Source organism: Pseudomonas sp. Marseille-Q0931, assembly GCF_940789645.1.
Taxonomy (GTDB): Bacteria; Pseudomonadota; Gammaproteobacteria; order Pseudomonadales; family Pseudomonadaceae; genus Aquipseudomonas.
In genome coordinates, this window is record NZ_CALNWT010000004.1 from 1 (window position 1) to 57,671 (window position 57,671).

At 60.0% G+C, this 57,671-nt stretch carries 53 protein-coding genes (1 of these 53 running past the window's edge); 33 read left to right on the forward strand and 20 right to left on the reverse strand.

The features are described from left to right. Positions 1-212: 212 nt before the first annotated feature. The 3 genes from P3C50_RS11135 to P3C50_RS11145 are packed head-to-tail and all read right to left on the reverse strand — an operon-like array spanning position 213 to position 5,947. On the reverse strand, positions 213-3,383 hold the full coding sequence (locus tag P3C50_RS11135; protein WP_275546059.1) for a CusA/CzcA family heavy metal efflux RND transporter: 3,171 nt from the start codon (positions 3,381-3,383) through the stop codon (positions 213-215). Positions 3,384-3,405: 22 nt separating this feature from the next. Then, complete coding sequence (locus P3C50_RS11140) at positions 3,406-4,638, reverse strand: efflux RND transporter periplasmic adaptor subunit (protein ID WP_275546060.1); 1,233 nt, start codon at positions 4,636-4,638, stop codon at positions 3,406-3,408. A 55-nt stretch (positions 4,639-4,693) separates the two neighbouring features. Then, positions 4,694-5,947, reverse strand: a complete 1,254-nt coding sequence (locus P3C50_RS11145; RefSeq protein ID WP_275546061.1) for a TolC family protein — start codon at positions 5,945-5,947, stop codon at positions 4,694-4,696. Positions 5,948-6,333: 386 nt separating this feature from the next. Between P3C50_RS11145 and P3C50_RS11150 the strand changes: the two genes are divergently transcribed. The 5 genes from P3C50_RS11150 to P3C50_RS11170 all read left to right on the forward strand — a co-directional run bounded on the left by P3C50_RS11150 (position 6,334) and on the right by P3C50_RS11170 (position 11,571). After that, positions 6,334-7,008 carry a heavy metal response regulator transcription factor gene (locus P3C50_RS11150; RefSeq protein WP_275546062.1) on the forward strand — a complete coding sequence of 225 codons (675 nt, stop codon included), beginning with the start codon at positions 6,334-6,336 and terminating at the stop codon, positions 7,006-7,008. Then, a complete protein-coding gene (locus P3C50_RS11155) occupies positions 7,005-8,417 on the forward strand; it encodes a heavy metal sensor histidine kinase (RefSeq protein WP_275546063.1) in 1,413 nt (470 codons plus the stop codon). The genes P3C50_RS11150 and P3C50_RS11155 overlap by 4 nt, the downstream gene beginning before the upstream one ends. A 155-nt stretch (positions 8,418-8,572) precedes the next feature. Then, positions 8,573-9,247, forward strand: coding sequence for a heavy metal response regulator transcription factor (locus P3C50_RS11160; RefSeq protein WP_275546064.1), 675 nt, complete (start codon positions 8,573-8,575; stop codon positions 9,245-9,247). Beyond that, the gene (locus P3C50_RS11165; RefSeq protein ID WP_275546065.1) at positions 9,244-10,605 is read left to right on the forward strand and encodes a heavy metal sensor histidine kinase; all 1,362 of its coding nucleotides are present in this window, start codon (positions 9,244-9,246) and stop codon (positions 10,603-10,605) included. Before P3C50_RS11160 ends, P3C50_RS11165 begins: the two co-directional genes overlap by 4 nt. 27 nt (positions 10,606-10,632) lie before the next feature. After that, entirely contained in the window at positions 10,633-11,571 is a 939-nt protein-coding gene (locus P3C50_RS11170) for a cation diffusion facilitator family transporter (RefSeq protein WP_275546066.1), read from the forward strand. Positions 11,572-11,612: 41 nt separating this feature from the next. Here the strand turns inward: P3C50_RS11170 and P3C50_RS11175 are convergent, their stop codons facing one another. From P3C50_RS11175 to P3C50_RS11185, 3 genes are all read right to left on the reverse strand, one after another. Continuing rightward, positions 11,613-13,706, reverse strand: coding sequence for a heavy metal translocating P-type ATPase (locus P3C50_RS11175; RefSeq protein WP_275546067.1), 2,094 nt, complete (start codon positions 13,704-13,706; stop codon positions 11,613-11,615). 583 nt (positions 13,707-14,289) lie between these two features. Then, the gene (locus P3C50_RS11180; RefSeq protein ID WP_275546068.1) at positions 14,290-14,955 is read right to left on the reverse strand and encodes a thioredoxin domain-containing protein; all 666 of its coding nucleotides are present in this window, start codon (positions 14,953-14,955) and stop codon (positions 14,290-14,292) included. Beyond that, positions 14,952-15,380: a disulfide bond formation protein B gene (locus P3C50_RS11185; RefSeq protein WP_275546069.1), complete on the reverse strand. Its 429-nt coding sequence runs from the start codon at positions 15,378-15,380 to the stop codon at positions 14,952-14,954. The genes P3C50_RS11180 and P3C50_RS11185 overlap by 4 nt, the downstream gene beginning before the upstream one ends. A 107-nt stretch (positions 15,381-15,487) precedes the next feature. Here P3C50_RS11185 and P3C50_RS11190 point away from each other — a divergent pair, with 107 nt between their 5' ends. Then, a complete protein-coding gene (locus tag P3C50_RS11190; protein WP_275546070.1) occupies positions 15,488-15,889 on the forward strand; it encodes a MerR family transcriptional regulator in 402 nt (133 codons plus the stop codon). Between the two features lie 517 nt (positions 15,890-16,406). Here P3C50_RS11190 and P3C50_RS11195 read toward each other — a convergent pair. The 3 genes from P3C50_RS11195 to P3C50_RS11205 all read right to left on the reverse strand — a co-directional run bounded on the left by P3C50_RS11195 (position 16,407) and on the right by P3C50_RS11205 (position 20,570). Then, on the reverse strand, positions 16,407-17,750 hold the full coding sequence (locus tag P3C50_RS11195) for an OprD family porin (protein WP_275546098.1): 1,344 nt from the start codon (positions 17,748-17,750) through the stop codon (positions 16,407-16,409). Between the two features lie 360 nt (positions 17,751-18,110). After that, positions 18,111-19,445 (reverse strand): OprD family porin, encoded by a 1,335-nt coding sequence (locus P3C50_RS11200; protein ID WP_275546071.1) that lies wholly within the window; start codon positions 19,443-19,445, stop codon positions 18,111-18,113. 129 nt (positions 19,446-19,574) lie between these two features. Beyond that, entirely contained in the window at positions 19,575-20,570 is a 996-nt protein-coding gene (locus P3C50_RS11205) for a LysR family transcriptional regulator (RefSeq protein WP_275546072.1), read from the reverse strand. 366 nt (positions 20,571-20,936) lie between these two features. On the opposite strand from P3C50_RS11205, the gene P3C50_RS11210 reads away from it, so the two are divergent. Next, positions 20,937-22,208, forward strand: coding sequence for an OprO/OprP family phosphate-selective porin (locus P3C50_RS11210; protein WP_275546099.1), 1,272 nt, complete (start codon positions 20,937-20,939; stop codon positions 22,206-22,208). 161 nt (positions 22,209-22,369) lie between these two features. Beyond that, a complete protein-coding gene (locus P3C50_RS11215; protein WP_275546073.1) occupies positions 22,370-22,699 on the forward strand; it encodes a DUF2790 domain-containing protein in 330 nt (109 codons plus the stop codon). A gap of 418 nt (positions 22,700-23,117) precedes the next feature. Here the strand turns inward: P3C50_RS11215 and P3C50_RS11220 are convergent, their stop codons facing one another. Then, entirely contained in the window at positions 23,118-24,311 is a 1,194-nt protein-coding gene (locus P3C50_RS11220) for an MFS transporter (protein WP_275546074.1), read from the reverse strand. A gap of 115 nt (positions 24,312-24,426) precedes the next feature. On the opposite strand from P3C50_RS11220, the gene P3C50_RS11225 reads away from it, so the two are divergent. The 19 genes from P3C50_RS11225 to P3C50_RS11315 all read left to right on the forward strand — a co-directional run bounded on the left by P3C50_RS11225 (position 24,427) and on the right by P3C50_RS11315 (position 42,233). After that, the gene (locus P3C50_RS11225; protein WP_275546075.1) at positions 24,427-25,350 is read left to right on the forward strand and encodes a LysR family transcriptional regulator; all 924 of its coding nucleotides are present in this window, start codon (positions 24,427-24,429) and stop codon (positions 25,348-25,350) included. Positions 25,351-25,446: 96 nt separating this feature from the next. Continuing rightward, entirely contained in the window at positions 25,447-26,067 is a 621-nt protein-coding gene (locus tag P3C50_RS11230) for a class I SAM-dependent methyltransferase (RefSeq protein ID WP_275546076.1), read from the forward strand. A gap of 823 nt (positions 26,068-26,890) precedes the next feature. Further along, a complete protein-coding gene (locus P3C50_RS11235) occupies positions 26,891-27,715 on the forward strand; it encodes a metal-binding protein (RefSeq protein WP_275546077.1) in 825 nt (274 codons plus the stop codon). Positions 27,716-27,972: 257 nt separating this feature from the next. After that, positions 27,973-29,964: a conjugal transfer protein TraG gene (locus tag P3C50_RS11240; protein WP_275546078.1), complete on the forward strand. Its 1,992-nt coding sequence runs from the start codon at positions 27,973-27,975 to the stop codon at positions 29,962-29,964. Continuing rightward, positions 29,961-30,395 carry a CopG family transcriptional regulator gene (locus P3C50_RS11245; RefSeq protein WP_275546079.1) on the forward strand — a complete coding sequence of 145 codons (435 nt, stop codon included), beginning with the start codon at positions 29,961-29,963 and terminating at the stop codon, positions 30,393-30,395. The genes P3C50_RS11240 and P3C50_RS11245 overlap by 4 nt, the downstream gene beginning before the upstream one ends. A gap of 59 nt (positions 30,396-30,454) precedes the next feature. Further along, a complete protein-coding gene (trbB, locus tag P3C50_RS11250) occupies positions 30,455-31,423 on the forward strand; it encodes a P-type conjugative transfer ATPase TrbB (RefSeq protein WP_275546100.1) in 969 nt (322 codons plus the stop codon). A gap of 25 nt (positions 31,424-31,448) precedes the next feature. Next, complete coding sequence (locus tag P3C50_RS11255; RefSeq protein WP_275546101.1) at positions 31,449-31,736, forward strand: TrbC/VirB2 family protein; 288 nt, start codon at positions 31,449-31,451, stop codon at positions 31,734-31,736. Then, on the forward strand, positions 31,733-32,005 hold the full coding sequence (locus P3C50_RS11260; protein WP_003116617.1) for a VirB3 family type IV secretion system protein: 273 nt from the start codon (positions 31,733-31,735) through the stop codon (positions 32,003-32,005). Before P3C50_RS11255 ends, P3C50_RS11260 begins: the two co-directional genes overlap by 4 nt. A 10-nt stretch (positions 32,006-32,015) precedes the next feature. Continuing rightward, positions 32,016-34,445: a conjugal transfer protein TrbE gene (gene trbE, locus P3C50_RS11265; RefSeq protein WP_275546080.1), complete on the forward strand. Its 2,430-nt coding sequence runs from the start codon at positions 32,016-32,018 to the stop codon at positions 34,443-34,445. Next, positions 34,442-35,176: a P-type conjugative transfer protein TrbJ gene (gene trbJ / locus P3C50_RS11270; protein ID WP_275546081.1), complete on the forward strand. Its 735-nt coding sequence runs from the start codon at positions 34,442-34,444 to the stop codon at positions 35,174-35,176. Before trbE ends, trbJ begins: the two co-directional genes overlap by 4 nt. Before the next feature lie 12 nt (positions 35,177-35,188). Next, a complete protein-coding gene (locus P3C50_RS11275; RefSeq protein ID WP_108232794.1) occupies positions 35,189-35,374 on the forward strand; it encodes a hypothetical protein in 186 nt (61 codons plus the stop codon). Then, a complete protein-coding gene (trbL, locus tag P3C50_RS11280) occupies positions 35,371-36,546 on the forward strand; it encodes a P-type conjugative transfer protein TrbL (RefSeq protein ID WP_275546082.1) in 1,176 nt (391 codons plus the stop codon). The genes P3C50_RS11275 and trbL overlap by 4 nt, the downstream gene beginning before the upstream one ends. 12 nt (positions 36,547-36,558) lie before the next feature. Continuing rightward, entirely contained in the window at positions 36,559-37,266 is a 708-nt protein-coding gene (trbF, locus tag P3C50_RS11285) for a conjugal transfer protein TrbF (protein ID WP_275546083.1), read from the forward strand. After that, positions 37,263-38,249, forward strand: a complete 987-nt coding sequence (gene trbG / locus P3C50_RS11290; RefSeq protein ID WP_108232797.1) for a P-type conjugative transfer protein TrbG — start codon at positions 37,263-37,265, stop codon at positions 38,247-38,249. Before trbF ends, trbG begins: the two co-directional genes overlap by 4 nt. Before the next feature lie 2 nt (positions 38,250-38,251). After that, positions 38,252-39,514 carry a TrbI/VirB10 family protein gene (locus P3C50_RS11295; protein ID WP_108232798.1) on the forward strand — a complete coding sequence of 421 codons (1,263 nt, stop codon included), beginning with the start codon at positions 38,252-38,254 and terminating at the stop codon, positions 39,512-39,514. Then, positions 39,511-39,765: a DUF2274 domain-containing protein gene (locus tag P3C50_RS11300; RefSeq protein WP_108232799.1), complete on the forward strand. Its 255-nt coding sequence runs from the start codon at positions 39,511-39,513 to the stop codon at positions 39,763-39,765. Before P3C50_RS11295 ends, P3C50_RS11300 begins: the two co-directional genes overlap by 4 nt. 294 nt (positions 39,766-40,059) lie before the next feature. After that, complete coding sequence (locus tag P3C50_RS11305) at positions 40,060-40,356, forward strand: helix-turn-helix domain-containing protein (RefSeq protein WP_275546084.1); 297 nt, start codon at positions 40,060-40,062, stop codon at positions 40,354-40,356. After that, positions 40,353-41,591, forward strand: coding sequence for a type II toxin-antitoxin system HipA family toxin (locus P3C50_RS11310; protein ID WP_275546085.1), 1,239 nt, complete (start codon positions 40,353-40,355; stop codon positions 41,589-41,591). The genes P3C50_RS11305 and P3C50_RS11310 overlap by 4 nt, the downstream gene beginning before the upstream one ends. 366 nt (positions 41,592-41,957) lie before the next feature. Then, on the forward strand, positions 41,958-42,233 hold the full coding sequence (locus tag P3C50_RS11315) for a pyocin activator PrtN family protein (protein WP_017679279.1): 276 nt from the start codon (positions 41,958-41,960) through the stop codon (positions 42,231-42,233). Here the strand turns inward: P3C50_RS11315 and P3C50_RS11320 are convergent. After that, entirely contained in the window at positions 42,203-43,384 is a 1,182-nt protein-coding gene (locus P3C50_RS11320; protein WP_275546086.1) for a tyrosine-type recombinase/integrase, read from the reverse strand. The two genes, P3C50_RS11315 and P3C50_RS11320, sit on opposite strands and share 31 nt — an antisense overlap. Positions 43,385-43,493: 109 nt before the next feature. On the opposite strand from P3C50_RS11320, the gene dusA reads away from it, so the two are divergent. Then, positions 43,494-44,504 (forward strand): tRNA dihydrouridine(20/20a) synthase DusA, encoded by a 1,011-nt coding sequence (gene dusA / locus P3C50_RS11325; RefSeq protein ID WP_275546087.1) that lies wholly within the window; start codon positions 43,494-43,496, stop codon positions 44,502-44,504. Here the strand turns inward: dusA and P3C50_RS11330 are convergent. Next, positions 44,501-44,800 carry a transcriptional repressor gene (locus P3C50_RS11330; protein ID WP_275546088.1) on the reverse strand — a complete coding sequence of 100 codons (300 nt, stop codon included), beginning with the start codon at positions 44,798-44,800 and terminating at the stop codon, positions 44,501-44,503. The genes dusA and P3C50_RS11330 overlap by 4 nt on opposite strands. 196 nt (positions 44,801-44,996) lie before the next feature. On the opposite strand from P3C50_RS11330, the gene tal reads away from it, so the two are divergent. Continuing rightward, positions 44,997-45,923 carry a transaldolase gene (gene tal / locus P3C50_RS11335; protein ID WP_275546089.1) on the forward strand — a complete coding sequence of 309 codons (927 nt, stop codon included), beginning with the start codon at positions 44,997-44,999 and terminating at the stop codon, positions 45,921-45,923. A gap of 62 nt (positions 45,924-45,985) precedes the next feature. Here the strand turns inward: tal and rssC are convergent, their stop codons facing one another. Further along, on the reverse strand, positions 45,986-46,468 hold the full coding sequence (rssC, locus tag P3C50_RS11340; RefSeq protein WP_024308595.1) for an anti-sigma factor antagonist RssC: 483 nt from the start codon (positions 46,466-46,468) through the stop codon (positions 45,986-45,988). 8 nt (positions 46,469-46,476) lie between these two features. Further along, on the reverse strand, positions 46,477-47,661 hold the full coding sequence (gene rssB / locus P3C50_RS11345) for a two-component system response regulator RssB (RefSeq protein ID WP_275546090.1): 1,185 nt from the start codon (positions 47,659-47,661) through the stop codon (positions 46,477-46,479). A 213-nt stretch (positions 47,662-47,874) separates the two neighbouring features. Here rssB and P3C50_RS11350 point away from each other — a divergent pair, with 213 nt between their 5' ends. Then, positions 47,875-48,174: a PilZ domain-containing protein gene (locus P3C50_RS11350; protein WP_197856555.1), complete on the forward strand. Its 300-nt coding sequence runs from the start codon at positions 47,875-47,877 to the stop codon at positions 48,172-48,174. An 89-nt stretch (positions 48,175-48,263) separates the two neighbouring features. Here P3C50_RS11350 and P3C50_RS11355 read toward each other — a convergent pair whose 3' ends face one another. Further along, complete coding sequence (locus P3C50_RS11355) at positions 48,264-48,968, reverse strand: VacJ family lipoprotein (protein WP_275546091.1); 705 nt, start codon at positions 48,966-48,968, stop codon at positions 48,264-48,266. A 104-nt stretch (positions 48,969-49,072) separates the two neighbouring features. Between P3C50_RS11355 and P3C50_RS11360 the strand changes: the two genes are divergently transcribed. The 3 genes from P3C50_RS11360 to P3C50_RS11370 all read left to right on the forward strand — a co-directional run bounded on the left by P3C50_RS11360 (position 49,073) and on the right by P3C50_RS11370 (position 50,646). Then, the gene (locus tag P3C50_RS11360) at positions 49,073-49,483 is read left to right on the forward strand and encodes an acyl-CoA thioesterase (RefSeq protein ID WP_197856557.1); all 411 of its coding nucleotides are present in this window, start codon (positions 49,073-49,075) and stop codon (positions 49,481-49,483) included. Positions 49,484-49,545: 62 nt separating this feature from the next. Then, a complete protein-coding gene (locus P3C50_RS11365; protein ID WP_275546092.1) occupies positions 49,546-50,262 on the forward strand; it encodes an HAD family phosphatase in 717 nt (238 codons plus the stop codon). A gap of 117 nt (positions 50,263-50,379) precedes the next feature. After that, positions 50,380-50,646: a DUF4404 family protein gene (locus P3C50_RS11370; protein WP_161867802.1), complete on the forward strand. Its 267-nt coding sequence runs from the start codon at positions 50,380-50,382 to the stop codon at positions 50,644-50,646. A gap of 66 nt (positions 50,647-50,712) precedes the next feature. On the opposite strand, the gene queF is transcribed toward P3C50_RS11370, so the two are convergent. From queF to P3C50_RS11395, 5 genes are all read right to left on the reverse strand, one after another. Next, positions 50,713-51,543, reverse strand: a complete 831-nt coding sequence (gene queF, locus P3C50_RS11375; protein WP_275546093.1) for an NADPH-dependent 7-cyano-7-deazaguanine reductase QueF — start codon at positions 51,541-51,543, stop codon at positions 50,713-50,715. Between the two features lie 239 nt (positions 51,544-51,782). Further along, complete coding sequence (locus P3C50_RS11380; RefSeq protein ID WP_275546094.1) at positions 51,783-54,851, reverse strand: efflux RND transporter permease subunit; 3,069 nt, start codon at positions 54,849-54,851, stop codon at positions 51,783-51,785. Next, a complete protein-coding gene (locus P3C50_RS11385) occupies positions 54,848-55,870 on the reverse strand; it encodes an efflux RND transporter periplasmic adaptor subunit (RefSeq protein WP_197856561.1) in 1,023 nt (340 codons plus the stop codon). Before P3C50_RS11385 ends, P3C50_RS11380 begins: the two co-directional genes overlap by 4 nt. A 301-nt stretch (positions 55,871-56,171) precedes the next feature. Beyond that, complete coding sequence (locus P3C50_RS11390) at positions 56,172-56,966, reverse strand: ABC transporter permease (RefSeq protein WP_197856562.1); 795 nt, start codon at positions 56,964-56,966, stop codon at positions 56,172-56,174. Beyond that, on the reverse strand, positions 56,963-57,671 hold the 3' portion of the coding sequence (locus P3C50_RS11395) for an ABC transporter ATP-binding protein (RefSeq protein WP_197856563.1). Its footprint extends 224 nt past the window's final position; only the last 709 of its 933 coding nucleotides appear in the window; its start codon lies beyond the right edge, outside the window; the stop codon is at positions 56,963-56,965. The genes P3C50_RS11390 and P3C50_RS11395 overlap by 4 nt, the downstream gene beginning before the upstream one ends.

A 57,671-nucleotide genomic window follows, 5' to 3' on the forward strand; every position in this document is an offset into this window, starting at 1 on the left:
AGTGCTTCATAAGCGCTCTGACTCGCCACCGGCGCTGATCGTGGCAAATGCTTAGGAAATCACTACGCCCAGGAGCAGTGGGCTGGGGCATACAAGATGCGAAAGTGTTTTTACACACTCTGGGCCGGTAGCGGACGCTGCAAGAGACTGCGAGCACCCATGACGCCCACGAAAAGAGGAAGGCCCACCAAATGGCGGGCCTTTCTTTTCAGTTAGACAAGCTTGGTATCAGGCGATGGCTGGCTGCTCTCTGCCTCCTCCTCTCGGCGATAAGCCCACTGATAGAGCGCAGGCAACACCAGCAACGTCAGTGCGGTGGACGACAGGATGCCACCGATCACCACTGTCGCCAGTGGCCTCTGTACTTCCGCACCAGTTCCGGTGGCCAGCGCCATCGGGACGAAGCCGAGCGACGCAACCAGAGCCGTCATCAATACCGGGCGAAGGCGCTGTAACGCCCCTTCCGTGACAGCTCGGTGCAGATCCATGCCATCTTCGCGCAGATTGCGGATGAACGAGATCATCACCAGGCCATTGAGTACCGCGACTCCGGACAAGGCGATGAAACCTACGCCAGCAGATATCGACAACGGAATGTCACGTAGCCAGAGCGCCATCACCCCACCCGTCAGCGCAAAGGGTATACCGGTGAATACCAGCAAGCCGTCACGGATGTTGTTGAACATCATGAACAACAGGATAAAGACCAGCAGCAAGGCGACCGGCACGACGATCTGCAGGCGCTTGGCCGCAGACTGCAGCTGCTCGAACTGACCGCCCCAGGTCGTCCAGTAACCGGCCGGCAGATTGACGCCACTCTGCAGTTTTTCCGACGACTCGCCGACGAAAGAGCCAATGTCACGCCCACGTACGTTGGCGCTGACAACGACCAGGCGTTTGCCATTCTCGCGGCTGACCTGGTTAGGCCCCGGCGCTAGATCCAGCTTGGCCACTTCGGACAACGCAATGAAACCAATCTGCGATTCGGTTTCTGCTGCAGGTACCGGTATGAGCAGGCGCGAAAGCCCATCGATATCGGTACGCAGATGCTCGGGCAGGCGAATCACCATATCGAAGCGACGGTCGCCTTCGAACAGCGTGCCGGCGCGACGCCCGCCTATGGCCATCGCCAGCGTGTCCTGAATGTCACCAACATTGAGGCCATAACGAGCGGCCTTGTCACGGTCAATGAGGATGGTCAGCACTGGCAAGCCGGATGTCTGTTCGACCTTCACCTCGGAAGCGCCCTCCACTCCCTCCAGTACCTCGGCGATCTCGCCGGCGGTACGGTTCAGCACATCCATGTCATCGCCGAATACCTTGACGGCAACGTCACTGCGCACGCCGGAGATCAGTTCGTTGAAGCGTAACTGAATCGGTTGGGACAGCTCATAGTTGCTACCAGGAACCAGTGCTGCCGCTTCCTGCAGCTCCTCGATCAATTGCTCGCGAGACTTGCTCGGATCAGGCCATTGCTCCTTGGGCTTGAGCATCACATAGCTGTCGGAGATGTTCGGCGGCATGGGGTCAGACGCCACCTCTGCCGTACCAGTACGGGCGAAGACTCGCTCTACTTCCGGCATTTTCTCGAGCACAGTCTTCTCCAGACGCATTTGCATGTCGACCGATTGCGTCAGGCTGGTGCCAGGAACTCGCAGCGCCTGCAGGGCAAAGTCGCCCTCGCTAAGGCTGGGCACAAATTCGCTACCCATGCGCGAAGCCACCACGCCGGATAGCAATACGATCAGGAACGCGCCACCAAACGCCAGGCGACGATGGCGCATGACCTGCGCCAGGACAGGCTCGTAGCCGCGGCGGGCATAGCGCATGAGGAAGTTCTCCTCCTCCTTCACCTTGCCGGTGACGAACAGCGCAATCGCGGCAGGCACGAAGGTCACCGAGAGGATCATGGCGCCGAGCAGAGCGGTGACCACAGTGAATGCCATCGGGTGGAACATCTTGCCCTCTACGCCAGTGAGGGCAAAGATCGGCAGGTAAACCACCATGATGATCAATTGGCCGTAGATAAGCGCGCGGCGTGCTTCTTTGGACGCGGCGAATACCTCGTGCAAACGTTCGCTGCGGGTCAGCTCACGACCAAGCCGCTGCTGGGCGTGAGCCAGACGGCGAATGGCGTTCTCGACGATGACGACCGCGCCATCGACGATGATGCCGAAGTCCAGCGCCCCCAGACTCATGAGGTTGGCACTGACCTTGTTGCTGAACATGCCGGTGAAAGTGAACAGCATCGACAGCGGGATGACCATGGCTGTGATCAGCGCCGCGCGAATATTGCCCAGGAACAGGAAGAGAATGACGATGACCAGAATGGCCCCTTCGATCAGGTTCTTCTTCACTGTGGCGATGGCCTTGTCGACCAGGTTGGTGCGGTCATAGACCGTTACTGCCGAAACACCTTCCGGAAGCGAGCGATTGATTTCCTCAAGCCTTGTAGCCACTGCTTGCGAGACGCTGCGGCTGTTTTCACCGACCAGCATGAAAACCGTTCCCAGCACCACCTCTCGGCCGTTCTCAGTGGCGGCGCCGGAGCGCAGTTCGCGACCCAGCTTCACTTCGGCGACATGGCTCACGCGAATCGGCACGCCGTTGACGCTGGAGATGACGATATTGGCGATATCCTCCATCGTACTCAGCTGGCCTGGCGCACGAATCAACAACTGCTCGCCGTTACGCTCGATATAGCCCGCGCCCACGTTGGCGTTGTTACGCTCAAGGGCCAACAGCAGATCAGGGAGTGTCAGTTTGTAAGCCGCCAGACGAGCAGGATCCGGAGCGACCTGGAATTCCTTGGCAAAGCCACCAATCGTGTTGATCTCCGCAACGCCTGGCACGGTGCGCAGCTGTGGTTTGATGATCCAATCCTGAATCACGCGAAGATCGGTCGGCGTGTAAGCCGTACCGTCCTCCTTCAAAGCCCCCTCCTCGGCCTCGACCGTCCATAGGAAGATCTCGCCAAGGCCTGTGGAGATCGGCCCCATGGCCGACTCCACGCCTTCGGGCAACTGTTCCTTGGCGCTCTGCAGACGCTCGTTGACCAGTTGCCTGGCGAAGTACAGGTCGGTGCCGTCCTCGAAGATGACCGTCACCTGCGAGAGCCCGGAACGCGAGAGCGAGCGGGTCTGCTTCAGGTGCGGCAATCCTGCCATGGCCGTTTCGATGGGAAAGGTGATGCGTTGCTCGGTCTCCAGAGGAGAGAAACCGTCCGCAGCCGTGTTGATCTGTACCTGGACGTTGGTGATGTCAGGCACGGCGTCGATTGACAGCTTCTGGTAACTGGCAACACCGACACCGGCCATGGCAAGAACCATCAACAGCACGAGGATGCGCTGTTCGATGGCAAACTGAATGATGCGCTCAAACATGGGAAATACTCACGGAAGACTATCAGTGCGCGTGCTCTGCGCTGCCTTTGCCCAGTTCGGACTTGAGAATGAAGCTGCCGCTGGCCGCAACACGCTCGCCAACCGACAGCCCATCGAGGATCTCGACGAAGCCTTCGCTGCGGGTACCCAGCGTGACCGGACGAACCTCGAAGCCCTCGTCGGTTCGTACGAACACGCTGGTGACTTCTTCGACCTCCTGAATGGCGTCTGCTGGCACGGTTGCCTTGGCTTCGTGGCTTTCAGTCGCCAGAGCAACCGATACGAACAAACCGGGGCGCCAGATACCATCCGGATTTTCCAGGGAGATACGTGCGCTGGCGGTACGAGTCTGCTCACCTAGCAATGGACTCACATAGGCGACAGTGGCGCTTACTTCGCGTCCAAGCTCTGGAGCACTGATGCGAGCAGACTGCCCAGCCCTTACCTGACCCAGGTCGCGTGGCGAAACACTGAAGGTCACCCATACCCTGCTCATGTCGGCTACGGTGAATGCGTTACTCGCTTCGCTGACCACCTCACCTGGTACCAAGTGTTTCTCAACGACCATGCCTGCGAACGGAGCGCGCAAGCTGTAGCGGCTACCATCAGTGCCATCCCCCTGCTGGGTTATGGTCTTGCTCTTCTGGCGTGCATTGGCGAAAGCAATCTCTGCCTCCTGAAGGGCTTGGCGAGCCTGGAGGTAATCCTGCTCAGCGGAAATACCGTCCTGCCACAACTGGCGCTCACGTTCAGCAGTGGTGCGCGCCAGCTCGACACGGCGCCCAGCGGCAGCGAGTTCACTGCGTAAATCGGAGACTTGCTGGCTGGCAACGATCGCCAGTGCTTCATCTTTCTTGACGACCTGCCCGAGTTCGACCAACACCCGCTCTACGATGCCACTGCTGGGCGGCACTACGTGGGCAGTGCGCTCCTCATCGAAGCGCACATCACCTGGTAGGGAAATGAAGGTACTCATGGCCCGAGCCTGAACCTGCGAGAGCTCGATACCTGCTGCAGCGATCTGCTCAGCACTGAGGTGGATAGCACCGGACTCTTCTTCGCCATCACCATGCTCATCACCGCCATGCCCTTTGCCCGTCTCTGCATGACCGTGCCCGGCCTCCTCCTGATGGTCAGAACTGGCGAACATGTGGCCTATCTCAGCGGCGTATCGCCCACCGTTGTAGAACAACGCCCCACCTACAAAACCCAAGGCCATGGCCGCCGCGATGGCGACACCGAGTTTCTTTTGCATGAACAACCCCGAAATTGATCAATGGCCGGACTGTGCCGGCAGTCATGACAGAACGTCAGTACGCCCCACTTACCGCGAGATCCCCGTAGATACGCTCAAGGCGAACCCAGGCATCGAGCGCCTCGGATAACGACTGGAGGTAACGAGTTCGTACGTCGATCAGCGTGCGTTGTGCGTCCAGAACATCGATGAAGGCGAACTTGCCCATCTGGAAACCGCGCGTGGTACTTTCGAGAGCTGCATCAGCGCTATCGAGCAGCTTGCCCTCGAAACCTGCGATCGCATCACTCGCAGCGCCCCATTGCAGAAGGGCCTGCTGCACTTCGCCGCGCAGCCGCAGCTCAGTGGCATTGCGCAGATCGCGAGCCTGATCAGCACGACGATTGGCTGCCAGCAGGTTGCCCTGGTTGCGGTCGAACAAGGGAATGGGCATCGACAGGCCGACCAGATTGATCCGCTCGCGATCTTCGCTGCTGTACTGGCTGCCCAGGCTTACGGTCAGGTCAGGAACACGAAGGCTTTTCTCCACGACGATCCCCGCGTCCTGACGTTCGATCTCGACCTTGGCCAGACGCATCTGGGCAACGCCTTCCAGGCGTCGAAGAAGCTCGCTCTCCAGCGGAATGCCTGGCATCTCGGAAACCTCTCCCGTAAGCGTCAACTCCCCGTTTCCTGGTGAGGTACCCATGACGAGCTGCAACTGAGCCAATGCATTGGAGTACTGGTTGCGCGCGCGCCGCGTTTCCAGACGTACCTCTTCATCCAGCAGACGAGCGCGTGACACCTCCAACTGTGAAGCTTTCCCGGCTTTAACCAGGCTCTCGACCACGGCCACGCCGCGCTCACTCAGCAGTTGCGACTTTTCAGCAAGTTCAAGTTGCATGCGTGCCTGCAAGGCGCCATGAAAAGCCTGAATCACGCCGGCCCTCAGCTCATTGCGCACCTGCTCCTGCTCTATGGCTGTACTGCTCATGCCTCGCTCAGCCAATTCGATACGTGCGGCACGCTTGCCACCCAGCTCGATAGGCTGGCTGATCTGAACCGTCGTAGTGCGCGTCGAGCTACGAGTGTCCTCCATCTCCCAGGAAAGCTCCGGGTTGGGAATCAAGCCGGCTTGGCGCCGTTCCCCTTCGGAAATGCCGATCGCCCGGCTGCTCGCCTGAAGACTCGGGTTGTTCTGCAGCGCCAGGCTCACCGCCTCATCCAAGGTGACGGATGCGGCCGCGAATGACTGACCCGCTCCAAGAGCGAGCACAAAAGCGACAGCCATATAGCAGGCCGTAACTTTCTTTGTATGAAGTTTGAACAAAGACTCTTCCTCCGCACGCAAAGAAACTCCGAAGGTTCATTATCTGAGCCAGGAGAATTTTCAATGGGTGGAGAATTTAGAGAGCATCACCTATCGACGAGGTGACCGGAAAATTACAAATATGTAATACCCGTCATCCCTCTCGAAGCCTGTATTAACATGCCGCGAACAACATAAGTGCGCGCATCAACAAGTTACAAAGATCACCTTAAACATTCGCTCGGACAGGTAGTGCAGGCAGCGCGAACCGTGCGACCAGGCGACGATCTGGCCGCAGCGGCCAAGGCCCACTCACGTTCCGAATACGCGTTGCGTATCACGCCGCAAACAACTCAAACACTCCGGCCTGACGATATAACCATCAACTAACCAAGGTTATTAACTGCATGCGAATCCTGATTGTCGAGGACGAGCTTAAAACTGCCGACTACCTTCACCAGGGACTGAGTGAAAGTGGTTACGTCGTGGACATCGCAACCAATGGTGTCGACGGTTTACATATGGCCGCCCAATCGACTTACGACCTGGTAATACTCGATGTGGATCTGCCGGAAATCGATGGCTGGGGTGTGCTTGCCAGCATCCGGCGAAACAGCAAGACGCCGGTCATGATGCTGACTGCCCGCGGCAGACTCGCGGACAAGCTGAAGGGCTTCGACTCGGGTGCCGACGACTACCTGGTCAAGCCTTTCGAGTTTCCAGAGCTGTTGGCCCGGGTACGCTCCCTTCTGCGCCGTGGCGAGCAGACAAGTACGCCAGACGTGCTGCGAGTATCCGACCTGGAACTCGACCCGGCCCGCCACCGGGCCTACCGCAACGGACAGCGCATCGACCTGACGACCAAGGAGTTCGCACTGTTGCATTTGCTCATGCGGCGCAGTGGTGAGGTGCTATCGCGTACCCAGATCATCTCCCTGGTCTGGGACATGAACTTCGATTGCGACACCAATGTGGTGGAGGTTTCGATTCGGCGCTTGCGGGCAAAGATCGATGATCCTTTCGAGGACAAGCTGATCCATACCCTGCGCGGAGTGGGTTATGTGCTCGAGGCCCGTCAATGAGACCTGCCAGGCTCTCCAGTCGCCTGAGCCTTTCAGTCGCCATGATGGGGATGGTTCTTGCCCTGTTCCTGTCAGCACTGGCCTACCTCTCCCTGGTACAGCAGCTCGATCGTATCGCCGAGCAAACGCTGGAAGAGAAGCTCGGGCAGATTCGTCACGGCATTGCCGATATGGGCATACGTCCAGAGCTTGGCGATCAGGCTCATAATATCCGGGATCTGGTGCGGGGGCATGACAACATGTCCCTGACACTCTACGGCCCAGCGCCGCAGTTCCAGCAACTGCTGACGGTTGGCAATCTTTCGGGCAATCCTCCCCTGGATATCCGTGATGCCAGTGCAAGCATGCGACTCGAAAGGTGGCGCAGCGCTGAGGGCAAGAGCTTTCTGACTGCCTACCAGTTGATTCAACGCAGTGATGGCTCACAGATCCGTGCCCTGCTTTCCCTTGACCGTTCCGCTGACCAAGCCTTGCTGGGCGCCTATATCGAATCGACACTGATCGCCTTGCCATTGGTGCTGATACTGATCGCAACAGGCGCCTGGTGGATCGCCCAGCGTGGCTTGAGCTCCCTGAATCAGTTCCGCCGCGTCGCGTCACTCGTTTCGACCCAGGATCTCAGCCATCGCATTTCACTGAACAATCTGCCACTGGAGCTGAAAGAGCTCGCCAACGGCATCAACTACATGCTCCACCGGCTGGACAGTGGCGTGCAGCAGCTGTCGAAGTTCTCCGACGATCTCGCCCACGAATTGCGCTCCCCAATCACCAATCTGATCGGCAAGGCACAGGTGACGCTGTCGCGCGAGCGGCCGCCCGAGGAATACAAGGCGGTGCTGGAAAACTGTACCGAGGAGCTGGGGCGAGTAACGCGCATCGTCTCGGACATGCTCTTTCTGGCGCATGTCAGCCACCCGGCCGAGCTGACGCCCTTTGAGCGAGTCTCGCTGCACGAAGAAGCTGAAAAGGTGGCAGATCTGTTCAGCCTCAATGCAGAGGAAAAAGACATTCGCTTGCGCATATCAGGCCAGGCCTCGGTCTGTGGCGATCGCCTGATGATTCAGCGTGCCATTTCCAACCTGCTCTCCAACGCCATACGCCATACCCCGGCACACAGTGCCATCGAGATCGAAATAAGCGCTAACAACAATAACGTCACGCTGGCTGTATCGAACCCGGGAGCAGGAATTGCGGCGGAACATCTGCCGAAACTGTTCGAGCGTTTCTACCGGGTCGATCGCGGCCGCTCACGCGCCGACGGTGGTACCGGGCTTGGCCTGGCCATCGTGCGCTCGATCATGGGGCTGCATCAGGGCAAGGTCGAGGTAGACAGCACTATTGGGGGTATCACCATCTTTCGCCTGTGCTTTCAGGACACACAGCCAACACCACCGACGGGCAAGCAATGACCCTCGGAGGTGGCAGGTACAACGTCTGCCACCTCTGCTTCCTCCCTCTCCCCTGCGTTGACGACCGTTTGGCGTACTCCTTCTGGATAGGCATTGACCCTGTAGCTACTACAACGTTTATTGTCCGCACCATCGCTCATATCAACGGATCAAGCATGCGCATTCTGATTATCGAAGACGAGGACAAAGCGGCCGATTACCTGCGCCAGGGGCTGACCGAAAGTGGTTACGCGGTAGAAAGAGCTGATTCAGGCATCGACGGTCTACACATGGCACTGCAGACCGACTACTCGCTCATCTTGCTGGATGTGAACCTGCCAACCATCGACGGCTGGGAAGTCCTGGAGATGATCCGCCGCCGCAAGCAGACCCGTGTGATCATGCTTACCGCCCATGGCCGTCTCGAAGAGAAGGTGCGCGGGCTCGAACTGGGTGCCGACGACTACCTGGTCAAACCCTTTCAGTTTCCTGAGTTGCTGGCGCGGATTCGTACCCAGCTGAAACGCAGCGAGCCCGTGATAGTCGAGGATCGCCTGTGCGTTGCCGATCTGGAGCTGGATCCCTGCGGACACAAGGCATTCCGTGCAGGGCAGCGGATCAATCTAACTAGCAAGGAGTTCGCCCTCCTGCACTTACTCCTGAGTCGCAAGGGCGAAGTCCTCACGCGTACCGAGATCACATCGCTGATTTGGGATATGAATTTCGACAGCGACACCAACGTCGTGGAAGTCGCCATCAGGCGCCTGCGCGTGAAGATCGATGAACCCTTCGAAAACCCGTTGATTCATACCATCAGGGGCGTCGGCTACATGCTCGAGGAGCAACCGTGAAACCGTTCAGCCTGGCATTGCGCGTGGCCGTGAACGTCATTCTTACCGGTACTCTGCTCATCACCCTGCTGATCGCGCTGTGCTACTTGGTGCTCGATCACGAACTCGACCTGCGTGCCAAAAATGAAGTACTGATCAAGTTCGAGCAGATCAGTAATGGACTGAATGATGACATCGATATCCGCCAAGGCCGGGTTTGGCAGCATGTCGCGACTGATACCGTTGCAGGTCATCAAGACCTAGCCTTGAAGGCCATCGATAGCCAGACAGGCGCGATTGTGCTGCGCGCAGGAGCCCTGGAGGAAGCCCCCGTGCAACTGAGGGCACAGGAGTTTCAGGCGTGGCAAGGGCCAAGCGGAACCGAATACCTCACCGGACGCAAGACTGTGCAGGTACCGGGCGGCCCTACGCTGTTGCTGCAACTGACCCTGGATCGAAGCGCCGACCAGCATCTGCTGGCTGCCTTCCTTCACTCCGCGCTCACGGCAATCCCTGTGCTCTTGCTGCTCATCGGATTTGCCGGATGGCTTGTCGCGCATCAGGGGCTACGCCCATTGAGCCGCTTTCGCTCACTCGCCGCCAAGGTATCGGCGCGCGACCTGTCGCCCCGCATACGAACACAGAGCCTGCCGAAAGAACTCAAGGCGCTGGCCCATAGCCTGAATCTCATGCTGCATCGCCTCGACACGGACGTGCAGCGCCTTTCGCAGTTCTCCGACGATGCCGCTCACGAGCTACGGGCGCCCTTGAACAATCTGCTGGGCAAGGCGCAAGTCGTCCTGGCACGCAAGCGCGACAGTGACCAATACCGTGACGCCCTGGCGTCTTCGGTCGAAGAACTGGAGCGTCTCAACAGGATCGTCACCGATATGCTGTTTCTCGCCCAGGTAAGCCATGCGGACATGGCCCTGAATTTTGAGACCCTGTCGCTGGACGAGGAAGTCCGCCGCGTGTGCAGCTTTCTGTCCATACTGGCTGACGAACGCGATATTCAACTGCTCATCGAAGGGACTGCAACCCTCTCAGGTGACCGGCTGATGATCCAGCGAGCCCTCTCCAATCTCCTGTCCAATGCTGTGCGTCATTCAAACCCCGGAAGACCGATACAGGTTTGCGTTTCGTCCAAACAGGAGCATGAAGTGGAAATCACGGTAACCAACGAAGGGGCGGATATCCCTCAGGAAGACCTGCCTCACCTCTTCGAACGCTTCTATCGGGTCGGCAAACGACTCAATGGTGGTACAGGTCTTGGACTGGCGATCGTACGCTCGATCATGAGCCTTCACGGTGGTAGCGCCTCCGTGATCAGTGGTGCCAGCCGAACGACTTTCACGCTGACCTTTGCGACACAGCCCTGATCAGAGCCACTCGAGGAGATACGCTCGATGCAACAGCATGACACCCACCATGATCACGAGCATGCAGATGGCCATGACCACCACGGGCATGACCACCCCCCTGCTGTGACGGCCGGAAATGCGAAGAAGATTCGCCTGGTGTTCATCTTCACCACGTTCTACGCCGTGATCCAGGCGGTAGGTGGATGGCTGGCAGGTTCTTTGGCCTTGATCGCGGATTCGGGGCACATGATCTCCGACTCAGCAGCGCTGCTTCTGGCCCTGATTGCCTACCAGATAGCCGCTCGCGCCCCGGACGGCAGGCGAACCTATGGATATCATCGGGTACGCGTACTCGCCGCACTGGCCAACGGCGCAACGCTATTGCTGCTCGTCGCCTGGATCGTCTGGGAGGCCATTGCGCGTCTACGCGAGCCCGTTGAAGTACTGGCTGGCCCGATGCTGATCGTCGCCATCATCGGACTACTGATCAACATCGCCGGCGCACTGATTCTGAACTCCGGCAACAAGGGCGATAGCAATCTGCGAGGCGCACTGTTGCACGTGATGGGCGATTTGCTGGGTTCGGTCGGTGCCATTGCCGCTGCCATCGGCATCATGTTCACCGGCTGGACTGTGCTTGACCCAATCCTGTCGGTCGTCGTCGCGCTATTGGTCGTACGTTCGGCATGGCGGCTGATCTCGGATTCCATCCAGGTACTGTTGCAGGCAACACCCTCAGGAATCGATGCAGACCAGGCGCAAGCAGAGTTGAAGGCACTGCCCGGAATTGCAGATGCAGGGCATTTCCATGCATGGACATTAACGGACGATGCCAGTGTCGCCACCGTCCACGTGACCCCTGCCCCAGGTGCGGACTCTCTGACACTCCCGGCTGTAGTAGGTGGTTTTCTGCGTGAACGTTACGGCCTGTCCCACGTGACCGTGCAAGTAGACCCACCGGGTAGCCTTGAACGTCACTCATGAAAAAGGGCGCCATTGGCGCCCTTCTCTCTTTCTTGAAGCCCTTACTTCTTGAGCAGGCGCAAGCCGTTCAGCACGACCAGCAGACTCACCCCGACATCCGCAAACACGGCCATCCACATGGTTGCCCAGCCGACCAGAGTGAAGGCCAGGAAAATAGCCTTGATCCCTAGCGCGAACGCAATGTTCTGCTTGAGGATCGCAGCCGTATCACGCGACAGGCTCACGAACGCCGGCAGTTTTCGCAGGTCATCGTCCATGATGGCCACGTCCGCGGTTTCGATGGCGGTGCCGGTTCCGGCGGCGGCCATGGCGAAGCCGATTTGCGCACTTGCCAGCGCTGGAGCATCGTTGATGCCATCGCCCACCATGCCGACCACATGTCCACGCGCTTGCAGGTCGCTGACAGCCGTCAGCTTGTCCGCCGGCAACAGGTTGCCACGCACCTCGTCGATTCCCACTTGGCGGGCAATTGCCTCGCCGGTATGGGCATTGTCGCCCGTCAGCATCATGGTCTTGATGCCCAAACGATGGAGCGCTTCGATTGCCGCCTGGCTGGAGGCCTTGACGGTGTCGGCCACGGCAAACAGCGCAACCACCTCGGTCAACGTAGCCAGGGCCACGACCGTCTTGCCCTGACGCTCCAGCTCAGTCATCGACGCGTCGAGTCGCTCGCTATTGAGTTCCAACTCACCAATCAGGCGATGGTTGCCCAGGTAGTAATGCTCGCTGGCAATGACGCCACGAACCCCCTTACCTGGCAGAGCCTCAAACTCGTCGACCTGCATCAGGGCGATGGCGCTCTGCGCAGCGTGCTTGGCAATAGCCTGTGATACCGGGTGATCGGAACGTGCCGCCAGGCTCGCGGCGATGGCCTGGGCATCGACGCCAGGCAGTTGTGCAATCAGCACGTGATCGGTCTGCTCCGGCTTGCCATGGGTGACCGTGCCGGTTTTGTCGAGCGCGATGAAACTCAGCTTCGCCCCGCTCTCCAGATAAACACCACCCTTGATCAGAATGCCTTTGCGTGCCGCCGCAGCCAGACCACTGACGATCGAGACCGGCGTGGAAATGACCAGCGCACAGGGGCACGCCACCACCAGCAAGACCAGTGCGCGGTAGATCCACTCCGTCCACAGTCCGCCCATGACCAGAGGCGGTATAACCGCAATGGCCAGCGCGAAGAAGAACACGGCCGGGGTATACACCTTGGCGAACTGATCGACGAAGCGCTGAGTGGGGGCGCGCGAGTTCTGCGCTTCCTCGACCGCATGAATAATGCGTGCCAGTGTGGTATTGCCCGCTTCGGCGCTGACCTGGTACTCGAACGAGCCATTTTCGTTGATGGTGCCCGCGAAAACCGGATCACCAGCAACCTTCTCCACCGGCAGGCTTTCACCTGTGATCGGTGCCTGATTGACTGCCGAGCTGCCGCTTAGAATCTCGCCATCGAGACCGATGCGTTCGCCTGGACGCACCCGCACGCGAGCCCCCAGGGCGACATTCTTGACGTCGACCTCCAACCAGTTGCCGTCGGCCTGCAGTACGGTGGCACGCTCCGGCGTGAGATCCATCAGGCTCTTGATTGCATTGCGTGCGCGATCCAGCGAACGTGCCTCGACCATCTCGGCAAGGGTGAACAGGAACATCACCATGGCCGCCTCGGGCCACTGGCCGATCAGCACCGCACCGGTCACGGCAATGCTCATCAGCGCGTTGATGTTCAGGTTGAGGTTCTTCAGTGAAATCCAGCCCTTCTTGTAGGTGCTGGGGCCGCACAAGAGAATGGCCAACAGGGCCACCACAGCGACTACCCACTCCGGAGCAGCCCCCGTGAAGTGCAACACTTCCGAACCCACAGCGGAAATACCCGACAGCGTCAGCAGCCACTTGGTGCGCGTGCTGAAATTACCCTGCGCATGTTCATCTTGAAGCGCCTGCTGGCGGTTCTCTGCAGCACTATCCAGAGGCTCGGCGCGCATGCCCAGCGCTGCCACGGCCTCTTCGATACCATGGGTATCCGGCAGCGTGTGCCAGACGCCCAGCGTACGGTTCATCATGTTGAATTCGAGCTTCGCGATACCACTCAACTTGGCTAGTTTGGCCTCGATCATGGTCTGCTCAGACGGGCAGCACATCTGGCCGATGCGGAAGCTGCTGAAACGCCCACCGGCAGGGGCCGCGTCCGCGTGCTCGCTATCGGCGGATGTCGCCTGCTGCACATTGGGTGAAGGTGCACAGCAGGAAGCGTCGGCGCAATCATCGGACTTCGCTTTTTTACTGGCAGGCTCGGCGAGGCTGTACAGCTCGCCTGGAGCCGATGCCTCCCCCACACAGGAGGAACCGCTAGAACAGCAACCCGCCCCGCTTGTGTTGGCAGAAGAGTCTGCCGTGGCATCAACGAACAGATCAGCAGTCGCTGCAGGTTCTGTCAGGCTGTACAGGGTTGATGAGGGCTGCTTGCCGGCATTGCTGGTGGACGATGAAGAACAGCCGCCACTGCTGTCAGGCGTCACTGAGGAGCAGCCAGTGGCGCTCCCTTCCTCACTCGGGCAACAAGCAGAAGCGGGCTCTGCTACCTGAGGTTTGCCTGGATCGAATGTATCGACACCGGTATTACGCTCAGGTGATTGCCCGCCGCAGCAGTTCTTCATGGTTCACTCCTCACACGATCAATGTCAGCAGTGAACACCCTATAGCGACTATAAGGTCAAGCGGTTATCAGCGACCCTTGTTGATTTCGCTCTTGATCAGGTCGTACAGCGGCTGCGCCCCGAACTGGGTAAGCGGCCGACCGTTGACGAAAAAGGTGGGCGTTCCACGCACCCCGATCCGAGCAGCGTCGGCAGTATCCTTTTCCAAGGCCGCCGTGATGTCGGCTGACATCATCTGTTCACGGGCCTTGGCCACGTCCAGTCCGGCCTGCTCTGCTGCTGCCCACGCAGCAAGAATCTTTGGGTCGTCATGCCACTTGGGCTGAGACTCCAGCAAGGCCTCGATGACAGGCACGAACAGGTTCTGCTTGCGTGCAGCCTCGATGATTCGCGAAGCCTCTTCGGAACCCTGATGGTTGAGGACATAGCGCAGCACAAGACGAATATCGTCAGGGTGCTTCTCCATCATCTGCTTGACGATGGGATAGAACGCCCGACAGGCCTCGCACGAGGGGTCGAAGAACTCCACCACGGTAACCTGCGCATTCGCCGGGCCAAAGCTGGGGGAATGGAAACGCACCAGGCTTGTCGGTGCCGATGTAGCAGATGCTTGAGCGCTTGCAGGGGTAGCTTGGTAAAGCGGCGCCTCTTCACGGGGATACAGGAAAACCGCCACCGCAAAGCCTATAGCTGCAATGGTGAGAATCAGGATGACGAGAATGCGTCTGCTCATGCGGCTACTCTCCGGCGGACAAGCAAAAGGAAGGAAATGATCAGGGTGAAGACCACCAGCGACAACAGCGGTAACGGCAGGCTGCCGAAGACCGTCATGTCCGCGCCCGAGCAGGACGGCCCCATGCCGCAAGGCTTGATGGTCTCGGGGATCAGCTTGAAATACAGCAGGTTGTGATACAGCGCTACCAGCCAGCCAACGGCGGCAACCGGCACGGCATAACGCCAGACGCGGGCATCGGACAGATAGCAGGCAACACCGAGCATGGGAACCAGAGGGAACATGAACGCCCGCTGGAACCAGCACAGGTTACAGGGCGTTTGCCCCATCACCTCCCCGACGAACAACACACCAAGCGTCGCTACGAGTGCCAGGAGCCAGGCACAGAGCAGCAAAGACCAATAGCTATCTTGTCGTTGAACCATAATTTTTCCGTAATCGTGGCCTTATCAGAAAGGCTTTTGCTCAAGGCTGCTGCGTTGGTTGAATCGCGTACAATAAAGGTTCTAGCAACTATAAGGTCAAGCACCCCATGACTACGACCACCTACACGGTAGGAGCCCTGGCCAAGGCAACTGACACCAAGACCGTCACCATTCGCTATTACGAACAACAGGGCCTGCTGCCAAGCGTGACACGTACCCCTTCCGGCTATCGGCAATACACAGTCAGCGATCGCGACCGGTTGTTGTTTATCCGCCGAAGTCGAGCATTGGGGTTCAGCCTGGATGACGTACATGAGTTGCTAGGCTTCGCTGACCACCCGGACGCCTCATGCGCATCCGTGGATGCCAAGGTCGCCGCTCAGCTCGAGCAGGTACAGGCGCGCATTCGTGATCTGCAAAGCCTGGAGCAAGAGCTTTTGCGCCTCAGTGCCTGCTGTGCTGGCGGAGTGATCCAGGAGTGTCGAATCATCGAATCATTGAGTGGATGACTCGCATCTACCCGAACTACTTCAGATCATCTGCGATGATGCTCCATTCAGGAGGCGCTCATATTCATACGAAAAAAAGCGCCCCGAAGGGCGCTAAGAAACCACCTCTTTCCCAAAGGAGCAAGTGCTACCAAGAGGCGGACTGGAGAGAGGGAAAAGTGACTTATGCGCCACCACGCAACTTGTCGACTTTTACCCCCGATGCACGAGGCGACGACTCCAACTGCATGCCATGGACAGGCAGGTTGCCTACATGAGTTCGCTGTTGGTGTTCACGAATGTCTTTTTCTGGCTGCTGGGAACTGACATAGCCGCCACTGGTAGGCACCGCCATGCCAAGCATCCCTAGAAATACAATCAAGCTATTCACTTCAAGCCTCTAGCTGACAGGACATAAGAACATGAATGCTCTTGAATATCTGGCAATCCTAAGCCTCGGCTCATAACAAGAGCATGAGGAAAGAATTACAATCCTGACAGCTGAGGCCAGATGACCAAGTAACCAAGATCCTTAGCGTTACAGAACTTGCAGCGGGTACTCGACGATCACACGCACTTCGTCCAGGTCGCTCTCGTAAGCCGTCGCCCGTGTTGTCATTTGACGAACACGAACTGACAGATCCTTGAGTGAACCATCGAGGAACACATACTTCACTTCGAAGTTACGCTCCCAGCGTTTCTGATCCGTCAACGGATTACCCGCATCATCGGTTCGCATATAGACGCTGTTGGCGTTCGAGTAGTCAGCGTCTTGGCCTGTGGCATATCGGGCCATGAAGCTCAAGCCAGGAACACCGAAGTCAGCCATGTCGAGGTCGTAGCGGAGCATCCAGGAACGCTCTTTAGGTGAGTTAAAGTCGCTGTATTGAATGGAGTTATCGAGGAAGATGGAGTCGGACTGACGAAGGTAATCGAAGTCGTCATCACCGTTGTTGCGCTGATGGGAAAGTGCCAGGCGATGTGGACCATAGCTGACACCGATGCTACCGCTATAGATGTTGTTGCTGAAATCCCCCAGGAGTTTCTTACCTTCGTCGGTAGCATTGTAATAGTTCAGGCCACCAAACAGCGAAAAGCCATCCGATAGCTCGTGAGTCCACCACATACCGGCGTAGTACTGATCCCATGCGTCCTTCAGGCGGCTGCTGTACAGACTGAAACCCAGGTTTTCATTCAGGGCGTAGTCGCCACCGAAGTAACCAACCCATGGAGAGTCGACCTGGCCAGCGTAGAAGGTGGCGAAATCACCGCGGGAAGTACTTTCCTGTGGCTGGCTCATAGCGTGCAGGCGGCCGCCCTGAAGGGTCAGCCCATCGATGCTCTCATTGACTACCGTCACGCCTTTGAAGCTCTCCGGCAATAGACGGGCATCGCCGTAATGCACAACAGGTGTGGTCGGGTACACATCCCCTGCCCTGACCACTGTGTCATAGAACTTCGCCTTCACTGCAGCGCCAATCTTGGAGTAGGAATCCTCAGCTTTGGCGTCGCTATCGACGGGCAACAGGTTGACGCTGCCCCCAGGCCCATAACGCCCGTCACCGGTATCCAGTTTCAGGCCCAGAGAAGCGTAAACATCAAGGCCGAAGCCAACCGTGCCCTGGGTAAAACCAGACTCGAAATTCGCCATGAGGCCGTGGGCCCAGGCTTCGGTGTAACCACTGCGCTCACCGTTAGGAAGAACCACCGCCCCCCCTTTACGGAAGTCGCGATTGAAATAGAAATTCCGGTTGAGGAGCTTCAATGTGCTCCCGTCAATAAAACCGTCCGCTTTCTGTGATTCCGCCGCCTGAGCCAGATTACCTGCACCAAAGACAAGCGCAGAGATAACGGCCAGAGCCAGTGGGCTTTTTTTCATGATTTGCTCCTGAGTTATGCCGGCAGTAGTGAGTTTTTATGAGCCGATTCTTCTTATGGATATGGCGGCAGTTATCCTCGCAAGCGCCAGATAACTTGGAGATGAGCGGAAAATTACAATTTTGAAAGAGAGGAACTGTGACCGGATCTCGTTATCACCTTGCCGCACAACTCTGATAGGCGAGCGGCCAGCAGGCAGTAACAGGTGCAGCAACAGAGAGCCGGAAGTTGGTGTAGCAGAGGTAGAAAATGGTCAGGCGGAAGAAGTGACGCTGTGATCCAGAGCCACAGCGTTGATGAGAACGTGATCAGACGCGCTAAACGGACATGGTCCCACCACTCGACGATGGAACCATGTCTTCGCTTAAAGCAGCGGCAAGCTGTAGGTTACGTAAAGACGATTCTCATCGACATCTGCCGCCACGTTGCCACGCAGACTGGCGTTACGCAGCGAGAAACCGAGGCCTTTCAAGGCCCCGTCCTGCAACACGTAGTCCAGGCGCAGATCTCGCTCCCACTCCTTACGCTCACCTTGAGCGCTATCGACGTTGTCACCCGAGAGATAAAGCACCGACGCCTTGAGACCGGAGATACCCAACTTTCCGAAGTCATAGCCATAGCCGGCCAACCAGGTACGTTCGCCGGCGCTGAGGAACTTGCCACCCCGGCCTATCTGACGATCAGTAATCAGGTATGACGTGGCGCCATCACCGGCGTTCAGATAGGGAAATGCGCTCCCTCCCGAGACCTGCTGGTAACCGGCACTGAATTCATGTCCGCTGTGGCTATAGGTGAACAAGGTGCTCCAGGTGCGGTTGTCCACCTCACCTGTCTTGCTGTCCCCTGCCGACCAGTAGCCGTTACTCCTGTAGCCCTCGGCACGCCCGGCAGCGCTGGCATTCTTGCCATCTGAATCGCTATAGAAATAACGTACGTCGCTCTTGAGGTTGCCGCCCCCCAGCGCATAGTTGTGCGTCAGCCCAACGAAATGCTGCTGGTAGAAGTCCTCGAGATTGCCGTAGTAGTACTGGATCGTCAGATCCTTGCTGACCTTGTAGTCACCACCAGCGAAGTAGAACTTATTGACGAATTGACCGGTGCTGGCGTTGTTCGAACCGGCAATGGAGAAGCCGCGCGAGTCTGTGGAACTACGTCCCTTGGCGTGCTCCAACTGACCGGCAGTCAGGGTCAGACCCTCGATCTCGTTGACTATGACCTGCCCGCCCTCGAACAACTGCGGTAGAAGGCGACCATCATTGAGTGACAGCACCGGGAGCTTTGGCTGTAGGGTGCCAAAACGAAATTCGGTCTTGGACACTCGCGCCTTGGCAGTCGCACCGAGCTTGCTGTAGTCACTCACCGCAGAGCCATCGGTCTCAAGCGGGAACAGCTGTCCTGGGCTGCGATCAATATCGGTCTTGTCCGCGCGGCCACCGCCATCGAGCCTGACGCCCAACAGACCAATCGCGTCGACGCCAACCCCAACCGTCCCCTGGGTGAAGCCGGATTGGTAGTTGAGGATGAATCCCTGACCCCACTCCTTGGAGGATGGGATATCACGATCTCGTACGTCTTCGTTGAAGTACAGGTTACGCAGATCAAGTGAGGCCTTGCTGTCATCCAAGAAATCGGCATACGTCCCCTGACTGAAGCCTATGGCTACGGCCGATATGGCCAGGGACAAAAACGAACGGTTCATCTCTTATTCTCCATTGCTAGTGTTCTTGGTGTTTGCCGTGATGCACGTTCATTGAGTGCAACGCCCCTCCGAGCCGACATTCCCAGGGAGGCCTCAATCTGTTTCTGAGAGAATCCGCTTGATTCAGCGTTAGTCGTCAAACCACTCACGCCGCTCGTCAAAGGCTTGTCGAATCAACTTGACCACCAATGCCACGTCCTGGCGCCTCTCTGCCAAGGGCGAGGTGGATAGCCAGACCACTTGCTCCATCGGCTTACTGAAAAGCCCTTTCAGAAGCTGAAGGTTCGGATCGACTCGGGTGATGTAGCCGGGCATCAGTCCCACGCATGCCGCATGCTTGATGAGATCGACCGACCACTGATGGGCGTGCGTCACTGCCACCGAGTTATGCCGTTGCCTGACAAGGGCATTCCAGGGCTCGAAGGAAACAACCGACAAGTCCCGTTGCTGCTGGACCAGCATGTAATCGCGCAGATCGGCAACGACGCAGGGTAGACGCGGCTCTCTCGCATAACGCTTGGCAATGCACGCGTGATAGGGAAGACGGGCCAGTTGCTTTGGCTGCGTCATGGCGAATCCTGGGTCAGGTCTCGGCTGATCCGGATCGGCGAGCCATACCATGACCTCGCCCTGGGTAAGCCTGCCGTGATCCAGAGGAGTGACCTCCAGCCGCACGGCAGCGTTCTTGCGCAGGAAATCAATGAGATAACGCCCTACGACATCGCTCAGAATGCTTTCAGGAATGGCTAGCCGAACGACCTGAGCGCATGGCGGAGGCTGCTGCTCAGGTTGCGCCTGAAAAAAACGAGACGACAACCGTTGCTGAAGCGATTGCCCTGCTGGAGTAAGCAGGAGTGCGTTGTCCTGATGAATGAAGAGTGCTTCACCTATGCCTGACTCAAGCCAGCGAAGCTGCTTGCGTAACCTCGCCGGATGCACATTGAGAGTACGCGCAGCCTGGGTATAACTCGCACACCGTGCGGTGGCCAGAAACCCCTCGGCGATATGTCCTTCAATAGACTCAATAGAATTGCGCAGGTCAACAGTTCCTTTCCTGCGCTTGAATTCGATGTAACCGTTTGCGCTAGCCATATAGATATCGAATGCTAACTTATCCCATGCCATCGTAGCGCCGGGAATATATCAGCAGGCTTGCTGCAGAATTACCAATCTGTAATCGAAGGTCGAAGAACAACCTGCTCGAACCAAATGGCAAGGATATAAAACCAGGCCGGGCACGGCTTTTATCACATGACACTTCCATGCTGAAACATTTCTGAAATGACCTAAACAGGCACTCAGAAACACTGCAGCCCAATGAAACAAAGGGGTTCAGAAGATCCGGAAGCGGAAATAATCATACCGTCATCAAAATAGATATTCATTGTAATGCGCAATGCAAAACATCCCGGTCGCCAACACACATCAAACGGCAACCAGGAGATATGCATGTTTATCAACCCAGGCAAACTATCCACATTGGCAATTACCATGTTCATCGGCACATCCGCCATGTCGGCGTTTGCAGGAACAGTTACCACCGATGGCGCCGACCTGGTGATCAAGACCAAAGGCGGGCTGGAAGTTGCAACAACCGACAAGGAGTTCAGCTTCAAACTCGGGGGTCGTCTCCAGGCTGACTACTCGACATTCGACGGCTACTACACGCGCAATGGCGACAAGGCCGATGCTGCGTATTTCCGTCGGGCCTATATCGAGTTCGGTGGCACCGCTTACAAGGACTGGAAATACCAAATCAACTACGACATGTCGCGAAATGTCGGCAGTGACAGCACCGGTTACTTCGATGAAGCGAGCATCACTTATACCGGCTTCAGCCCACTCAACATCAAACTTGGCCGTTTCTACACCGACTTCGGTCTGGAAAAGGCGACCAGCTCCAAGTGGACCACAGCGCTGGAGCGCAACATGTCGTATGACCTTGCCGAATGGGTCAGTGACAACAACGGTATGGGTGTTCAGGCCAGCAGCGTGCTGGGTAACTCAGTGTTCCTCTCTGGCAGCCTGTTCAGCGAGAACAACAACGATACCGACGGCGACAGCGTCAAGCGCTACAACGTAAGGGGCGTTTTCGCGCCGTTGAACCAGCCAGGTAATGTGCTGCACCTCGGCCTGCAGTATGCCTATCGGGATCTGCAGGGCAGTGCCGTCGATACCCGGATTCGTTCGCGCATGGGGATGCGCGGCGTTGATACCAACGGCGGCAACAGTGCCGGCACCAACGGCAACCGCGCCGTATTCGGCGGCTTCTCGGCTACGGCAGACCAGTGGGAAGAGGATGCGGTCTGGGGCGTGGAAGGCGCGTGGGCAATGGATGCATTCTCCGTTCAGGCTGAGTACCTGAGCCGCACGCTCAAGGCCGACCAGGCTCAGAGCGACATCGATGCCGATGGCTATTACGTTCAACTGGCATATACCCTCACTGGCGAGCCGCGCCAGTACAGACTCGATGGCGCAAAATTCGACACCATCAAACCGGCGAACAAGCAGACCGGCGCCTGGGAACTGTTCTATCGCTTCGACTCCGTCACGGTCGATGATGGCAATGTCACCGCCAGCACCCCAACCAGGCAGGTTGGCGACACTGGCGGCAAGGCCCACACCATTGGCGTGAACTGGTACGCCAATGACCTGGTGAAAGTCAGCGCCAACTACGTCAAGGCACGCACCGACAAGGTTCAGAACCTTGCAGGCGATGACAGCGGCGACGGTGTGGTCATGCGCATACAGTACGCGTTCTAAGCCTCGCTCACGCAAAGGCCTCGGTGGCCTTTGCGTGTTCACTGAGGCCAGCCACACCTCACAGAATCGCCCGATGTCGCCATTGTAATTTTCACGCAATGCTCAGGTAAGCCGCGGATCAGTAGCCTCGATACTGAAAACACACCTACATAGGCCTACCCATGAAATCCTTCAAAATTCTCGTCACTGTCCTGAGCCTGCTCGCAGCGTCCAGTGCTTTCGCCAAAACCTACCCCAACAAAGAAATACAGAAAGATGAAGCCGCAAGCATGGAAGCCGCACAGGCTTATGCGCAGAGCGTCGGAAAAGAAGTGCCAGAAATTCAGGACTACACGTACAGCACGAAATACAGTGTGGCCAAATTGATCTACACCAGCCCATCCATCGAATACTGCGGCGTCATTCCGAAAATCATGGTTTTCGAAGACAAAAATAGCGACCTGCGTAGCATTCGTTACAGAGCACTTGGCGAATGCCGCAACCAACGCTGATGATGATCTGTCCAATATCGCAAGAGCAGGCAAGGAGCCTGCCATTGCCCTGCAGACGCCTCTTCAGCGGTTCGACGAATCACGATGAAAAAAGCCAGCCTAGGTTCTTTATAGCAGGTACTATGTAATTGAATTAATAAGTGAATAAAAGCCCTGCAACAGCGGGGCTTTTGACTTTCTGGTGGAGGTTACACAGTGTGTAATTACGTGTGTAATCTGACAGTGACGGCAGAGCCGCGCCGCCAAGGCCGCTGGATCGAGAGATTCCCGTCGGGTGCGGTTCCACGGACGCCCCCGGGGCCTGCGCCCGTTTTATATCCATGGACGACATGCGAAAGAAGCAAGGCTAGACAATGCAAGGCTTGAGCCTATCCAGATTCGACAGCTATCGGCCAAAAGCGGACAGCCACACACCGAATCAATTTCTGGCCAACGCTTTTTCGCTTTGCTGCATGCCAAGCCATGCAATCGCCAAGGCTGCAATACCCAGCCAAGGTAGCAGCAACAGGTTGAGCATCTGCCAGCCCAGCCCTTGAAGCAGTGCTCCTGCGCCAAAGGAACAACTCAGCCCCACGGCGAAGATGGTCATGTCGTTGGTGGCTTGCGCGCGACTTTTTTCAGCAGGCGCATAGGTGGAGGTCAGCAGCGTTGTTCCACCGATGAACAGGAAGTTCCAACCCACTCCCAGCAATACGAGCGCGCTGGCGAACGAGTTGAAGCCAGTGCCACTCCATGCCATGGCCACGTGGCCTGCCAACAGTAAAACCCCCGTAAACATGACACGCAGGACGCCATAGCGCGCGATCAGTGAGCCGGTAAAGAACGACGGCAGAAACATGCCCAGCACATGTAGCTGGATAACGGTTGCTGCCGTTGCCAGTTCGTGATGGTGGTGCACCATCGCAATTGGTGTTGCGGTCATGGCCAGGATCATTACGCCATAACCAGTAGATGCACCGAACAACGCAACGAGGTAGGCGGGCTGGAGAACGATATCTTTCCATCGCCGACCTTGACGGCTATCCACCTGATCAGCGCGGCTGTGGGGCATGTGCAACGTCAGCAGCACAGCGGTAGCGAGCAGTGACACTGCGGAGAGGATCAAGAAGGAGCCTGTATACAGCACCGGTAGCATGGTTCCTCCGCTCTGGGCGAGGCTTGGCCCCAGTAGCGCAGCGATGACACCTCCAGCCATAACCAGCGAAATCGCGCGCGGCCTGAAGGCATCATCAGCGACCTCGCTGGCAGCAAAGCGATAGAACTGCGCGAAAGACTGGTACGTGCCTACCAGAAAGGTCCCAAATGCCAGCACCGCTAGCGAGCCTGTCCACACCCCGTAGGCTGCGATCACTCCTCCAAGCGCGCCCAGCAGTGTGCCCAGTAGAAAACCAGGGCGCCTTCCGACCCGTGCCATCCAGGCAGAGGCGGGGAACATTGCCGATGCTGTACCGAGAAACATGGTGGCAATTGGCAGGGTGCCCAGCTCTGGGCGATCAGCGATGTGGCTACCAGCCAAGCCCCCAATGGTCATAACCAATACGGAAACGGTCTGGAACAGCGCTTGAGCGATAGCCAGGATCAGTACCTGGCGATGCATGGAGTTGCCGAGCATCGAGGTGGCCTTTTGTCGAAAAATTGAAAAGAAGTGCTGGAAGCCGTCAGAAGTATCGAAATACGATGAGCATTATTCAAACGAATAAAACGGCAAGTTGATCTCAAGAAAACTAATGGAAAGAATTCCTATCGATGTACGCCACCTGCAGACCCTGATTGCACTGCGTGACAGTGGCAGCGTCTCTCGAGCGGCAACCTGGATGCGCCTGACGCAAGGCGCGCTGTCCCACCACATCAAAGCGCTGGAAGATTTCTACGGCGTGCCGTTGTTCATTCGAAAATCGAGCCCGGTAATTTTCACGCCCGCCGGTCAGCGGCTATTGGAGGCTGCCGACAGGGTCATCCCGGTGCTCAACCAGACCACGCGGGATATTCTCAGCCTGGCCAAAGGCGCTTCAGGCACTCTGCGAATAGCCATTGAGTGCCATACCTGCTTTGACTGGCTGATGCCTGCGGTGGATGCCTTTCGAGCGCGATGGCCTGAAGTAGAGGTCGATCTGGTGTCCGGATACCAGTCAGATCCGGTTGGCTTGCTACACCGTGGCGATGCAGATCTTGCACTGGTGTCCTGCCGCGAACCCGAGCCGGGCGTGGATTTTCATCATCTTTTTCGCTCCAAGCTCGTTGCCCTGGTCGCCAACGATCATCCGCTCACACAGAAAGACTTTCTGGTCGCGGAGGATTTCAGCCAGGAAACCCTGATCACCTATCCCGTTGAAGAGGAGGCGCTGGACATCCTGCGGCTCTTGCTCAAGCCGGCAGGCATTTCGCCTAAACGCCGTACCACGGAGCTGACCGTTGCGATTCTCATGCTTGTCGCCACTCGTAGGGGTATCGCCGTATTACCGCGCTGGGCTGTGTTGAACTACTTGCAACGGCAGTATGTAACGGCCAAACCCATCACTCGTGATGGTTTGATCTCGGAGATCTGGGCAGCGACTACCGTTGAACAAGGCAGCAAGCCCTACATAAGTGAGTTCATCTCCCTTATCAAAGAAACCAGCATGGCAACCCTTTCTGATATTGAGATTGAGTGAGTTACATCGACCCTTCTTGCGGTCCACTGTGGACACTGCCAGCGAGTCGCTGCATCGGCGGTTGAGCAAGATGGCAATTCAACCACCGGGGGCAGCATGAAATCGAAAGATCACTGGCAGCAGGTCTATACCAGCAAGGCAGCAGATAGCGTCAGTTGGTATCAGCCGCACATCTCTGTATCGCTGGAGCTGATCCGGCGGACAGGTGTGTCGACAGAAGCCTCGATTATTGACGTTGGTGGTGGCGCCTCGACGCTAGTCGACGACCTACTGGCCGCAGGTTTCGATAGGGTGGCTGTGCTGGATATTTCCGACGCAGGGCTGGAGGTTGCACGGCAACGCCTAGGTGAGTGTGCGTCCGAAGTGAGTTGGATCGAGGCCGATATCACCACCGTCCAATTGCCCGAACAAGAATATGACGTTTGGCACGACCGCGCGGTATTTCATTTCCTCACAACCGAGCAGGCGCGTCGCCAATATCTACAGGCTGTGCGCCGGTCGGTTAAGCCGGGCGGCTTCGTGATAATCGGAACCTTCGCCGAAGATGGTCCAGAACACTGTAGTGGCCTACCAGTCCAGCGTTACAGTGCGGAGTCCCTGTACGGTGAGTTTGGGGCTAGCTTCGAGCTGCTCGGGCGGGCATCGGAAGACCATCAGACCCCGGCCGGGAGCATCCAAAAGTTTCTCTACTGCTACTGTCGGAAGGTGGGCAATTAGATATCTGCGTCCGTTTCAGGTCGAAAAAGCCCGTATCTGAAAGAGCGTTTCTCGGCGGTTCAAAAGACGCTCGATTTCGGCGTTGCTACGTAAAAATTATGGTAGTTCCCGCCTTTCTACGCGAACGAAAAATTCTATGTCGGCCACGCTTTTGACGGGCAAAAACGCGTCGAGAGTTCGTCAACATAATCGACCCAGATGGTCATCCGCGAGAGGCTGCTTCTGGCCGGTTACCTAGTCGTGTCTGGGTATCCAAATAAACACAACCCGATTGATTACCCTTTTGCGGAGGTCAATTGTGTCGCGACCCTGAATCGCCATATTTTTTGGGGGCGCTACACTCCTGCAGGAGGGTTATCCGCGTTGAAGCTTCAGGTATCACTTAGCCATGAAGAAATGAATGGGATAAGCGGAGGATCTGTTTTCACATTCGCGGCCCCGAATAGCCCTTCGCAATGGGCAGGAATGGTTCAGCGTGCTGATGCTGGGGTTGTCAACTTCTACCCAGCGAGCTTAATCGTTCCAGCTATCACTAATTACTTGGAGTGCAGCAATTTTGAGATCGACCCTGCTGCCTCCCTTTCCGACCCGGTTGTGCTAGCTAGCCCTGATGCAGTAGAGGCGCGTCGAAAGATCCATGGGGGCTTGCGTCGACTAAAGACTAATGGCCAGGCACAGGTCGATTAATGATACGCACCCCACTAGCTGCCTGTTATCGCCGGCTGCAATTGGCCAAAAGCATGCGCTCAATACGGCTACAAAACCAAGGGTGGTTCAGGGGCAACCTGCTAAGATCGAGGCATCGGTCTTACGCAAAGATGCCATGATGGGAAACTACACGAAAGGACTCACAGAGCGCCGCCATCACACACAGCTCAAGGATGGCTATTGCCTGATCTGCGGAACTTTCGGCCCTCTCAGCTGGGATCATGTTCCGCCCCAAGGCAGTATCACCATTACCAAAGTTGAGCAGGCTCATCTGAATGAGGTCATGGGAATCAATCCTGCCCCTGTCATTGGCGTGAAGTCTCCAAACGGAAGTAAGTTCAAAACCATCTGCAAGCATTGTAATAGTTCGCATCTCGGCACTAATGATCAAGAGGTTGCGAGGGTCTACAAAGGCATATCAGACAAGATAAAAGATTATTTTTTGAGGGCAGACAGCCCAGTCAATCACGTGCATATGCCGTTTGATGGCATGAGGTTTTGCCGTGCAATGGTTGGACATGTGCTCTCAGCAACAACTGTAAAGGAATGCCAACGAGAGCCTGTGCCCATTCCCTACTACGTCCCGCTGCAAAAGTTTGTCATGGGGGACGATACCGCCACTGATGAAACTCATGATTTCTATACGTGGTTCTATCCGCACCGTAAGCACATTAGTATTAAAATGTTTGCGTGCAGAAACCACGGACACCTTGCCACCCTAAGCCTCCTGTCATTTTTCCCGCTGGCATTTCTGATCACAGAAAAAGGGCAGGGGATTTATCCCTCTGGCGCAACGCCCATGAAGCCCACTGACAAAACGCTTTACGTGAAACTCGATTCAGGACACCTACCGTACGCGGCCTTTCCCAATGCAGGGCTGGAGGGGGATCAGATGATTCTCCTACATGATAGTCAGGCTATTGTGAGCTACCCCATCTGAATTCCACTAAATTCGAAGGTACTGGATGGCAGCTTTTGGCCGGTATCTGCCAGTCGCCAGATGCGGCTTCGGATCGACATCTACCTCATGTACACACCCTGCTGAGTTTATCTGCTAACCGCCACAGTCTGCTGTGTTGCCCCATCCTTCTTAGTCCTCGCCGAAACGGTCTTTGACCCCGACTCCTCCAGTACCGAACCTTTCGCCCGCGGCACATCTGCGTGCCGTGCGTATTGCCTGGGAGGTTGGGTTCAGGGATGCATGCAACAACGGTGCTTTACGGCCAGGTGCTGGTGGTGTTGGCCATCACCCTGTCCGGGGTGTGGGGTGCCACGCAGTGGACGGCGGCCGTGCTCGGCTACCAGGCCCGCCTGGGGGCGCCTTGGTTCGAGTTACTGGGTACGCCGGTCTACCATCCCTGGCGTCTGTTCGAGTGGTGGTTCGTCTTCGATGCCTATGCACCTGAAGTCTTCAACGTTGGCGGCAGCATCGCCGCTTGCAGCAGCCTGCTGGCGTTGGTGGTGGCCATTGGCATGGCAATCTGGCGGGCGCGCCAGGCGCGGCGAGTCACCACCTACGGCTCGGCACGTTGGGCCGATGCCTATGAAGTACGCAAGGCCGGGCTGACCCAGTCCGTAGGCGTATTCCTCGGCCAGTTCGATGACCAGTACCTACGCCACGAAGGCCCTGAGCATGTGCTGACCTTCGCGCCGACGCGCTCGGGCAAGGGCGTCGGCCTGGTGGTGCCCACCCTGCTCTCCTGGCCGGCCTCGGCAGTCATCCACGACATCAAGGGCGAGAACTGGAGCCTGACCGCGGGATGGCGCTCACGTTTCTCCCACTGCCTGCTGTTCAACCCCACCGACCTGACCTCGGCCGCCTACAACCCGCTGCTGGAAGTGCGTCGCGGCGCCCACGAGGTGCGCGACGTGCAGAACATCGCCGACATCCTGGTCGACCCGGAGGGCGCGCTGGAGCGGCGCAACCACTGGGAGAAGACCAGCCACGCGCTGCTGGTCGGCGCCATCCTGCACGTGCTCTACGCCGGCCAGGACAAGACCCTGCGCGGCGTTGCCAACTTCCTCTCCGACCCGGCCTGTACCTTCGAGCTGACGCTGCACCGGATGATGACTACGCCGCACCTGGGTGATGCACCGCATCCAGTGGTGGCCTCGGCCGCCCGGGAGGTGCTGAACAAGAGCGATAACGAGCGCTCCGGCGTACTGTCCACGGCCATGTCCTTCCTCGGCCTGTATCGCGATCCTACGGTGGCCGAAGTCACCTCGCGCTGCGACTGGCGCATCGCCGATCTGATCTCGTCCGAGCATCCGGTGTCGCTGTACCTGGTGGTACCGCCCTCAGATATCAGCCGCACCAAGCCGCTGATCCGCCTGATCCTCAACCAGGTCGGCCGGCGCCTGACCGAGTCGCTCGACGGCTCCGACGGCATCGAGCGCCGGCACAAGCTGCTGTTGATGCTCGATGAGTTTCCGGCGCTGGGACGGCTGGATTTCTTCGAGACAGCGCTGGCCTTCATGGCCGGCTATGGGCTGCGCGCATTCCTCATCTCGCAATCGCTGAACCAGATCGACAAGGCCTACGGCCAGAACCACTCGATCCTCGACAACTGCCACGTGCGAGTGACCTTCGCCACCAACGACGAACGCACCGCCAAGCGCATCTCCGAGACTCTCGGCACTGCCACCGAACTGCGAGCGCAGCGCAACTATGCCGGCCACCGATTGGCACCCTGGCTGGGCCATCTGATGGTGTCGCGCCAGGAAACCGCACGCCCGCTGCTGACCCCGGGAGAGGTGATGCAACTGCCCAGCGAGGAGGCCGTGGTGATGCTCTCCGGCCTGGCGCCAATCCGCGCGAAGAAGCTGCGCTACTTCACCGATGCCAACTTCCAGAGCCGAGTGCTGCCCGCCCCGCGCTTGCAGCCGGGCCGCTATGCCGACGCACCGTCGCCACGCACAGACGATTGGAGCGACCTGGCCGTGCCTGCGGCCGTCGCTGCGCAACCGGCCGACCCGAGTAAGGACGAGACCGTCGAGAACGGCGGACCACGCCGTCAGCCCGAGCTGACGGAGCTCGCCCAGTTGCCAGATCACGACGAGTTAGCCAGTGACCTGCTGCTGCTCGACGAGGACGACATTTCCACGCCCTTCCCCACCCAGCCGGATCCGCGCCTGCAGCGCGTGGCGCGGCTGGCCACCCTCGACCCTGACGATGGAATAGCCCTATGAGCCGAGCCCGCCTCAACTTGTTTATCCAACCCGAGCACGCCAAGCGCCTGAACGAACTGGCGATCACCAAGGGCGTGTCGAAGTCCTCGATCATCGCCGCGGCACTCGCCTCCTGGCTGTCGCCCGAGTCCGGCGAGCAGCGCGAGGTGGCCATGGCCAAGCGCCTGGACCGGCTGTCGCGACAGTTCGAGCGCCTGGAGCGCGACCAGCACATCCTGATCGAGACCGTGGCGCTCTACGTACGCTACTACCTCACGGTCAGCACGCCTGTACCCGAGGCGCATCAGGACGCAGCACGCGCGCAGGGCAAGCTGCGCTTCAGCCAGTTCGTCGAGCAACTGGGGCGCCACCTGCAGCGCGGACGCAGCCTGGTCAGAGATGTGCACGAAGAGGTTCAGGCAGAGGCTGTGGTCTCGGGAGAGCGTCCATGACTGTCGCCTCCTCCCCAATGCTGAGTGCAGCGGCAGCTTCTCTGGATCGGCGCACGCGCATGTTGCGCACGGCGCTGGGCCCGCTGATCGCTGCCGCCCTGGACGACCCGGACGTGGTCGAGGTGATGCTCAACCCCGACGGCGTGCTCTGGCTGGATCGCCTGTCAGCCGGCCGCGCCCGGTTGGGCACGCTAGCAGCTGCAGAAGGTGAACGGATCATCCGCCTGGTGGCAGCGCATGTCGGCCAGGAGGTACATCGTAACAAGCCGCTGCTGAGTGCCGAATTGCCAGGAACTGGCGAGCGCTTCGAGGGCGTGCTGCCGCCGGTAGTGGCCGGGCCGACCTTCGCTCTGCGCAAACGCGCAGCCGGCGTCATCCCGCTGCAGCAGTACGTGGCCGACGGCATCCTCAGCGCGGCGCAAGCCGAGTACCTGCGCGTGGCCGTGCGCGAGCGGCAGAACATCCTGGTGGCCGGCGGCACCAGCAGTGGCAAGACCACTCTGGCCAACGCGCTGCTGGCCGAGGTGGCCGGCAGCGGCGACCGCGTGCTGGTGCTGGAAGACACGGTCGAACTGCAGTGTCCGGCCCTCGATCACGTCGCTCTGCGTACCAAGCCCGGCGTGGTCTCCATGGCTGATCTGGTGCGCAGCACGCTGCGTCTGCGCCCCGATCGCGTGGTGGTCGGCGAGGTTCGCGGCGGTGAGGCGCTGGATCTGGTCAAGGCCTGGGGTATCGGCCATCCCGGCGGTATCGCCACCCTTCATGCCGGCTCTGCACAGGGCGCACTGCTGCGCCTGGAGCAACTGATTCTGGAAGTCGCCCTGACCGCACCGAGGGCGTTGATCGCCGAGGCGGTCAACCTGGTGGTGTTTCTAGCCGGGCGTGGCCGCACGCGCTATGTCCAGCAGATCGCCCGCGTCACCGGCTATGACGAGCGCGGCTATCAACTCACTTCCATCGCCCCCGCATTCATTCCTTCGCTACCTCAGGAAAACAGCCATGACTGCCTGCCATCCTCGCGTTGCTAATCGTTGCCGCTGCGTCGGCGCCTTGATGCTCGGTGCCCTCTGCCTAAGCGCCTCCCTGCCGGTGCTCGCCGCCGGCTCCGGAATGCCCTGGGAAGGGCCGCTGCAATCGATCCTTGACTCGGTACAGGGTCCGGTGGCGCGCATCATCGCGGTGATCATCATCATTACCACAGGCCTGACGCTGGCCTTCGGCGACACCAGCGGTGGCTTTCGCAAGCTGATCCAGATCGTCTTTGGCCTGTCGATTGCCTTCGCCGCGTCGTCGTTCTTTCTCAGCTTCTTCAGCTTCGCCGGCGGGGCGGTGGTCGCATGAACGGCGAGCGCGAACTCATCCCCGGCTTCGAGGTGCCGCTGCACCGATCGCTGGCCGAGCCAATTCTGCTCGGTGGCGCACCACGCAACGTGGCGATCCTCAACGGTACTCTGGCGGCAGTGGTAGGCCTGGGCCTGCAACTCTGGCTGCCTGGCTTGGCGCTCTGGCTGGTCGGCCACTCGCTGGCGGTGTGGGGTGCCCGTCTGGACCCGCAGTTCCTGCAGGTGTTTGCCCGGCACATCAAGCAGCCGTCGCTGCTGGATGTGTGAGGAGGCCGCCATGCTGAACCTCACCGAATACCGACGTCGCCCCGCCCAACTCGCCGACTGGCTGCCCTGGGCCGGTCTCGTCGCACCCGGCGTCGTATTGAACAAGGACGGTTCGTTCCAGCGCAGCTTGCGCTTTCGTGGGCCGGACCTCGACAGCGCCACCCAAGGCGAGCTGGTGGCCACCTCGGCGCGCCTGAACAATGCCCTGCGCCGCCTTGGCTCGGGCTGGGCGCTGTTTATCGAGGCCGAGCGTCTGGCGGCCGCCGACTACCCTGACAGCGATTTTCCCGAGCCGTTGTCCTGGCTGGTGGACGAGGAGCGTCGCGCCGCCTTCGAGGCGCACGGAAGCCACTTCGAGAGCAGTTATCACCTGACGCTGCTCTACCTGCCGCCAGAGGAGTCGCGCTCGCGCGCCGCCAGCCTGCTCTATGAGCATCGGCCGCAACGTGGTGTCGACTGGCGCGAACGACTGACTGCCTTCGTCGCCGAGACGGATCGTTTCTTCGACCTGCTGGACGGAGTGATGCCGGAACTCGCCTGGCTCGATGACAGCCAGACGCTGACTTACCTGCATGGCACGGTGTCGACCCACCGCCAGCGGGTGGCTGTACCCGAGGTGCCCTTCCACCTCGATGCCCTGCTGGCCGACAGTCCGCTGACCACTGGCCTGGCGCCGCGTCTCGGTGAGCAGCATCTGCGTACGCTGTCGGTACGTGGATTTCCCACCTCGACGTGGCCAGGTGTGCTGGACGACCTTAACCGTCTGGGCTTCGCCTATCGCTGGTCAACCCGTTTTATCTGCCTGGACAAGGACGAGGCCGAGAAGGAACTGGTGCGCCTGCGCCGGCAGTGGTTTGCCAAGCGTAAGGGCGTTCTGGCGCTGCTGCGCGAAGCAATCTTCCAGCAGGAAAGCCCACTGCTCGACAGCGACGCCGCGAACAAGGCCAGCGACGCCGATGCAGCACTGCAGGAACTCGGTGCCGATCAGGTCGCCTTCGGCTATGTGACCGCCACCGTGACGGTGAGCGATGCCGACGCCCAGATCGCCGACGAGAAGCTGCGTCGGGTCGAGCGGGTGATCCAGGGTCGTGGCTTCGTCACCATCGCCGAGAGCCTTAATGCAGTAGAGGCCTGGCTGTCGTCGATCCCCGGCAACGCCTACGCCAATGTCCGCCAGCCGTTGATCTCCACCCTCAACCTGGCGCACTTGATGCCGGTCTCGGCGGTCTGGGCCGGTCCCTCGCGCAACGAACATCTGGATGGCCCGCCATTGGTGATCACCCGCACCGATGGCGCAACACCGTTTCGCCTGGTCACCCACGTCGGCGATGTCGGACACACCCTGGTGGCTGGCCCCACGGGCATGGGCAAGTCGGTTTTGCTGGCGACCCTGGCTCTGCAGTTTCGCCGTTATCCGGGCTCGCGTCTGTTTCTCTTCGACATGGGGCATTCGCTGCGCGCGACGGTGCTGGGGCTGGGTGGCGAGCACTACGACCTGGGCGGCGACGGCGACCTGGCCTTCCAGCCTCTGGCGCGCATCGATCAGCCGGGATACCGAGCCTGGGCCGCCGAGTGGCTGGAGGCTCGCTTGCTGCAGGAAGGCGTGGCCGTCGGCCCCGAGCAGAAGGCCGCACTGTGGACGGCGCTCGACAGCCTGGCCGGCGCACCGGAGACGCAGCGCACACTGACCGGTTTGTCCGTGCTGCTGCAGGACAACGCCCTGCGCCAGGCGCTGCAACCCTATGTACTGGGGGGTGCCCATGGCCCGTTGCTGGACGCCGATCAGGATCGTCTGGGCAGCGCCGACGTGCAGTGTTTCGAGATGGAGGAACTGATGCACAGCAAGGCGGCGGTGGCTGCCGTGCTGAGCTACCTGTTCGCCCGCTTCGAGGAACGCTTCGACGGCGCGCCGACCCTGCTGATCCTCGACGAGGCCTGGCTGTTTCTCGACGATCCGCTGTTCGCTGCACGCATCCGTCAGTGGCTCAAGACCCTGCGCAAGAAGAACGTCAGCGTCGTCTTCGCCACCCAGTCGCTGGCCGACATCAAGGATTCCAGCATAGCTGCGGCAATCATCGAGAGCTGCGCCAGCCGCATCTTCCTGCCCAACCCGCAGGCGGGCGAACCGCAGATCCGCGACATCTACCAAGGCTTCGGCCTCAACGACCGACAGATCGAGATCGTCGCCCAGGCCACGCCCAAGCGTGATTACTACTACCAGTCGCGCCTGGGCAACCGCCTGTTCGACCTCGACCTGGGGCCGGTGGCGCTGGCCTTCGCCGCCTCGGCCAGCCCAGCCGAGCAGCGCGAGATCGACCGAATCCAACAGTCGTCCGGCGCAGCCGGTTTCGCCCCTGTCTGGTTGCGTCACCGCGGCCTGGACTGGGCCGCCGACCTGCTCACCGCTTATCCCTCGTCACGCAAGGAGTGCCTGCCATGAGATCCCCTGTCCACCATTTCCCCTGCGCCACGCTGCTGGTATTTGGCCTGCTGGCATTGAAGCCGGCCAACGCCTTCACCGTAATCGATCCGACCAACCTGGTGCAGAACACGCTGACTGCGGTGCGCACCCTGGAGATGGCAAACAACCAGGTTCGCCAGTTGCAGAACGAAACCCAGATGCTGCTGAACCAGGCCCGTCACCTGCAGCGCCTGGACTACAACGTGGTCGGACAGTTGCGCGCGAGCTTGGCCAATACCGAGCGGCTGCTCGCCGAGGCGCGAGGGCTGGCCTACGAAGTACAGCGCCTGGATCAGGAGTTCAGCCGACTCTACCCGAACGAGTACACCGCTGACGTCAGCAGCCAACGCCTGGCAGAAGAAGCCCGCGAGCGCTGGCAGCAGGGCCTCGACGGGCTGCATACGGCGCTGCGCGTACAGGCTCAGGTGAAACAGAGCCTGGCTGAGGATGAAAGCGCCTTGGCCGCTCTGGTGCAACAGAGCCAGTCCTCGGGTGGCGCCTTACAGGCGGCCCAGGCCACCAACCAGTTGCTGGCCCTACAGGCCAAGCAGTCGATCCAGGCGCAGCAACTGCAGATCACCCAAAACCGCGCCGTCGCCCTGGAGCTGGCCCGCCAGGCTGCCGCAGCCGAGGAGGCGCGCGAACGGCGGCGGCGCTTTATGGGCAATGGCACGCCGTACACCCCCTACCCCGTTCAGTTCTATCGGTAGGGAGGCGTCCTCATGAGATTCCTGACACTGCTGCCGCTGCTGGTACTGGTCGCCTGCGGACAGGACGACAAAGGGGTCATGGCCCGGCAAGAAGATGCGACTAAGCGCTTCTACTCCGGCTGTGCTCGGCCCAGCGAGTTTCTCCGGCTTACCGACTTGCCCGCGATCCCGCCAAGCTTCGACGAGGACGTGCAATGAACGACGTCAGCGTGATCGACCGATTCCTCGAGGTGTTCGGGCTGTATATCGACACCGGCTTCGGCCTGCTCGGCGGTGAGGTGGCCTTTCTCACCATGACCCTGGTGGTGATAGACATGACCCTGGCCGGGCTGTTCTGGGCCATGGGCGGTGAGGATGTCAGCGCCAAGCTGATCCGCAAGACCCTCTATGTCGGTGCCTTCGCCTTCATCATCGGCAACTTCAATGCCCTGGCCAAGATCGTCTTCAACTCCTTCGCTGGGTTGGGTCTGCTGGCGGCTGGCTCGGCGCTGAGCCCAGCCGAGTTCCTGCAGCCGGGACACCTGGCTTCGATCGGTATCGAGGCCGGGCGGCCGCTGCTCGAGCAGATTCGTCACCTGAGCGGCTTTCCCAAGGTGTTCGGCAATCTGGACAGCATCCTGGTGCTGTTTCTGGCCTGGCTTGTGGTGATCGTTAGCTTCTTCTTCCTGGCCATCCAGCTGTTCGTGACCTTGGTCGAGTTCAAGCTGACCACCCTCGCCGGCTTCGTGCTGGTGCCCTTTGCGCTGTGGAACAAGACCGCCTTTCTCGCCGAGAAAGTGCTGGGCAATGTGGTGGCGTCCGGCATCAAGGTGCTGGTGCTGGCGGTGATCGTCGGCATTGGCAGCGGGCTGTTCGCCGAGTTTCAGGCCGTGCCGGACGAGCCCTCCATCGACCACGCGCTGGTGGTCATGCTCGCCTCATTGGCGTTGCTCGGCCTGGGCATCTTCGGCCCGGGCATTGCCACCGGCCTGGTCTCCGGCGCACCGCAACTGGGTGCTGGTGCAGCAGCTGGTACCGCGCTCGGCGCGGCGGGCATGGCAGCCGGTGCTGCTGCAGTAGCCACAGGTGTCGGCGGCGCAGTGCTGGCCGGCGCACGCATGGCGCCCGACGCGGCGCGCCTGGCTATGGGTGGAGCCCGTTCTCTGGCTGGTGTGCCTTCTGGAGCTGCGGCCGGCGGTACTGCGGCAGGTGGAACGTCCGCCGCTGCTGGCTCATCGGCGGCCCCCGCCAAGCCGCCTGATTGGGCCAAGCGCCTGCAGCGCAGGCAACAACTCTCGCAGGCCACCAACACGGTCGCCCACACCCTGCGTGGTGGCGATGGCGGTGGTTCATCACCTGGGCCGCAGATCCGCGACCCATCGAATTCGTAAAGGAGGACGAGGATGCGATTCAGACGTCCACGGGTGCGCTACAGCGACACCCCTCAACCTGTCACCCCTTACCAGGCCGCGGCACAGGCCTGGGACCTGCGCATGGGCAGCAGCCTGGCGCAGGCACGCAACTGGCGACTGATGGCCTTCGGTTGTCTGGGCCTGGCACTGCTGATGGCTGGCGGACTGGTCTGGCGTTCGGCGCAGTCGACGGTGACGCCCTACGTGGTGGAGGTCGACAACCTCGGCCAGGTGCGCGCCGTCGGCGAAGCCGCCAGTCCCTACCAGCCCCAGGATGCGCAAATCGCCCATCACCTGGCGCGCTTTATCGAGCAGGTGCGCTCGCTATCGATCGACCCGGTGGTGGTGCGGCAGAACTGGCTGGAGGCCTATCACTCCACAACCGACCGCGGCGCCGCCACCCTCAACGACTATGCCCGCGCCAACGATCCCTTCACCCGGGTCGGCAAGGAGTCGGTGTCGGTGGAAGTCACCAGCGTAGTACGTGCCAGCGACAGCTCGTTCCAGGTGCGCTGGATCGAACGCCGTTTTGTGAATGGCGCGGCAGCCGGCCTGGAGCGCTGGACGGGGGTGATCTCGCTGGTGCTGCAGCCTCCACGCACCGAGGAAAAGCTGCGCCGCAACCCACTCGGCATCTACGTCAACGGCCTGTCCTGGAGCCGTGAGCTGGACACTACGGAAGGAGCCAAGAAACCATGAAAACCTCCCTTAACCTCTGTATATGCCCTCTGCTGCTGAGCGTGCTGGTCGGCTGTGCCAGCCAGCAGCCGCCAGTGATCGAGCTGGATGAACCGGTAGAAGCGCAGCGCCTGCCGGAACCGCCCAAGCCCATCGAGGTCGTGGAAGTACCCAAGCCCCTGGCCCTGCCCGCACAGCTCAAGCCACTGCCGGAAACTCAGCGCAGCAAGCCGGCCAAGGAACCGGCCGACGAGCGCGTGCGGGTCTCGCGCGCCAATCGCGACGCTCGAGTCGCGCCGAGTCGGGAAGGCTATATCAACGCCATCCAGGTTTGGCCCTACTCCGATGGCGCGCTGTATCAGGTATACGCCAGCCCAGGACGGGTGACCGCGATCAACCTGCAGCCCGGCGAAGAGTTGATCACTGTGGCCGCCGGCGACACCGTGCGCTGGATCGTCGGCGACACTACCAGTGGTAGCAGCGACGAGTTGCGCACCAGTGTGCTGATCAAGCCGACGCGGGTCGACCTCAAGACCAACCTGGTGATCACCACCACGCGCCGCACCTACCTGATCGAGCTGAGTTCCACCGAGCAGGCCTGGATGGCGTCGGTGTCCTGGGACTATCCGAAGGATCACATGCTCGCCCTGCAACGCCGCGCCAGCATCGCCCAGGCCGCAGCGCCGGTGGATGCCGGCCTAACGCTGGAGCAGCTGCGCTTTCGTTATGCGATCAGCGGCAGCAATCCACCCTGGAAACCGCTGCGCGCTTTCGATGACGGCCGCAAGGTGTATATCCAGTTCCCCGCCGGTATCGCCCAAGGCGAGCTGCCGCCGCTGTTCGTAATTGGCCCCGAAGGTGATGGACAGCTGGTCAACTATCGCTTCCGCTCGCCCTACTACATCGTCGACCGTCTATTCGGCGCAGCCGAGCTGCGCCTGGGCGCCGACAAGGGTGACGTGGTGCGGATTGAGCGCACCGATGGCGTGGCACGGAGGCCCTGAGCATGACGGCCAAGGACGACAAACAAACCGCCGCAACCTCGCTACCGCCCAAGGAAGCGCCGGAGTCGCTGGAGCTGCGCGCCAAGCCGCGCCCGGTCACTCGCCTCAATCCGCGCATGCTGGCGGTAGTGGTCGGCGGCCTATCGGCTGCAGTACTCGGAGCCATGCTGTGGTCGCTGCAGCCGCAGCAGCGCCGCCAGGGCGCCGAGCCGAACGAGCTATACAACGTCGACCGCGTGGCACGCTCCGAGGGGCTGGAGCAGTTGCCGGCAGACTACTCGCAGCTGCCGCCTCCCCCTGCACCCGAGGTGCCGCAACTGGGCCCGCCGCTGCCCGGCGATCTGGGCGGGCCAATCCTCAGGGCGGAGCAGCAGGCGCAAGGTTATGGACATGGGCCAGATGCCGTCGAAGCAGAGCGCCTGGCCCTGCTCAAGGAAGCTGAGGAAGCAGCGCAGTCCTCGGTGTTTTTCCAGACCAGCAGCGCGCGGAAATCGAACGTCGCATCTGTTAGTGGCGCTCAACTCGATTCCCCGGCTCTGGGTATGGCTTCGTCAGGCGCAGTAGCCGCCGCAGGAACACCAACGCAGCAGGAGCGGAACGAGGCGTTTCTCAGTAAATCCGTAAACGCACAAATCCGTAATTCCGGATTGCTGCAGATGCCTGAATCGCCCTACCAAGTGATGGCCGGCACCGTCATCGCGGCAGCACTGGTAACTGGCATCAAGTCGGATCTACCCGGCGACGTGATCGCCACAGTGACCGAGCCGGTCTATGACAGCGCCACCGGTGAACACGTGCTGATCCCCCAAGGTGCCCGCCTGCTCGGTCGCTACAACAGCCAGGTGAACTACGGGCAGAGCCGCGTGCAGGTGGTATGGCAGCGGGTGATCTTGCCGGACACCTCGTCCTTCCAGCTCGACAATCTGGTTGGTACCGACGCCGCCGGCTATGCCGGCCTCGAGGATGGCGTCGACTGGCACTGGAATCGGATCGTCGCCGGCGCGGCCATGACCAGCCTACTGGGCATCGGTGCCGAGTTGGCGGCACCGGCCAACCGCACCGACGGCGACCGCGTCATCATCGCCGGGCGCGACAGCCTGCAGGACACAGTGAACCAGGTCGGCCAGGAGGTCACCCGCCGCAACCTCGATATCCAGCCCACGCTGACCCAGCGCCCTGGGCTGCCCCTGCGCGTGATCGTCAACCGCGACCTGGTACTGCGCCCCTTTCAACCTTTCTCCACTCAACAGAGGAGCCTGCAATGAGCACGACCAAGCTGCGTCTCGGCCCGCTGCCGAAAACCGAGAACCTGAAGCTGACCTTCACCTGCCCGGCCAGCCTGAAGGCTGACCTCGAGCGCTACGCGGCGCTGCACTCGCAAACCTATGGTGAAGAAGTCGACGCTCTGACGCTCATCCCGCACATGCTGGAAGCTTTCATGGCGAGGGATAGGGTATTCAAAAGAACTAACAAGCCTGCACTACCCGCTGCGCCACAAACCACCGATCCACGCTAAAAGCGGAAAGTGGATTTTTTCATGCGCCGGACTGAATTGATAAAAATCCTCAAGATCGTGAGGTTTTCAATGCTATCTATGGTCCACCACCTTTAATCCTCACGATCATGCGGATTGATGACTGGAACAGACTTATGACAGCACAGTCCGCTTGAGCATTGAAGGCCAGGGCGTGCGGTGTCTCCACCCCAGATCAATCTAGGTCAGGCAAAAAACAATAGGCCATATTTGAACCAATAATAGCCATAATGACGTATAATGGATCTATAATGAACCATTATACGAGGCTTATCCTTGGCCCTAACCCATTCTCTGCTCGCTCCAGGCGAACTGACCCAGAAGATCGGCGCCAACGCTCGAGAAGCGCGACTCGCACAGAACCTCTCCCGCAAATCCTTGGCGAAGATGGCGGGTGTTTCAGAATCGACCATCAAGCGATTCGAGTCCACTGGGCAGATCACCCTTGATGCTCTGGTGCTCATCGCTACAGCACTTGGTGCAACACGCCAAATCGCTGAACTGTTCAAGCATGAGCGGCCTGTCTCGCTTGAAGAAATCAAACAAACAGGACGTACCCGGGGGCGCCAATGAAATCCATAAACACCGTAGAGGTATTGCTCGCAGGCACGCCGGTCGGTGAGCTGGTTGCCAGTCGACAGGGTATGTACTTTGCCTATCATCCACAGTGGGTGGCGCAAGGCTTCAATCTGTCACCCCTGAACATGGACTTCACAACCCAACCCCAGAAAGCGGCTGATCCAGTCCTTTTCGCAGGCCTACCAGGCGCGATTGCCGACTCCCTCCCGGACGGATGGGGCATGTTGCTAATGGATCGTTATTTCCTTGCCAATCATGGCATAGACCGTAGACACATTTCCCCGCTCGATCGGCTGGCTTACATGGCAGACAGGGGCATGGGTGCACTGGAATATCGCCCGGTGCTTGAGCACGCCACCGGTGAAGATGATATTGATCTGGCCCAGCTCTACCAGGAGTCCCAGGCGGTCTACGAAGGAGACACCTCGTCCATTCTTGATGCTCTGCGCCTCGCTGGTGGCTCCCCTGCCGGCGCTCTCCCCAAGGTCGTCGTTGCACTGTCCCCAGATAGAAAACAATGCAATACATCTTTCCGGCAGCTCCCAGCCGGCTACCAACACTGGCTAGTGAAATTCCGATCACCAACCGAACATCGTGATACCGGCACCATCGAATATGCCTACGCGCTCTTGGCAGAACGTGCTGGAGTGAAGATGGCTGCGAGCGACTTGCTCACAGTCAGCTCTGCAAACGGCACCGAGCGATTCTTTGCTGCCCAACGTTTCGACCGACACGGCAATAGCAAACTCCACATGATGACTGCCAGCGGTATTCTCTATGCAGATCACCGCGCGCCCTCACTGGACTATTCAGATCTCTTGAAAACAACCCACGCGGTCACCAACCATGCAGCGGAGGTAGAGCGCATGGCAAGACTCATGGTTTTTAATGCGCTGACCCACAACCATGATGATCACGCCAAGAACTTCGCATTCCTACACGACCAAGGACGGTGGACGTTAGCTCCGGCCTATGACCTGACCTACGCCCCTGTCCAGGGTTTCGCGGACGAGCACACGACTTCTTTCAACGGCTCCGGGCTGGCAACACGTAAAAACCTCAAACAAGTCTGCGCTGCTTTCCGATATCTGGATCCGGATCTTTACATCGAGCAAACCCTTGATGTGCTCTCCGGGTGGTCTTCAATATGCGCAGAACTTGAGATCGATCCCAATCAGGAGAAAATAATTCAGCGGGCATTCAACGAAATCCGCAAGCGCCTCGACTGACGCTGGCATCGGTCGACGTCACGGACGTTGAATACACACCAAGGGGCAGGCACATACCTCCGGGTCGACAGGTTTATAAAATCCAGAAAATGCTCACCATCAGTGAGCATTTCCCGCATTTCGTAAACCCAGGCAGCATCAGTCTCAGCCCTCTTGAGGCCCCATTCATTCCAGCAACGCCTGCAGCGGATCCAGCTCGTCAACAAGTTCAGGCGCGTTGCCGGGCCGTTGGCGAGCTGGATCCACGGCACCGACGATACTCAAGGCATTACCGGCCCGCACGCCCATCTACGACTTAGCTTGTTTGCCATCAGACCTAGCACCAATAAGCTGAATCCGATTGAAATAGCGCTATGGCATGGAGCAATGAAGACACTGTTTTTGCTAATGGCTCAGTACGACGGACAAGCCGTAATTCCTATCGAATGGGTATGCCGAGATTTCCTCGGCCTTTCGGTGGACAAGTTCAAACGCAAGCGTCTGATGGGAGAAATAGATCTTCCGGTGATGCGACTGGGCGCTAACTCGCAGAAGGCCAATCTCGGCGTGCATTTGGAAGATCTCGCTGCCTACCTCGATAGACAGCGCGAGGCCGCAATCAGAGAGCAGGATCAGTTGATGGATCGACGACGCCTAGCCTGAAGCACACCCTTTCTGTCTTCTGCGGGTTCAGGCTCTATACGCGCCCCGAGCACCACAGGGGCCCCGATTATCTTCTCTAGCCAAGACCAGTTCTTGTAAGGATCTCCTCGCCCATTCAAATGTGTATAACGACGCATGGAGTTCCAGTCGCGATGCCCTGATACGCTGGCAACTCTCGGTATATCCCACTCCATCTCGAATAGCCGGCTCACGCCGTCATGGCGCAGATCGTGGAAATGCAAATCCTTGATAGCCAAAAACTTACAAGCACGAGTGAACGCCGCAGAAATTGAGTCCGAATAGTAAGGGAATATCTCTCGGCAAGACTTAGGCATACTCTGAACAATCCGCCAGGCCTCATCCGGCAGATGACACCAGACATCATTACCAATCTTCTGTCCGGGATTTTTCATATCTCGAACAAGCACCGCCTGCCGCCGCTCATCCAGATCTTCCCAGCGAATCCGAGTGATCTCTTCCTGCCTGCGTGTAGAGAAAATCGCGAAAGCTATGACCTTAGGCATGTGTATCGCGCTTGGCCTGCGCGCTTGGAGATCAAAAAAATAGGTGAGCAATTTGTCCAACTCATCCATGCTAGGTCGCCGATCACGTTCTCGACTTCGAGACACCATACCCAGCTTACGCAGCACCTTGCGCGAATCAGCCATCGCGCTCGCGTCAACCTCATATCCCCAGGCAGGCTTAGCGACTGACAAAACAGCGCCAAGGTGTGCAAGATCGTTTCCAACCGTCTGAGCCTGAACACCACCTCCCTCCTGGCTCATCCGCCATTGCGCGTACTCGACTAATTTTTGACTCGACAGATCGACATCAGCAATTTGACCTAGCCAGGTCTCGCTGATCGCTTTCAAGGTAGCCCGCTTGGTTTTTCCGAGCGGACGTATCAGCTCGTATTCATCAAGATAGCGCTCAATGATTTTCTTGAGCGGCACATCCTCCCGCGAAGCCTTTTCAAGAGCGCCTGGCAACGCCAGTTCGGCCTCCCTCCTCATCATCCAAGCGCGAGCAACCGGCTTACGGTCGAAGGACTGGCTTTCTTGGTAGACTATGACTCCCTTGCGGCGCAGCCGAATCTGAACCGTGTACTTGGTCTGCCCGCTTTTGTTCACGCGCCGAGTGATCGTTCCCACATCGCTCACCATCAGTGCTAAAAATGCATTTACCAGTGCTAAATTTTAGCACCACATGCGCAAAAACGGGCAGAAATAAGCCATTTTGGCCTTTAACCGATCTAAACAAATGCCTCTAGAATCAGCCTCAAAGCCAGTAACCACGCGACCTGCCCTGTCCCGCCGTTTCTCCGTTGCCCCGATGATGGACTGGACTGACCGTCACTGCCGGTACTTTCTCCGTCAGCTGTCGCGCCACGCCCTGCTCTACACCGAGATGGTCACCACCGGTGCGCTGATCCACGGTGATCGCGAGCGCTTCCTGCGCTACAGCGAATGCGAGCATCCCATCGCGTTGCAACTGGGCGGCAGCAACCCGCAGGATCTGGCCACCTGCGCGAAGATGGCCGAAGCACACGGCTATGACGAGGTGAACCTGAACGTCGGCTGCCCCAGCGACCGCGTGCAGAACAACATGATCGGCGCCTGCCTGATGGGTCACCCGGCGCTGGTGGCTGACTGCGTGAAGGCCATGCAGGACGCCGTAAGCATCCCGGTGACGGTCAAGCACCGCATCGGCATCAACGGCCGTGACAGCTATGCCGAGCTGTGCGACTTCGTCGGTCAGGTGCGCGAGGCCGGCTGCCGCAGCTTCACCGTGCATGCTCGCATCGCCATTCTCGAAGGCCTGTCGCCGAAGGAAAACCGCGAGATCCCGCCGCTACGCTACGACGTGGCCGCGCAGCTCAAGCAGGATTTCCCGGATCTGGAGATCATTCTCAACGGCGGCATCAAGACTCTGGAGGAATGCGAGCAACACCTGCAGACCTTCGATGGCGTGATGCTCGGCCGCGAGGCCTATCACAACCCCTATCTGCTGGCGCAGGTGGACAGCCGCCTGTTCGGCAGCGCGGACGCCGGCATCACCCGCATGGACGCCCTGCTCGCGCTGAAACCCTACGTCGAGCAGCACCTGCGCGAAGGCGGCACGCTGCATCATGTCAGCCGTCATGTGCTGGGGCTGGCTCAGGGTTTCCCAGGTGCGCGGCGCTTCCGTCAGTTGCTGTCGGTAGACATTCACAAGGTGCAGGATCCGCTGGGTCTACTCGACCAGGCAGCCGATCTGCTACGCGGGCATTAAGCCCGAGCGCTCAGGCGATAGCGACTGCGCCCGGTGGTCTGCACCAGGCCGTTTTCTTCCATGCGGCGCAGCACCTGGCGCACGCTGACCAGCGACAGCGGCTCGCCAGCCTCGCTCAGTTGTCGGTGCAACTCGCGCGCCGATACGCCCTGCTCGTCGTTGGCGCTGCACAGCGCCTCCACTACCTTGAGGCGCGGCATGCTGAAACGCAGCCCGACGGCCTGCAACCACTCACGGCACTGGCGTGCATCCGGCCCTGCAGAAACTGAACGAGAAGGCAGGCTTTGGGTCGACATATTCGGGCTCCTTGGCGGCTCGTCTAAAGTCGGACTCCACCGACTCCGGCGCATTTCGATGCGCCGTCATAGATAAAGACGAACGAGCCGACAAAAACCTCAGCTCTGAAAAGGTAAATTTTGTCAGTGACCCGACCGTTGAGCGCCTTCGGCACCTCGGGTAAGGTCATGCCACCTGCAACGACAAGGCCTCGTCATGACCTCCAAGCTGGAACAACTCAAGCAGTTCACCACCGTGGTTGCCGACACCGGCGACCTAGACGCCATCGCCCGCCTGCAACCGGTGGATGCCACTACCAACCCCTCGCTGCTGCTCAAGGCCGCCGCCCTGCCCCGCTACGCCGACCTGCTGCGCCAGGCGATCGATGCTGGCAAGGGAGATCAGGGCCTGGCCTGCGATCATTTCGGGGTAGCCGTCGGCCAGGAGATTCTCAAGGTCATTCCCGGGCGCATCTCCACCGAAGTCGATGCACGCCTTTCGTTCGACACCGATGCCACCTTGCTCCGTGCCGAACGCCTGATCGGCCTTTATGAGCGAGCCGGCATCGGCCGCGACCGCGTACTGATCAAGATCGCCGCTACCTGGGAAGGCATCCGCGCCGCCGAGCAACTGGAAAAAGCCGGCGTACAGACCAACCTAACCCTGCTGTTCGCTTTCGCCCAGGCGCAGGCCTGCGCCGATGCCGGCGTGTTCCTCATCTCGCCTTTCGTTGGCCGCATCTACGACTGGTACAAGAAGGCCGAGGGCCGTGACTTCGCGGGCAGCGAAGATCCGGGCGTGCAGTCGGTCTCGCGCATCTATGACTATTACAAGGCCAACGGCTACGACACCGTGGTGATGGGGGCGAGCTTCCGTAACCTCGGCCAGATCGAGGCACTGGCCGGCTGCGACCGCCTGACCATCAGCCCCGAACTGCTGCAGAAACTAGCCGAGGACGATGGCCAGCTGAATCGGCAGTTGCGGCCCGGCGCCGCCGGTGAGCCTCGCCAGAGCCTCAACGAAGGCACCTTCCGCTGGGCCTTGAACGAAGACGCCATGGCCACCGAGAAACTGGCCGAGGGCATCCGCCTGTTCGCCCGCGATCAGGAAAAGCTCGAAGCACTGCTGGCCGCCAAGGCCTGAACGAAAAGGGGCGCCAGCCAAGCTGACGCCCCCTTTCAATTCTACAAAGCCTGATCGAGAACTCAGTGCCGTTCGAGCGCACTGACCAGGTCGTGAAACGCCTCACGGTTGGAGTCGTTGAGCCCCATCAGAATGCGGTGCGCTTCCAGCACCTTGGCCTTGACCACTTCTTCGGACTGATCCTGCGACGGCAGGTCGTCCAGGCATTCCGGGCATGGAATCGGCCGATCGACGATATTGAACACCTGATCGAAGCCCATGGACTCCAGCAGGCGGGTAATGTCGTCGTGAGTGGTGACAACGGTCGGCAACAGGCCAACCTTCTGCCGCGACAAAATGGACAATTTCGCCAGCAAACCAAGCGTAGTACTGTCGATACTGCGCGTTTCGGTCAGGTCGATGACGATGGCCGAAAAATTCAACGCGGTAAAAATCTTTTCAATCGTGGCATCCAGTGCTGAACACAGGGTCAGACGGACTTCACCGACGAACTTCAGGACGAATGTTCCATCCTGCTCGGCAAATTGGATGCGACCGGGGCTTATCCCAGGGTTCATGCAAGGTTCCTGCTCAACACCAGCAAGGCGATATCATCCGGCATCTCGCCCAGATTGGCCAGACCGAGAACTTGACGCAAACCGCTCAGCGTACCGCCAGCCTGGCTAACCAGTTGTGGCAACGCCAATTCCTTCTCTTTCAAGGTATCACCCGGTAACAGATCGAGAATGCCGTCCGAAAGCAGAGTCAGGCTGAACGACTCAGGCAGCTCCATCACCAGATCGCCGTATTCGGCTTCGGCGAACAGGCCGACCGGCAGGCCGCGGCCCTCCAGGTAACGCGCCTGGCCATTCTCGAACAGCACCGGTAGCGGTAGGTGTCCGCCGATACTGTAGGTGAGCATGCCGCTCTGATCGTCGATCACCCCGCCGAGCATGGTCACATGCTTGCCCAGCTTGCAGTTGATCAGGCCGCGGTTGATGTGACCGAGAACATCGGAAGGCTTGAATTCAGGCAACGTGCCGTTGCGCCGCCACTCGTAGAGCAGCCGGGTGGTCATGAACTTGAGCAGCACGGTGACGAATGCCGAGGAGGCGCCGTGACCGGAAACATCGGCCAGGTAGAAGGCGATGCGCCGCTCATCGATACGGAAGTAATCGACGAAGTCGCCGGACAGGTACAGCGACGGAATGATCTGGTGCGCGAAATTCAAGCCTTCAGCCTGCCAGGGCGTCACCGGCAGCATGTTCATCTGCACCTGGCGGCCAGCGTTCTGGTCTTCCTGCAGCAGATGCAGGCTGGCCTGAAGCTCACGATTGGCCGCCTCGAGCTTTTCGCGGTAACGCTGGTTCTCGACGCGCAGCCGTGCGCGATCCAGCGCGCGGCGCACCGAATGCTCCAGCACGGCGAGATCTTCAAGGGGTTTGATCAGGTAGTCGGCAGCACCGAGACGCAAGGCTTCGACGGCGTCGTTCATCACGCCGGCGCCGGAAACCACGATCACCGGGACTTCAACGCCGAGCGCATTGATACGCCGGATCAGTTCAAGACCGTCGACCTGCGGCATGCGCAGGTCGCAGATCATCAGGTCGGGGCCTTCCTGCTGGAACATCTCCAGCCCCTGCAAACCGTTGTTGGCCTGCAGCACCTTGAAGCCGCTGTCCTCGAGGTAGGCCGCGAGGCTTGCACGCACGACATCGTCGTCGTCGATGATCAGCAAAGTGGCACTGGTTTTGTGCATGGGGTATCCAGGCAAACTGCGCCAGGGCAATTTTGGTCACTGCCCGTGGCGCGGCGCCGCATCAATGGCGTCAGGGGCGATTTCAAGGGGCAGACGGTACTCCCATCTGCCGGCCGATTCAAGCCGGGACCGGTCGTCGTTCGGCGGCTTTACAGGTCAAATCGACGAGAGTTATAAGGGCCGCGGGAGAGTTCATAAGAAGAGGCAGGATCCATGAGTCAGAATGATCGAGCGTACAGCGAGAAGCGCGACTACATCCGCATGCGACTGGAAGCAGCAGTCGTCCTCCATCACGCTGGCCGGGAATTTCCTGCACTGTGCCTGGATCTCTCCAGTACCGGTATGCAAATCGAGGCCGAAGTGGCCTTGAGCATGGGTGACAAGGTCAAGGTTCACATTCCCTCCGAGCACAGCGAGCTGGCCGGTCTCGATGCCCAGGCCGAGGTGGTCCGGGTAAGCGATTTGGGCGACGGTCGGCAGGCGCTGGGCCTGGCGATCATCTCCATGAGCTGAAATCTGCATTTACGAAAAAGGCGGCCTCGAGGGCCGCCTTTTTCGTATCTACGGGGTGCTGCTTACGCAGCGATGAGCTCATCAGATGCTTAGAAATCGTCTTCGACCTGCCCATCCTTGATCTTGTACTCGCGGCTCTGCAGGTAGGCGTTGCGGATGAAGATGTACTTGTCGCCGCTGATCAGGCGCTCGGCCTGCAGCAAATTGGCCCGGGTGTCGATGACCTGGACGCCACGGGTGACGTTACGGGTCGGCACGTGATCCATGTACGGATACGGGGTCAGCAAGCTGTCCGGTACTCGCCCGGCAGCATCGCGCACAGTGCTCGGGCCGAGGAACGGGATCACCAGGTACGGGCCGCTATCCAGGCCCCAGACGCCGAGGGTCTGACCGAAATCTTCGTTGTTCTTCTGCAGCCCCATGTGCTTGGCCACATCGAAGAAGCCCAGCAGGCCGAAGGTGGTGTTGAAGATCAGGCGACCGGTATCGACACCGGCGTTATGCAGCTTGCCTTGCAGCAGGTTGTTGGCCAGGTTGCCGACGTCGCCGATATTGCCGAAGACGTTGTGCACGCCGTCCTCGAGAAACTGCGGCGTAACCGCACGGTAACCCTGCGCCACAGGCTTAAGCGCATAGGTATCGAGGGTATCGTTGAAACGAAAGATTGGGCGATTGAAGCCCTCCCAAGGATCGTCCTCCGAAGCGGCCTGGCCCATCGCAGGCAGCAGGCTCAGGCCAACCAGGGCCATCAGGCCACCCAGGCGCGCGATCCAGCGAGCACCGATCACATGCATTGAAGTCTCTCCTTGAGGGAAATAAGGTGGCCACCGCCAGCGGCCCGAAGGCCGCGTAGTATAAAGCCTGAAGCCTGTATTGGGCAGCATAGCGAAGAAAAGCGATGACCGATGAAACCTTGCTGCACACCGCACACATCCCCGTACGCTGGGGCGACATGGACAGCTATGGGCACGTCAACAACATCATCTACATGCAGTATCTGGAAGAGGCCCGCGTCGCCTGGTTCGAGCTGGCCGGCGTGGCGATGAGCAATGTGCCATTCGGTCCGGTGGTGCTGCAGACCCAGCACACCTACCTCAAACCCGTGGTGTACCCCGCCACCGTGGTGGTGCAATTGAGAGCTGGCGCAGTAGGACGCAGCAGTGTCGTGATCGAGCATCGCCTGAGTACGGTCGAGGATCCGCTGACGAGCTACGGCGAGGGTTACTGCAAGCTGGTATGGGTCGATCACGGCAGCGGCAAGTCGGTGGCGCTGCCCGAGCATGTGCGCGCCCTGTTCGGCGTCATCTGACAGTCATCTTTCGGTCATCCGCAGGCGCTAGATTGGCCTAGGCCATTGCCACGGATGATCCCATGCCCTTCTCCTGCACTGCCCTGATCTTTCAACTGTCCGGCTGCCTGGTCGACTTCGGTGCCCGCACGCTGCCTGTCGCACTGCAGCGGCTGCACCCCGAACACGCCGGCAAGCCCGTCTCGGGCACCCCTCAACAGGCGCTGGAAGCCTGCCTGGGCAAACCAGCAACTGCCGGGCAACTGCAGGCGCTGGAGCAGATCCTTGGCGAAGTCGCAGGCGCGCATACCGAACTGACCCCAGGCGCCGCACAGTTGCTGCAAATCCTGCATAGCTACGGCACCCCGTGCGCCTGGCTCGACGACCTACCAGCCGATGCCAGCCTGAGCCTGGCCCAGGCACTGCCGGCGCCCATTGAGGCGGTGATCAGCCACCAGGCCAGGCCCTGGCCAGCGCCAGATAGCTGCTGGCAGGCGCTGAGCCAATTGGGCGTCGAGCGCCTGGATGGCAGCATCGTCGTCAGCGGCAATCCTCTGCTGCTGCAGGCAGGCCTAAATGCCGGTTGCTGGACCATCGGCTTGGCCGCCTGCGGGCCACTGTGCGGCTACGCCCCGGCTGACTGGCAAGCGCTCGGTGCAAACGAGCAGGAACGCCTGCGCGCCGAGGCCACGCTGCAACTCTATCGTCTGGGTGTGCACTCGGTGGTCGATCACCTGGGCGAAATCCAGGCCAGCCTCGACGACATCGGCATACGCCGCAGCAAGGGCGAAAAGCCCTGAGCGCTTGACCGGGATCAGGCAAAGCCGGCGGGCTTGGATTAACCTTCAGATACGGCTGAAAACTTCCAGCGACACTGGGAGTCAATGTCTATGCCGATTCGACAAGGAGAGAACTCTATGCCAGCAAACGACCTGCAGCAGCAATTGGAAGCCCTCCAGCAGCACCTGGCCCAGGACACGCCGCTCAGCGAGGAAGAACGAGCATCGCTTTACCTGCTGACGCAAGAAATCGAAGTACAGCTGGCGCGCGAAGCCGCGGCGGCGCCCGACGCCACGCTGGTCGATGGCGTCAATCTGGCTGTGGAACGTTTCGAAGCCAGTCATCCCACCCTCGCCGGCACCCTGCGCAACATCATGCAGAGCCTGGCCAATATGGGTATCTGATGCTCTATCGCGGATAGAGCCCAAGCACTCAAGCAAATGCCGCCAAATGGCGGCATTTTTCTTGGATCACTGCCGCGCCAGGCGAGCATTGTCCGGGGTGATCGCCTCGGTGCTGCGGTAGGGGTTGATATCCAACCCGCCGCGGCGCACATAGCGCGCATAGACGGTGAGTGTCTGCGGCTGCAGCAGTCGCTGCAGATCAAGGAAGATGCGCTCGACGCACTGCTCATGGAAGTCCGCGTGCTGGCGGAAGCTCACCAGATAGGCCAGCAGGCTGGCGTGGTCCAGCGCGGCGCCATGATACTCGACCACCAGGCTGCCCCAGTCCGGCTGGCCGGTGACCGGGCAGTTGGACTTGAGCAGGTGGCTGTGCAGGCTCTCTTCCACCAGCCGACCAGCATCGCAGCGCAGCAGTTCGGGTTGCGGGTGATCGTACTGGCTGACGCTGACTTCCAGCTCATCGATGCACTGCCCCGGCAGCGTCGCCACGCCCTCTGCGGACACCTCACTCAGCGAACGCAGACGCACCGCCACCGGCTTGCCGGCTACAGCGGACAGATCTCGAACCAAGGTGGCCTGCAACTCGTCCCAACTGGCGAAAGCCGACTGGTTCAGCGAGTTGAGGTAAAGCTTGAAGGACTTCGATTCGATGATGTTCGGCGAGTCGGCAGGAATGGCGAACTCACCGATGGCCACAACCGGCTTGCCGGACGGCAGCAGCCAGGACAGCTCGTAGCAGTTCCAGTAGTCCACGCCCTGATACGGCAGGTTGGCGCCATCCAGGCCCAGCTCCGCCCATTTGGTGGTACGCGAGATGGGGAACAACAGCTCGGGACTGTACTCGGCGATGTACTGGCTGGACTTGCCCAGCGGGGAATGTTCGGCGGGGTGCTGCATGGCGCGCAATCCAGTGTGGCGAAAAACCGCGCGAGTTTAGCGGGTTGACCGCCGCGCCGCACGCGTGAAGCACTACGCCGGCCACCTGTAGGAGGGAGCTCTGCTCGCGAAACGTCTTACAGCCAGAAGCTTCGCGAGTAGAGCTCACTCCTACCACAGTAATCAGTCGCTAAGCGCCGTGGAAGGGCTCTACCCGCGACAGCATCAAAAGCTCGCCGCTAAAGCGCCTCCTACAGGACTCAGACAGCCACCTGCTCGTCCTCGATCTTGCGCAGCGGCGCCCAGCGTCGCAGCAGCAGATATAGCGTCGGGATCACATAAAGCGTGAAGAAGGTGCCGACCAGCAGCCCGCCGACGATCACCAGGCCGATCTGCTGGCGGCTTTCGGCACCGGCGCCGGTGGCAATGGCCAAGGGCAACGAACCCAGGACCATCGCGCCGGTGGTCATCAGGATCGGCCGCAGACGCTGCACCGAGGCCTCAATCACCGACTCACGCAGTGCCCTGCCCTCACGCAGCAGATGATTGGCGAACTCGACGATCAGGATGCCGTGCTTGGTGATCAGGCCGATCAGGGTCACCAGGCCGATCTGCGAATAGATGTTCCAGGTGCCGCCGAACAGCTTCAGCGCCAGCAAGGCGCCTGCCATCGATAGGGGCACGCTGAAGAGGATGATCAGCGGATCGCTGAAACTCTCGAACTGCGCCGCCAGCACCAGGAAGATGAAAGCCAGCGCCAGGGCGAAGATCAGCAGGATGCCCGAGCTGGACTCCTTGAAATCCCGCGAGGTGCCGGTGTAGTCGTACTGCGTCTCCGGCGGAAACACCTCACGTGCAGCCACCTCCAGATGATTCAGGGCCTCGCCCAGGGTGTAGCCGGTGCCGACGTTGGCGCTGATGGTCACCGCGCGCAACTGGTTGAAGTGGTTGAGCTCGCGCGGCGCAACCGTCTCGCGCAATTCGATCAGGTTCGACAATTGCACCATGCCGCCGTCGCGGTCACGCACGTAGACGCGATTCAGATCCTGCGGGTTGCTGCGGTCGATATCCTCCAGTTGCACCAACACGTCGTACTGCTCGCCGTTCTGCTTGAAACGGGTCACTTGGCGGCTGCCGAACAGGCTTTCCAGGCTGCGCCCGATCACCGATACATCGGTGCCAACGGCGGCGGCCTGCTCGCGATTGACGGTGATCTTGAGCTGCGGTGAGTTGAGCTTGAGGTCGCTGTCCAGCCCTTCCAGCTCCGGATAGTCGCGCATGCGCTCCATCAACTGCTCGACATAGCCCTGCAGCTCGGCATATTCCATGGACGAACGGATGACGAAATTGATCGGCTGGTTGCGCGCGCTTTGCCCCAGCGGCGGGCGGTTGACCGGGGTGACGCGCATGCCGGCGATATCCTGCAGTTTCGGCAGCAATTCATTGCGGATCTCGAACTGGGTGCGCGTGCGATCGGCCCAATCTTCCAGCTTCATGAAGGAAATGCCCTGGGCCACGGTGGGGAAGCCAGCCACCACCAGATAGCGATTGGTCTCGGGGATGCTGGCATAAGCAGCCTCCACCTCGCGGGCATAGCGTGCGGTGTAGTCAATGGTGGCGCCATCGGGGCCATTGAACACGCCGACGATGGTGCCGGTGTCCTCGGTGGGCGCCAGCTCCGAACGCAAGCCGCCGAACAGCCAGGCGCAGAGCACGAAGGCGGCCAGCAGCACGCCCAACACCAGCGGCCAGGCGCGCAGGGCGCGGTCCAAGCTGTGCTTGTAGCTGTAGGTAAGACCGTTGAGGAAGCCCTCGATCAGGTTGTACACGCGACCGTGACGCTGCTCGTGCTCATGCGCTTTGAGCATGACTGCACACATCATCGGCGTCAGGGTTAGGGCCACGAAACCGGATACCAGCACCGAGCCGGCCAGGGTCCAGGCGAACTCGGTGAACAACTTGCCGGTGGTGCCCTGCATGAAGCCGATCGGGGCGAACACCGCAGCCAGGGTCAGAGTCATGGCGATCACCGCAAAGGCGATCTCGCGACTGCCTTTGAAAGCGGCCTGCACCGGCTTCATCCCCGCCTCGATATGGCGGTGGATGTTCTCCAGCATGACGATGGCGTCGTCCACCACCAGGCCGATGGCCAGGACCATGGCCAGCAACGTCAGGGTGTTGATAGTGAAGCCCATCAGCGACATCAGGGCGAAGGCGCCGATCAGCGACACCGGAATGGTCACCAGCGGGATCAGCGTGGCGCGCAGCGAGCGCAGGAAGATGAAGATGATCAGGATGACCAGCGCCACGGCTTCCCAGATGGTGGTGAAGACGTTATCGATGGACTCGCGGATGAACTGCGAGTTGTCGTTGGCCACGGTCATCTTCATGCCGTCGGGCAGCAGCGCCTTGACCTCGTCCCAGGCCGCCGCGAGGCCGTCGGAGATATCCAGCGGGTTGGCCGTCGCCTGCTTGACCAGGCCGAGGGTCACCGCCGGTAAACCGTTGAAGCGCACCACCGACCGCTCGTCGCGCGGCCCCACTTCGGCACGGCCGACGTCGGACAGACGCAGCAGATAACCTTGCGAGTCATCAAGGATCAATTCGTTGAACTGCTCCGGCGTGCGCAGATCGGTTTCCGACAACACACTGAATTCGCGCTCGCGCGACTCGATGCGACCTGCTGGAATTTCCACGTTCTGTCGGCGCAGGGCGTCTTCGACGTCCTGCACGGTGAGGTTGTGCGCGGCGAGCTTCTCCGGGTCGAGCCAGATGCGCATAGAGAAGGTACGTGCACCGCGCACCTGCACTTCCGATACGCCAGGAATGGTCTGCAGGCGATCCTTGATCACCCGCTCCAGCAGGTCGGTGATCTCCATCGCACTGTGCTGCTGGCTGTGAAAAGCGATCCACACCACCGGCTGGGCGTCGGCCTCGACCTTCTGCACGATGGGCTCGTCCACTTCATCCGGCAACAGGTTACGCACGCGACCCAGGCGATCACGTACGTCGTTGGCCGCCTCGTCGGCGCTGCGGCCGAGACGGAACTGCGCAGTGATCTGGGTGTTTTCCGCACGGCTGATGGAGGTGACGAAGTCCAGCCCCTCGATGCCGGACAGTACGTCCTCCACCGGTTGCGCCACCTGCGACTCCATGATTTCCGGGCTGGCACCGGGATAGGTGACCTGCACCGTGACGATGGGCACGTCGATATTGGGATATTCGCGCACGTTGAGGCGGTCATAGGCCATCAGGCCCAGCAGCACCACGATCAGCGACAGGACGGTGGCGAAGACCGGCCTGCGGATGCAGACGTCGGAGAGCGTCACGGCTGACGCTCCCCGCTCTTGCTGCGCACGGCAAGCCCCTCGCGCACACGCTGCCAGCCGGCGCTGATCACCGTCTCGTCACCCTGCAGACCTTCGCGCACCTCGACCAGGCCATCGAAACGCTTGCCCAACGTGATCTCGCGGCGCTCAACCTTGCCATCGACCAGCAGATTGACCAGCAGCTTGTCACCCTGCGGCATCACCGCCTCCTCAGGGATCACCAGCGCATCGGGACGCTCCTCGAGAATCACCGAAACGCGGACGAACTGGCCCGGGCGCAGACGGCGATCATCGTTGCCGATGTGTGCGCGGATCGCCTGGCTGCGCCCGGCTTCGTCCAGGCGCGGGTTGATGGCGAAGATTTCGCCGCGAAAGCGTTCGCCAGGAAAGGTGTCGAGTGTGATCTCCACGGTCTGGCCCAAGCGCACCTGGGCCACGGCCTTCTGCGGAATGCGGAAGTCGACCTTGAGCGGGTCGAGCACCTCCAGGTTGACGATGTTCTGTCCGGCGCTGAGGTAGTCGCCGACACTAGCCTGGCGCAGGCCGAGCGTGCCGTCGTAGGGCGCCTTGATCTGGGTCTTGTCGAGCCGCGCCTGAGCCAGGGCCTGGCTGGCCCGCGCAGCCTGCAACTGGCTTTGCGCCTCGTCCAGCGCCTGCGCATTGCTGGCGCCACGCTGGAACAGCATCTGCGCGCGCTGGTGATTCTTCTCGGCCAGATCGAGATTGGCTCGGGCCTGGGCGAATTCGGCGCGGGCGATGGCGTCGTCGAGACTGATCAGCAGGTCGCCAGCGGTCACCGCCTGCCCTTCACGAAAATGCAGGGAGGCCAGGCGCCCTTCCACTTCAGGACGAATCATCACCGACTCGTCGGAACGCAGCGAACCGAAGGTGATCAGCTCGTCGCGCACCTCCATCTGCCGCACCGGCACGACCTCGACCATCGGCCCCTCGGCCGCCCCTGCAGGCAACGCGCAAAAGCCCAGCAACAGCCACGGAAGCGCACGCAACAGCACGGTCATGATCAGCCCCTTCTTCTTGGTAGAGGCGGAGTCTAACCGGCTGCTGCGTCGGCGCCAGCCTTACAAGTTATTTCGCTATGTGTTGGCGTGGGCAGGCACAGGATGGGGTAGTTGCGAAGAGGGTTTATCGGTGTTCAGCGATGTAGACAGTGCCCGGCAGAATCGCGGCTGAAGCCGCTCCCACGGAATCGTGAAACCTGTAGGAGCGGCTTCAGCCGCGATGCTTTCGAAGCGCCCGGATTGCGCCCCGGATTGCGTCCGGGCTACGCGATCAGGCGAAGAAATCCCTCATCGCGGCACGTCACTGGCGCATGCCGCGACCGCTGACCAGCAGGCGAATGCACAGGGTATAGAGCGCGGCGGTCGCCAGCAGCATGAAGCCGATGGCCACGCCGATGCGGATGTCGGACACCCCGAGAATGCCGTAGCGGAAGGCGTTGACCATATGCAGGATGGGGTTGCCCATCGACACCGTCTGCCAGAACGGCGGCAGCAGGGTAATGGAGTAGAACACTCCGCCCAGGTAGGTCAGCGGCGTCAGCACGAAGGTAGGGACGATCGAAATGTCGTCGAAGTTGCGCGCATAGACCGCGTTGACGAAGCCGCCGAGGGAGAAGATGGTCGCCGTCAGCAACACCACCAGTACGGTCACGCCTAGGTGATGCACCTGCAGATGGGTGAAGAACAGCGACAGGATGGTGACGATCACACCCACCGCCAGGCCGCGCAGCACGCCGCCGACGACGAAGCCGATGAGGATGGTGTGCGGCGACACCGGCGAAACCAGCAACTCCTCGACGTTGCGCTGGAACTTGCTGCCGAAGAAGCTCGACACCACGTTGCCGTAGCTGTTGGTGATCACCGACATCATGATCAGCCCCGGCACGATGTACTCCATGTAGGTGAAGCCGCCCATGTCGCCGATCTGCCGGCCGATCAGGTTACCGAAGATGACGAAGTACAGGACCATGGTGATCGCCGGCGGCAGCAGGGTCTGCGGCCAGATACGCACGAAACGGCGCACCTCGCGATGGACGATGGTACGCAGGGCGACCAGGTTGGCAGCGAACTCGCTGTTGAGGTACTGGGTATTCATTGCGCCACCTTGGCCAGGTTCTTTTCCACCAGGGAGACGAACAGCTCCTCCAGGCGATTGGTCTTGTTACGCAGGCTCAGCACCTGCACCTGCTGCTGCGCCAGTTGCTGGAACAGCGCATTGAGGCCCTGGCTCTTCTCCACCTGCACTTCCAGGGTGTGGTGATCGAGCAGGCGCGCCGGATAGCCGATCAGGTTCGGCGCCTCGCTGTAGGAGTCCTTCAGATCGAGCAGGAAGGTCTCGACATGCAGTTTTTTAAGCAGGTCCTTCATGCTGCTCAGCTCGACGATGCGGCCGTGGTCGATGATGCCGATGTTGCGGCACAGCTGCTCGGCCTCCTCCAGGTAGTGGGTGGTGAGGATGATGGTGATGCCCTGCCTGTTCAGGTCGGTGAGGAAGCTCCACATCGACCGGCGCAGCTCGATATCCACCCCGGCGGTGGGCTCGTCGAGAATCAGCAGGCGCGGCTGATGCACCAGGGCGCGGGCGATCATCAGGCGGCGCTTCATGCCGCCGGACAGCTCGCGCGAAGCGACGTCGCGCTTTTCCCACAGGCCGAGCTGGGTCAGGTACTGCTCGGCGCGCTCCTTGGCGATCGAACGCGGAATGCCGTAGTAGCCAGCCTGGGTGACGACGATATCGAACACCTTCTCGAACTGGTTGAAGTTGAATTCCTGCGGCACCACACCCAGGCAGCGCTTGAGC

Bases quoted from the DNA above. Each gene is read 5' to 3' on its own strand.
- P3C50_RS11135 (WP_275546059.1), bottom strand. From the start codon at position 3,383: ATGTTTGAGCGCATCATTCAGTTTGCCATCGAACAGCGCATCCTCGTG.
- P3C50_RS11140 (WP_275546060.1), bottom strand. From the start codon at position 4,638: ATGCAAAAGAAACTCGGTGTCGCCATCGCGGCGGCCATGGCCTTGGGT.
- P3C50_RS11150 (WP_275546062.1), top strand. From the start codon at position 6,334: ATGCGAATCCTGATTGTCGAGGACGAGCTTAAAACTGCCGACTACCTT.
- P3C50_RS11155 (WP_275546063.1), top strand. From the start codon at position 7,005: ATGAGACCTGCCAGGCTCTCCAGTCGCCTGAGCCTTTCAGTCGCCATG.
- P3C50_RS11160 (WP_275546064.1), top strand. From the start codon at position 8,573: ATGCGCATTCTGATTATCGAAGACGAGGACAAAGCGGCCGATTACCTG.
- P3C50_RS11170 (WP_275546066.1), top strand. From the start codon at position 10,633: ATGCAACAGCATGACACCCACCATGATCACGAGCATGCAGATGGCCAT.
- P3C50_RS11175 (WP_275546067.1), bottom strand. From the start codon at position 13,706: ATGTGCTGCCCGTCTGAGCAGACCATGATCGAGGCCAAACTAGCCAAG.
- P3C50_RS11180 (WP_275546068.1), bottom strand. From the start codon at position 14,955: ATGAGCAGACGCATTCTCGTCATCCTGATTCTCACCATTGCAGCTATA.
- P3C50_RS11185 (WP_275546069.1), bottom strand. From the start codon at position 15,380: ATGGTTCAACGACAAGATAGCTATTGGTCTTTGCTGCTCTGTGCCTGG.
- P3C50_RS11190 (WP_275546070.1), top strand. From the start codon at position 15,488: ATGACTACGACCACCTACACGGTAGGAGCCCTGGCCAAGGCAACTGAC.
- P3C50_RS11200 (WP_275546071.1), bottom strand. From the start codon at position 19,445: ATGAACCGTTCGTTTTTGTCCCTGGCCATATCGGCCGTAGCCATAGGC.
- P3C50_RS11205 (WP_275546072.1), bottom strand. From the start codon at position 20,570: ATGGCATGGGATAAGTTAGCATTCGATATCTATATGGCTAGCGCAAAC.
- P3C50_RS11210 (WP_275546099.1), top strand. From the start codon at position 20,937: ATGTTCATCGGCACATCCGCCATGTCGGCGTTTGCAGGAACAGTTACC.
- P3C50_RS11215 (WP_275546073.1), top strand. From the start codon at position 22,370: ATGAAATCCTTCAAAATTCTCGTCACTGTCCTGAGCCTGCTCGCAGCG.
- P3C50_RS11220 (WP_275546074.1), bottom strand. From the start codon at position 24,311: ATGCTCGGCAACTCCATGCATCGCCAGGTACTGATCCTGGCTATCGCT.
- P3C50_RS11225 (WP_275546075.1), top strand. From the start codon at position 24,427: ATGGAAAGAATTCCTATCGATGTACGCCACCTGCAGACCCTGATTGCA.
- P3C50_RS11230 (WP_275546076.1), top strand. From the start codon at position 25,447: ATGAAATCGAAAGATCACTGGCAGCAGGTCTATACCAGCAAGGCAGCA.
- P3C50_RS11235 (WP_275546077.1), top strand. From the start codon at position 26,891: ATGATGGGAAACTACACGAAAGGACTCACAGAGCGCCGCCATCACACA.
- P3C50_RS11240 (WP_275546078.1), top strand. From the start codon at position 27,973: ATGCATGCAACAACGGTGCTTTACGGCCAGGTGCTGGTGGTGTTGGCC.
- P3C50_RS11245 (WP_275546079.1), top strand. From the start codon at position 29,961: ATGAGCCGAGCCCGCCTCAACTTGTTTATCCAACCCGAGCACGCCAAG.
- trbB (WP_275546100.1), top strand. From the start codon at position 30,455: ATGTTGCGCACGGCGCTGGGCCCGCTGATCGCTGCCGCCCTGGACGAC.
- P3C50_RS11255 (WP_275546101.1), top strand. From the start codon at position 31,449: ATGCTCGGTGCCCTCTGCCTAAGCGCCTCCCTGCCGGTGCTCGCCGCC.
- P3C50_RS11260 (WP_003116617.1), top strand. From the start codon at position 31,733: ATGAACGGCGAGCGCGAACTCATCCCCGGCTTCGAGGTGCCGCTGCAC.
- trbE (WP_275546080.1), top strand. From the start codon at position 32,016: ATGCTGAACCTCACCGAATACCGACGTCGCCCCGCCCAACTCGCCGAC.
- trbJ (WP_275546081.1), top strand. From the start codon at position 34,442: ATGAGATCCCCTGTCCACCATTTCCCCTGCGCCACGCTGCTGGTATTT.
- P3C50_RS11275 (WP_108232794.1), top strand. From the start codon at position 35,189: ATGAGATTCCTGACACTGCTGCCGCTGCTGGTACTGGTCGCCTGCGGA.
- trbL (WP_275546082.1), top strand. From the start codon at position 35,371: ATGAACGACGTCAGCGTGATCGACCGATTCCTCGAGGTGTTCGGGCTG.
- trbF (WP_275546083.1), top strand. From the start codon at position 36,559: ATGCGATTCAGACGTCCACGGGTGCGCTACAGCGACACCCCTCAACCT.
- trbG (WP_108232797.1), top strand. From the start codon at position 37,263: ATGAAAACCTCCCTTAACCTCTGTATATGCCCTCTGCTGCTGAGCGTG.
- P3C50_RS11295 (WP_108232798.1), top strand. From the start codon at position 38,252: ATGACGGCCAAGGACGACAAACAAACCGCCGCAACCTCGCTACCGCCC.
- P3C50_RS11300 (WP_108232799.1), top strand. From the start codon at position 39,511: ATGAGCACGACCAAGCTGCGTCTCGGCCCGCTGCCGAAAACCGAGAAC.
- P3C50_RS11310 (WP_275546085.1), top strand. From the start codon at position 40,353: ATGAAATCCATAAACACCGTAGAGGTATTGCTCGCAGGCACGCCGGTC.
- P3C50_RS11315 (WP_017679279.1), top strand. From the start codon at position 41,958: ATGAAGACACTGTTTTTGCTAATGGCTCAGTACGACGGACAAGCCGTA.
- dusA (WP_275546087.1), top strand. From the start codon at position 43,494: ATGCCTCTAGAATCAGCCTCAAAGCCAGTAACCACGCGACCTGCCCTG.
- P3C50_RS11330 (WP_275546088.1), bottom strand. From the start codon at position 44,800: ATGTCGACCCAAAGCCTGCCTTCTCGTTCAGTTTCTGCAGGGCCGGAT.
- tal (WP_275546089.1), top strand. From the start codon at position 44,997: ATGACCTCCAAGCTGGAACAACTCAAGCAGTTCACCACCGTGGTTGCC.
- rssB (WP_275546090.1), bottom strand. From the start codon at position 47,661: ATGCACAAAACCAGTGCCACTTTGCTGATCATCGACGACGACGATGTC.
- P3C50_RS11350 (WP_197856555.1), top strand. From the start codon at position 47,875: ATGAGTCAGAATGATCGAGCGTACAGCGAGAAGCGCGACTACATCCGC.
- P3C50_RS11355 (WP_275546091.1), bottom strand. From the start codon at position 48,968: ATGCATGTGATCGGTGCTCGCTGGATCGCGCGCCTGGGTGGCCTGATG.
- P3C50_RS11360 (WP_197856557.1), top strand. From the start codon at position 49,073: ATGACCGATGAAACCTTGCTGCACACCGCACACATCCCCGTACGCTGG.
- P3C50_RS11365 (WP_275546092.1), top strand. From the start codon at position 49,546: ATGCCCTTCTCCTGCACTGCCCTGATCTTTCAACTGTCCGGCTGCCTG.
- P3C50_RS11370 (WP_161867802.1), top strand. From the start codon at position 50,380: ATGCCAGCAAACGACCTGCAGCAGCAATTGGAAGCCCTCCAGCAGCAC.
- queF (WP_275546093.1), bottom strand. From the start codon at position 51,543: ATGCAGCACCCCGCCGAACATTCCCCGCTGGGCAAGTCCAGCCAGTAC.
- P3C50_RS11385 (WP_197856561.1), bottom strand. From the start codon at position 55,870: ATGACCGTGCTGTTGCGTGCGCTTCCGTGGCTGTTGCTGGGCTTTTGC.
- P3C50_RS11390 (WP_197856562.1), bottom strand. From the start codon at position 56,966: ATGAATACCCAGTACCTCAACAGCGAGTTCGCTGCCAACCTGGTCGCC.